At 61.3% G+C, this 57,671-nt stretch carries 50 protein-coding genes (1 of these 50 running past the window's edge); 34 read left to right on the forward strand and 16 right to left on the reverse strand.

What is annotated here, in order from left to right; translation table 11 throughout:
• From VES88_00490 to VES88_00500, 3 genes are all read left to right on the forward strand, one after another.
• Positions 1-776: hypothetical protein (locus VES88_00490; protein ID HYN79949.1), on the forward strand; the 776-nt coding region annotated here is incomplete at its 5' end.
• Positions 777-793: 17 nt separating this feature from the next.
• A complete protein-coding gene (locus VES88_00495) occupies positions 794-1,891 on the forward strand; it encodes a hypothetical protein (protein ID HYN79950.1) in 1,098 nt (365 codons plus the stop codon).
• Positions 1,892-1,919: 28 nt separating this feature from the next.
• Positions 1,920-2,441, forward strand: a complete 522-nt coding sequence (locus VES88_00500) for a hypothetical protein (protein ID HYN79951.1) — start codon at positions 1,920-1,922, stop codon at positions 2,439-2,441.
• 164 nt (positions 2,442-2,605) lie between these two features.
• Here the strand turns inward: VES88_00500 and VES88_00505 are convergent, their stop codons facing one another.
• A complete protein-coding gene (locus VES88_00505) occupies positions 2,606-3,460 on the reverse strand; it encodes a c-type cytochrome (GenBank protein ID HYN79952.1) in 855 nt (284 codons plus the stop codon).
• Between the two features lie 216 nt (positions 3,461-3,676).
• Between VES88_00505 and ettA the strand changes: the two genes are divergently transcribed.
• Positions 3,677-5,353, forward strand: a complete 1,677-nt coding sequence (ettA, locus tag VES88_00510) for an energy-dependent translational throttle protein EttA (protein HYN79953.1) — start codon at positions 3,677-3,679, stop codon at positions 5,351-5,353.
• Positions 5,354-5,378: 25 nt separating this feature from the next.
• Here the strand turns inward: ettA and VES88_00515 are convergent, their stop codons facing one another.
• Genes VES88_00515 through VES88_00525 form a run of 3 tightly spaced genes read right to left on the reverse strand, consistent with a single transcriptional unit; the run spans position 5,379 to position 9,926 of the window.
• On the reverse strand, positions 5,379-8,105 hold the full coding sequence (locus VES88_00515) for a protein kinase (GenBank protein HYN79954.1): 2,727 nt from the start codon (positions 8,103-8,105) through the stop codon (positions 5,379-5,381).
• Between the two features lie 5 nt (positions 8,106-8,110).
• Positions 8,111-8,806 (reverse strand): hypothetical protein, encoded by a 696-nt coding sequence (locus VES88_00520; GenBank protein HYN79955.1) that lies wholly within the window; start codon positions 8,804-8,806, stop codon positions 8,111-8,113.
• A 37-nt stretch (positions 8,807-8,843) separates the two neighbouring features.
• Positions 8,844-9,926, reverse strand: a complete 1,083-nt coding sequence (locus tag VES88_00525) for an aminotransferase class I/II-fold pyridoxal phosphate-dependent enzyme (GenBank protein ID HYN79956.1) — start codon at positions 9,924-9,926, stop codon at positions 8,844-8,846.
• 145 nt (positions 9,927-10,071) lie between these two features.
• On the opposite strand from VES88_00525, the gene VES88_00530 reads away from it, so the two are divergent.
• Both VES88_00530 and VES88_00535 read left to right on the forward strand, forming a co-directional pair.
• Entirely contained in the window at positions 10,072-10,710 is a 639-nt protein-coding gene (locus tag VES88_00530; protein HYN79957.1) for a hypothetical protein, read from the forward strand.
• An 84-nt stretch (positions 10,711-10,794) separates the two neighbouring features.
• Complete coding sequence (locus VES88_00535) at positions 10,795-11,262, forward strand: BON domain-containing protein (GenBank protein HYN79958.1); 468 nt, start codon at positions 10,795-10,797, stop codon at positions 11,260-11,262.
• A 15-nt stretch (positions 11,263-11,277) separates the two neighbouring features.
• Here VES88_00535 and VES88_00540 read toward each other — a convergent pair whose 3' ends face one another.
• On the reverse strand, positions 11,278-12,228 hold the full coding sequence (locus VES88_00540; GenBank protein ID HYN79959.1) for a serine hydrolase domain-containing protein: 951 nt from the start codon (positions 12,226-12,228) through the stop codon (positions 11,278-11,280).
• Positions 12,229-12,404: 176 nt separating this feature from the next.
• Here VES88_00540 and VES88_00545 point away from each other — a divergent pair, with 176 nt between their 5' ends.
• Positions 12,405-12,788 (forward strand): hypothetical protein, encoded by a 384-nt coding sequence (locus VES88_00545; GenBank protein ID HYN79960.1) that lies wholly within the window; start codon positions 12,405-12,407, stop codon positions 12,786-12,788.
• Between the two features lie 77 nt (positions 12,789-12,865).
• Here VES88_00545 and VES88_00550 read toward each other — a convergent pair whose 3' ends face one another.
• Complete coding sequence (locus VES88_00550; protein HYN79961.1) at positions 12,866-13,960, reverse strand: FecR domain-containing protein; 1,095 nt, start codon at positions 13,958-13,960, stop codon at positions 12,866-12,868.
• 50 nt (positions 13,961-14,010) lie between these two features.
• Entirely contained in the window at positions 14,011-16,221 is a 2,211-nt protein-coding gene (gene dcp / locus VES88_00555; GenBank protein ID HYN79962.1) for a peptidyl-dipeptidase Dcp, read from the reverse strand.
• Between the two features lie 164 nt (positions 16,222-16,385).
• Here dcp and VES88_00560 point away from each other — a divergent pair, with 164 nt between their 5' ends.
• Positions 16,386-16,889: an SgcJ/EcaC family oxidoreductase gene (locus VES88_00560; protein ID HYN79963.1), complete on the forward strand. Its 504-nt coding sequence runs from the start codon at positions 16,386-16,388 to the stop codon at positions 16,887-16,889.
• Between the two features lie 105 nt (positions 16,890-16,994).
• A complete protein-coding gene (locus tag VES88_00565) occupies positions 16,995-17,288 on the forward strand; it encodes a hypothetical protein (protein ID HYN79964.1) in 294 nt (97 codons plus the stop codon).
• Positions 17,289-17,374: 86 nt separating this feature from the next.
• Here the strand turns inward: VES88_00565 and VES88_00570 are convergent, their stop codons facing one another.
• A complete protein-coding gene (locus VES88_00570; GenBank protein HYN79965.1) occupies positions 17,375-19,750 on the reverse strand; it encodes an oligopeptide transporter, OPT family in 2,376 nt (791 codons plus the stop codon).
• A 223-nt stretch (positions 19,751-19,973) separates the two neighbouring features.
• Here VES88_00570 and VES88_00575 point away from each other — a divergent pair, with 223 nt between their 5' ends.
• The 8 genes from VES88_00575 to VES88_00610 are packed head-to-tail and all read left to right on the forward strand — an operon-like array spanning position 19,974 to position 29,749.
• A complete protein-coding gene (locus tag VES88_00575) occupies positions 19,974-20,699 on the forward strand; it encodes a hypothetical protein (GenBank protein ID HYN79966.1) in 726 nt (241 codons plus the stop codon).
• Positions 20,696-22,300, forward strand: coding sequence for a hypothetical protein (locus tag VES88_00580; GenBank protein ID HYN79967.1), 1,605 nt, complete (start codon positions 20,696-20,698; stop codon positions 22,298-22,300). Before VES88_00575 ends, VES88_00580 begins: the two co-directional genes overlap by 4 nt.
• 16 nt (positions 22,301-22,316) lie before the next feature.
• Positions 22,317-24,725: a bifunctional salicylyl-CoA 5-hydroxylase/oxidoreductase gene (locus VES88_00585; GenBank protein ID HYN79968.1), complete on the forward strand. Its 2,409-nt coding sequence runs from the start codon at positions 22,317-22,319 to the stop codon at positions 24,723-24,725.
• Positions 24,726-24,729: 4 nt separating this feature from the next.
• Positions 24,730-25,581, forward strand: a complete 852-nt coding sequence (locus tag VES88_00590; protein ID HYN79969.1) for an SDR family NAD(P)-dependent oxidoreductase — start codon at positions 24,730-24,732, stop codon at positions 25,579-25,581.
• Positions 25,578-26,411: an enoyl-CoA hydratase family protein gene (locus tag VES88_00595; GenBank protein HYN79970.1), complete on the forward strand. Its 834-nt coding sequence runs from the start codon at positions 25,578-25,580 to the stop codon at positions 26,409-26,411. The genes VES88_00590 and VES88_00595 overlap by 4 nt, the downstream gene beginning before the upstream one ends.
• A gap of 2 nt (positions 26,412-26,413) precedes the next feature.
• Positions 26,414-27,670, forward strand: a complete 1,257-nt coding sequence (locus VES88_00600; protein HYN79971.1) for an acyl-CoA dehydrogenase family protein — start codon at positions 26,414-26,416, stop codon at positions 27,668-27,670.
• A complete protein-coding gene (locus VES88_00605; protein HYN79972.1) occupies positions 27,663-29,333 on the forward strand; it encodes an AMP-binding protein in 1,671 nt (556 codons plus the stop codon). Before VES88_00600 ends, VES88_00605 begins: the two co-directional genes overlap by 8 nt.
• Positions 29,330-29,749, forward strand: coding sequence for a RidA family protein (locus tag VES88_00610; protein HYN79973.1), 420 nt, complete (start codon positions 29,330-29,332; stop codon positions 29,747-29,749). Before VES88_00605 ends, VES88_00610 begins: the two co-directional genes overlap by 4 nt.
• 100 nt (positions 29,750-29,849) lie before the next feature.
• On the opposite strand, the gene VES88_00615 is transcribed toward VES88_00610, so the two are convergent.
• Both VES88_00615 and VES88_00620 read right to left on the reverse strand, forming a co-directional pair.
• A complete protein-coding gene (locus VES88_00615; protein HYN79974.1) occupies positions 29,850-30,224 on the reverse strand; it encodes a hypothetical protein in 375 nt (124 codons plus the stop codon).
• A gap of 280 nt (positions 30,225-30,504) precedes the next feature.
• Positions 30,505-30,828 (reverse strand): antibiotic biosynthesis monooxygenase, encoded by a 324-nt coding sequence (locus tag VES88_00620; GenBank protein ID HYN79975.1) that lies wholly within the window; start codon positions 30,826-30,828, stop codon positions 30,505-30,507.
• 144 nt (positions 30,829-30,972) lie between these two features.
• Here VES88_00620 and VES88_00625 point away from each other — a divergent pair, with 144 nt between their 5' ends.
• The 3 genes from VES88_00625 to VES88_00635 all read left to right on the forward strand — a co-directional run bounded on the left by VES88_00625 (position 30,973) and on the right by VES88_00635 (position 34,781).
• Positions 30,973-32,559: a M20/M25/M40 family metallo-hydrolase gene (locus VES88_00625; GenBank protein ID HYN79976.1), complete on the forward strand. Its 1,587-nt coding sequence runs from the start codon at positions 30,973-30,975 to the stop codon at positions 32,557-32,559.
• Positions 32,556-33,920, forward strand: coding sequence for a S41 family peptidase (locus tag VES88_00630; protein ID HYN79977.1), 1,365 nt, complete (start codon positions 32,556-32,558; stop codon positions 33,918-33,920). Before VES88_00625 ends, VES88_00630 begins: the two co-directional genes overlap by 4 nt.
• A 90-nt stretch (positions 33,921-34,010) precedes the next feature.
• Positions 34,011-34,781, forward strand: a complete 771-nt coding sequence (locus VES88_00635; protein HYN79978.1) for a hypothetical protein — start codon at positions 34,011-34,013, stop codon at positions 34,779-34,781.
• A gap of 5 nt (positions 34,782-34,786) precedes the next feature.
• On the opposite strand, the gene VES88_00640 is transcribed toward VES88_00635, so the two are convergent.
• Entirely contained in the window at positions 34,787-35,557 is a 771-nt protein-coding gene (locus VES88_00640; GenBank protein HYN79979.1) for a VOC family protein, read from the reverse strand.
• Between the two features lie 115 nt (positions 35,558-35,672).
• Between VES88_00640 and solA the strand changes: the two genes are divergently transcribed.
• The 6 genes from solA to VES88_00670 all read left to right on the forward strand — a co-directional run bounded on the left by solA (position 35,673) and on the right by VES88_00670 (position 41,160).
• Positions 35,673-36,818 carry an N-methyl-L-tryptophan oxidase gene (gene solA, locus VES88_00645; protein HYN79980.1) on the forward strand — a complete coding sequence of 382 codons (1,146 nt, stop codon included), beginning with the start codon at positions 35,673-35,675 and terminating at the stop codon, positions 36,816-36,818.
• 98 nt (positions 36,819-36,916) lie between these two features.
• Entirely contained in the window at positions 36,917-37,477 is a 561-nt protein-coding gene (locus VES88_00650; GenBank protein ID HYN79981.1) for a DinB family protein, read from the forward strand.
• 38 nt (positions 37,478-37,515) lie between these two features.
• Entirely contained in the window at positions 37,516-39,363 is a 1,848-nt protein-coding gene (locus tag VES88_00655; GenBank protein ID HYN79982.1) for a PQQ-dependent dehydrogenase, methanol/ethanol family, read from the forward strand.
• A 38-nt stretch (positions 39,364-39,401) separates the two neighbouring features.
• Positions 39,402-39,962: a c-type cytochrome gene (locus VES88_00660; GenBank protein HYN79983.1), complete on the forward strand. Its 561-nt coding sequence runs from the start codon at positions 39,402-39,404 to the stop codon at positions 39,960-39,962.
• Positions 39,959-40,369 carry a hypothetical protein gene (locus tag VES88_00665; protein HYN79984.1) on the forward strand — a complete coding sequence of 137 codons (411 nt, stop codon included), beginning with the start codon at positions 39,959-39,961 and terminating at the stop codon, positions 40,367-40,369. Before VES88_00660 ends, VES88_00665 begins: the two co-directional genes overlap by 4 nt.
• A gap of 74 nt (positions 40,370-40,443) precedes the next feature.
• Positions 40,444-41,160: a hypothetical protein gene (locus tag VES88_00670; protein HYN79985.1), complete on the forward strand. Its 717-nt coding sequence runs from the start codon at positions 40,444-40,446 to the stop codon at positions 41,158-41,160.
• A 424-nt stretch (positions 41,161-41,584) separates the two neighbouring features.
• Here VES88_00670 and VES88_00675 read toward each other — a convergent pair whose 3' ends face one another.
• Positions 41,585-42,352 carry a Spy/CpxP family protein refolding chaperone gene (locus tag VES88_00675; protein ID HYN79986.1) on the reverse strand — a complete coding sequence of 256 codons (768 nt, stop codon included), beginning with the start codon at positions 42,350-42,352 and terminating at the stop codon, positions 41,585-41,587.
• 251 nt (positions 42,353-42,603) lie between these two features.
• Here VES88_00675 and VES88_00680 point away from each other — a divergent pair, with 251 nt between their 5' ends.
• The 5 genes from VES88_00680 to VES88_00700 all read left to right on the forward strand — a co-directional run bounded on the left by VES88_00680 (position 42,604) and on the right by VES88_00700 (position 45,895).
• Positions 42,604-43,203 (forward strand): DUF4142 domain-containing protein, encoded by a 600-nt coding sequence (locus VES88_00680; GenBank protein ID HYN79987.1) that lies wholly within the window; start codon positions 42,604-42,606, stop codon positions 43,201-43,203.
• Positions 43,204-43,210: 7 nt separating this feature from the next.
• Entirely contained in the window at positions 43,211-43,882 is a 672-nt protein-coding gene (locus VES88_00685; protein ID HYN79988.1) for an HAD family hydrolase, read from the forward strand.
• A gap of 125 nt (positions 43,883-44,007) precedes the next feature.
• Entirely contained in the window at positions 44,008-44,436 is a 429-nt protein-coding gene (locus VES88_00690) for a hypothetical protein (protein HYN79989.1), read from the forward strand.
• A 52-nt stretch (positions 44,437-44,488) separates the two neighbouring features.
• Positions 44,489-44,947, forward strand: coding sequence for a hypothetical protein (locus VES88_00695; GenBank protein ID HYN79990.1), 459 nt, complete (start codon positions 44,489-44,491; stop codon positions 44,945-44,947).
• A 327-nt stretch (positions 44,948-45,274) separates the two neighbouring features.
• Positions 45,275-45,895, forward strand: a complete 621-nt coding sequence (locus VES88_00700; protein ID HYN79991.1) for a Uma2 family endonuclease — start codon at positions 45,275-45,277, stop codon at positions 45,893-45,895.
• A gap of 142 nt (positions 45,896-46,037) precedes the next feature.
• On the opposite strand, the gene VES88_00705 is transcribed toward VES88_00700, so the two are convergent.
• A complete protein-coding gene (locus VES88_00705) occupies positions 46,038-47,447 on the reverse strand; it encodes a cytochrome P450 (GenBank protein ID HYN79992.1) in 1,410 nt (469 codons plus the stop codon).
• Between the two features lie 112 nt (positions 47,448-47,559).
• Here VES88_00705 and VES88_00710 point away from each other — a divergent pair, with 112 nt between their 5' ends.
• From VES88_00710 to VES88_00720, 3 genes are read left to right on the forward strand one after another with little or no spacing between them, the layout of a single operon-like run.
• Complete coding sequence (locus tag VES88_00710) at positions 47,560-50,790, forward strand: hypothetical protein (GenBank protein ID HYN79993.1); 3,231 nt, start codon at positions 47,560-47,562, stop codon at positions 50,788-50,790.
• A gap of 39 nt (positions 50,791-50,829) precedes the next feature.
• Positions 50,830-53,337: a zinc-dependent metalloprotease gene (locus tag VES88_00715; GenBank protein ID HYN79994.1), complete on the forward strand. Its 2,508-nt coding sequence runs from the start codon at positions 50,830-50,832 to the stop codon at positions 53,335-53,337.
• A gap of 21 nt (positions 53,338-53,358) precedes the next feature.
• Positions 53,359-54,474 carry an alanine racemase gene (locus VES88_00720; GenBank protein HYN79995.1) on the forward strand — a complete coding sequence of 372 codons (1,116 nt, stop codon included), beginning with the start codon at positions 53,359-53,361 and terminating at the stop codon, positions 54,472-54,474.
• A gap of 145 nt (positions 54,475-54,619) precedes the next feature.
• On the opposite strand, the gene VES88_00725 is transcribed toward VES88_00720, so the two are convergent.
• From VES88_00725 to VES88_00735, 3 genes are all read right to left on the reverse strand, one after another.
• On the reverse strand, positions 54,620-56,011 hold the full coding sequence (locus VES88_00725; protein ID HYN79996.1) for an NAD-dependent succinate-semialdehyde dehydrogenase: 1,392 nt from the start codon (positions 56,009-56,011) through the stop codon (positions 54,620-54,622).
• 105 nt (positions 56,012-56,116) lie between these two features.
• Complete coding sequence (locus VES88_00730) at positions 56,117-57,250, reverse strand: hypothetical protein (protein HYN79997.1); 1,134 nt, start codon at positions 57,248-57,250, stop codon at positions 56,117-56,119.
• An 89-nt stretch (positions 57,251-57,339) separates the two neighbouring features.
• Positions 57,340-57,671, reverse strand: the 3' portion of a protein-coding gene (locus VES88_00735; protein ID HYN79998.1) for a hypothetical protein. It continues 235 nt past the right edge of the window; 332 of the gene's 567 nt are visible here — the last part of the coding sequence; its start codon lies beyond the right edge, outside the window — the gene reads right to left on this strand; the stop codon is at positions 57,340-57,342.

A 57,671-nucleotide genomic window follows, 5' to 3' on the forward strand; every position in this document is an offset into this window, starting at 1 on the left:
GAGGGCGGGGTATGACTACCGTTGCCCATTGCCCGTTACCCGCTGATATGATTGATTATTCGGCCCTTCGGCTATTCAAGGCACTCATCGCGCTGCTTTTCTGCGCTGTGACGAGTGCCAGCCCGGCATTTGCTCAGATGAGCGAAGTGGACATGGTCGCGATGGCCGCTCACATGGAGATGACTCCTCGTCGTCTCCCGACGACGGCCGATTCAATCCGTGCGATGGGCATCGTCGCCGAGCTCCGGACGGCGGTCGCCAGGTATCGTGATATCAGGGTGGCAGAGGCCGATGGGTTCAAGATGTTCGCCCCGCAGCTCAAGAATCAGCGTGTCTATCATTTCACGAAGAACTTGTGGGCGCTCGAGAATCAATTCCGGTTCAATCCTGGGAAGCCGACGTCACTACTATATAGAAAGGATGATCAGGGGAGGTTCGTCCTGATCGGGGCGATGTACACGGCGCCGAAGCAATATTCGGCGGCCGATCTCGACAAACGAATTCCGACGAGCGTCGCACAGTGGCACAAGCATGTGAACTGGTGTCTGCCGCGCCGGAGGGAGAAGTCGCGCTGGGTGGAGACGAAGAATGGGCGGCCGGTTTTCGGGCCGCTCGGAGTGGCTACGCGCGAGGCGTGCGACGCGGCCGACGGAAGGTTCATGAAAGAGGTGTTCGGATGGATGGTTCACGCCAGCGTCTTCGCCAGCGACGACCCGAAGGTGATCTGGGGCGAGCATCACATGCGCGGTGACGAGATGATGGATCACGGGCACTAGTGGCTATTATTGGGGCCATGTCCCGCGATCTTAATTCAATTCTTTCGCTTGCTCTCGCGGGGCTGAGTGCATGCGCACAGTCCGGCGCGCGCGTTTCATCCCCCGCCGATACGGCCGGCAATTCCGCTCCCGGCTCTGTTGTTAGGGTTGTCGAGCCTGCAACCAGCGAACGGCATTTCGGCTCAATTCGCCAGCTAACCTTCGGCGGTGAGAACGCCGAGGCGTATTTCAGCAATGACGGAAGGTGGCTGACGCTCCAGAGCACGCGCGACGGTCGTCCCTGCGACCAGCAGTACGTGATGCGCGTGGACGGCAGCGGTCTGCGACGCATCTCCGATGGTCGTGGCAAGACGACCTGCGGCTGGTTCTTTCCTGGCGATCAGCGGCTCTTCTTCGCGTCAACCACTGCGCACGACTCAGCGTGTCCGACCAGGCCTGACGCTTCGAAGGGGTACGTCTGGCCGCTCGATCGCTACGACATCTACACGGCGAATCGCGACGGGAGCGACCTCCGTCGACTGACACACTACGACGTCTACACGGCCGAGGGGGTGCTGTCTCCCGATGGACGCCGGATAGTGTTCACGTCGCTCAAGGACGGCGACCTCGAGATCTATACGATGAATGCGGATGGAACCGACGTGCGTCGGCTGACGAACACTCCCGGCTATGATGGTGGTGCATGGTGGTCGCCGGATGGAAAGAAGATCGTGTATCGCGCCAACCACCCCACCGATTCGGCCGAGCTGCGCGCGTATCGGGATCTTCTGGCGCAGCGGCTGGTGAGGCCCGCCAGAGTCGAGCTGTTCGTGATGAACGCGGATGGGTCCGATCAGCGACAGATCACCCGGCTAGGGGGCGCCAACTTTGGGCCTTCGTGGACTCCAGACGGGAAACGGATAATCTTCTCGTCGAACTATAAGGCGCCGCGGAGCGGCAACTTCGATCTATTCGTGGTGAATCCCGACGGTACTGAGCTCGAGCAGATCACTTTCGACGAATCGTTCGACGGATTTCCGATGTTCAGTCCCAATGGAAAGCAGCTCGTCTGGGCGTCGAATCGGCATGCGGCAAAATCGGGCGAGACGAACGTGTTCCTGGCCGATTGGCGTTAGGCAGTCCCCTGAACAGGAGTTTGATCGCATGAACGAAAGCGTCCTGATGATCGTGCTCCGGCTGATTCACATCATCTGCGGAGTTTTCTGGGCGGGGACGGTGATGGCCGTTGCCTGGTTTCTCCTCCCGGCGCAACAGGCAGTTGGACAACCGGGTGCCGTCTTCATGCAGCAGCTGATGTTCCGCCAGCGGCTTCGGGGTTTTGTGCTGGGATCCATGATTCTGACTATTGTCTCTGGTCTCGCGATGTATGCGCGGCTGGTGATGGTGACGGACGGCGCGTGGGCGTCGAGCAGAACGGGAATGGTTCTCGGGATCGGCGCTGTCGCGGGAATCATTGCTGGTGGAATCGGCGGCGGAGTCGTGGGGCGCCTCGGAAAGAAGATGATGGAGCTCAGCGGCGCGATTCAAGCATCAGATGGCCCGCCTACGGAAGCACAAAAGGCGGAGATGGATTCATTGCAGCGAAGGAACCGGAATGCATTCCAGACTGTCGCTGTCCTCCTGCTCATTGCAGTCGCGGCGATGGCCTCAGCACGCTACCTCTGACCCGTTACCCGTTACCCGGAGTGTCGATGTCGACTGAAGAACACAAGGTCTCGGGAAAAGATCTGCTCGACCGCGTGAAGCAGCAGTAAGGCGGAAAGACTTTCCTTGCCCGAGAGCTGCTGCGCTGCGCTATCAGGGCCCCGTGAATTCTCCGAACCCGGCTATCATTGGTGAACGGCCGCGCGAGCGAGCAGATACGCGTGCAGTGCCTGGATCTCATCGTCGGTGAAATGCCTTAACCGGTTCCGCGCGACACTGCTCATCAACTCCAGCTCGCGGCCGCCGAGAGCCTTGCCGGTTCTCATCAGGTGCGTGAACTGTTCGAGGGTGTAACCGGCAGCGATCCGCAGGTCGGGACTACCTCTTTGATCTCCCTCGAGCTTTGTCCCGTGGCATTCGGTGCAGACCGTTCGTGCCAGATAAGCGCCCTCGCTGTTGGCCTCACCGGGGCGCGGTAATGACGCCGAGGCCGCCTCGGCCTCGCGGACTTCGACTACGGTCGGCTTGAACTTTCCGGCAGCGAACATGACACGGCCGCCGAGACGCAGCGTCACGTCGCGGCGCTGGCCCTCAGATGCCGGCAGACTTCGAATGTAGGCGATGATCTTGCCGAGGTCATCGTCCCGAAGGGAGCTGTACATCGCCGAAGGCATTACGACGACGCTTCGCCCGTCCGGTCGGACTCCACGCCGGATGATGCGGCCAAGCTCGGCGTTGGAGTATTCACGTGCCGCAATCGTCAGATCGGGCGAGACCAGGCGTCCCATGAGCGGGTGGTCAATCAACATCCGTCCCTCGAGCTGCGAACCGTGACAGCCCGCGCAGCCGCGGATCTTCGCCAGGCGCATCCCTTCCGCGACTGATGCGGCATCTGTCGGGACGGTGATGTTCGTCGCCGGCTCCGTGTAGGTGCGTCGTATGGCCCGTTCGGAAAGAGCGTAGACGGTGACCACGGCGACAATCACGAGGGCCGCCAGACCGAGCAGGGCGTTTCTGAGCCAGCGAAGGGCGCGCTTCATGGGACCACCGGCTGAGTTTGGGTAAGGAATCGTAGGAGGGCCCGAATATGGGTTTACTTCGCTCGTGCAGCGAGTCTCGATGAGAAGATGAACCTCTTCGCCACTTCCTCGCCGCGCGTCGTGAGCATGCTCTCGCACTCCTGGAACGGGTGAACAACGCTACCTTCAGGGGCTCAAAGTACTGCACCAGGCACTTTCAAAGATCGAGTAATTCGCGTGGCACCACAGTTCATCTATGTGATGAAGGATCTCCGCAAGGTCGTCCCGCCGTCGCGGGAGATCCTGCGCGGGATCTGGCTCTCTTTTTATCCCGGCGCCAAGATCGGCGTGCTCGGCGCCAACGGTGCGGGCAAGTCCACAGTGCTCCGCATCATGGCAGGGGTGGACCACGACTTTCAGGGTGAGGCGTGGCCGCATGAGGGGACGCGCATCGGCTTCCTGTCGCAGGTGCCCGAGCTCGACTCGTCGAAGAATGTCCGGGAGAATGTCGAGGACGCCGTGAAAGCGCAGCGAGATCTTCTGAAGAAGTTCGAGGAGATCTCGATGAAGTTCGCCGAGCCGATGAGCGATGCGGAGATGGAAAAGCTGATGGACCAGCAGGGGAAGGTGCAGGAGAAGATCGACGCCGCGAATCTCTGGGAGCTCGACCGGAAGATCGAGATCGCGATGGATGCGCTGCGTCTTCCTCCGGCAGATGCCGAGATCGACACGCTCTCGGGAGGTGAGAAGCGGCGGGTCGCATTGTGTCGCACGCTGCTCGAGGAGCCGGACATGCTGTTGCTCGACGAGCCGACGAACCATCTCGACGCCGAGAGTGTGGCGTGGCTCGAGCGGTTTCTGGCTGAATTCCCGGGAACCGTGGTCGCGGTGACGCACGACCGCTACTTCCTCGACAACGTTGCCAAGTGGATTCTGGAGCTGGATCGCGGATATGGAATTCCCTGGGAAGGGAATTACACGTCGTGGCTCGATCAGAAACGGACTCGTCTCGCAACAGAGGAGAAGCAGGCATCAGCTCGGCAGCGCACTCTCGAGCACGAGCTGGAATGGGTGCGGATGTCGCCGAGGGCTCGGCAGTCGAAGAGCAAGGCGAGGATTCAGAAGTACGAGGAGCTGGCGAGCGAAAGCCGAGAGGAGCGAATCGCGCAGAACGAGATCGTGATTCCTCCCGCCCCTCGGCTCGGCAATGACGTTGTGATAGCGGACGGTCTGGCGAAGGCGTACGGAGAAAAGGTGCTGTTCGACGGGCTGTCGTTCGCGCTCCCGCGAGGTGGGATTGTTGGAGTGATCGGGCCCAATGGAGCGGGGAAGACCACGCTGTTCAGGATGATCGTGGGGTCGGAGAAGCCGGATGCCGGCTCGCTACGGGTTGGCGATACGGTGCAGCTTGCGTATGTCGATCAGGATCGTGAGCTGGAGGGCGGCAAGACCGTGTACGATGAGGTCAGTGAGGGGAGTGACACGATCCAGGTGGGCAAGCGCGAGATCAACGCGCGCGGGTATCTCTCGAGCTTCAACTTCAAGGGCGCCGATCAGCAGAAGAAGGTCGCGAATCTTTCGGGTGGTGAGCGCAACCGGCTGCATCTAGCGAAGCTGTTGAAGAGTGGTGGGAATCTGCTGCTCCTCGACGAGCCGACGAACGATCTCGACGTCGATACGCTTCGAGCCCTGGAAGATGCGCTCCTGGATTTCAGCGGATGCGCGGTGGTGATCTCACACGATCGGTGGTTTCTCGACCGCATAGCGACGCACATGCTGGCGTTCGAGGGCGAGAGTGAAGTCGTGTGGTTCGAGGGGAATTACCAGGCGTACAAGGAGGATCTGAAGCGGCGTAAGGGAGTTGACGCCGATCAGCCGCATCGGATCAGGTATAAGAGATTGGTGCGAAGCTAAGGGCACGGCCTCACGGTTGAAATCGCTATGGCTTCTTCAGCTCCATCGTCCAGATGTCGCTCTGGCGGTCACCAATCGTGAAGTAGAAGTTCGTCGAATCAGCGTCGAGCGACGTGCGATAAAACTGTCGGCTCGGGTCGGTGAGATGGAGAACTCTCTTTTCTTCGTCGCCATTCACCGGCGCCTGCCAGATAGAGGAGGTCCCGTCCTTTTCCCGTACCGATACGAAGAGATGCCGCGAGTCCGCGCTCCAGACGGTAGTACCGGCACTCTGGATGACTTTGTTCATCTTCGGAGTAGGAAAGTGCTGCCGTTGTTTCAGGTCGGCAGACAAGATGTGGAGCCCTCCCGGACACTCAGCACATAGAGATCCAGGCGGCCCGCCGTAGGCAATCTTCTTTCCATCCGGCGAAGGTCCGCCAATTCCTCCGCGGAGTACGAATCGAGCCGGCCCCCATCCATTACCGACCCTCTTCACCTCGAAGATCGAATCAGGGTACGTGAAAAATTGAATCGCTTGTCCACCGTTCACCCAGACGGCAGCCAATTCCTCTCTTGGAGTCGCGACAACCGGTTGGACGTTCCCACCCGAGGCATCCATCACATAGACATCCCGATTACCCTTGAGAAGACTATGGAAGGCGATCTGACTGCCGTCAGGTGACCACGCCGGATTGAAATTGTCCACGCCATTGCGCGTGAGCTGCTGAGCTTCGCCCCCGGCAACAGGCACTTTGAAAATGTCCTGGTTGCCGTTGATGTTGGAATCGTAGGCGAGCCACTGCCCGTCCCTGGACACGAAAACCGATTCGATCGTCTGGTTTCCCGTCGTTACCTGTTTGAGGCGCGGCGAGTCGGCGTCTGCTGTCGCAATCGGCGCGGACCATACGTTCGCTATCGCGTTGAACACGCTGTAGGCGAGTGTTTTTCCGGATCTGCCGATCGAGATCGTATGCGCGTTGAGGCCCGTCGTGAGCCGAACCGGCTCGCCACGCGGCGTGAGATCGCCGGCTATCCGCTGCATGTAGATGTCGCGGTTTCCTCCCAGCGAGGACACGAACAGCAGCGCGCCATCGGGTGTCCATACCGGACTTGTATTGAGACGGGTCTCATCGGTTATCCTGACGGGCGCACCCCCGTCGACACGCGTGATCCAGATGGACGACGGGGCGATGTTGCCGATGTTCTCCCCGACGAGGAATTGCGTGTTGTTACGCGTGAAGGCGACGAGCTTGTCGTCTGGTGACCAGGCTGGCGATCCTACTCCATCGCCACTGGCAGTCCCCTGGACCACGCGCTCGTTCTCTCCCGCCGGCCCTGCGATAACGAGTGCGCCAGTGGGGAAATGCGTGCAGGCAACATGATCCCCGGCATTCGAAAAGGCACATCCGTACAAAGAGTCGAGGCCGGGAACCAGAGCGGGAATTCCTCCGAGGGCGGGAACCACATGATTACGTCCCTGTGATCCGTAGAGTATCGCCGACCCGTCGGGCTTCCATTGAGGCAGGAATGCGTCTGTCGTGCTGTCCGTGAGTGCAATCGCGCGTCCACCGCTGAGCTGTCTCACATAGAGGACTTGTCTCTGCGGTGGACCCGCGACGTATGCGACCATGCGTCCGTCGGGGGAGATTGCAGAGTGCACCTCCATTCCCGGAGCATTTGTGAGCTGCCGCGTATTGCTCGCGATGTAGGATTCACCGCCGCGCCGGAAAGCGATTGTACTTGCAATCAGGGCAGTTGCAACGAGTCCAACGATTCCGGCGGCAACCGCGATACGCTGAGGAGTCCACCTGAACGACATGCCTGCAACAGGCTGACTTGGGGCTGTCGCGCCACTCGTCGTCGTGTACGGCTCCAACGCAGCGTGCAGCTCCTCCGCGGATTGCCAGCGGTCCGAGGGATGCTTCTCGAGGCACCTCATGATGGCCGCAGCAAGGCCGGGAGGCAGCTGTGGCCGATGCTGAGTTACCGGCGCAGGAGCCGTAGTTACATGCGCGGACAGCGTCTGCTGCGGATTGAGCCCAGCGAACGGCGTTCTGCCGGAAAGCAGCTCGTATCCGACGACGCCCAGAGCGTAAATGTCGGCGCGTGCATCCACCATCGGGTCAGCAGCCGCCTGCTCCGGCGCCATATAAGCGGGAGTGCCGAGCGCCATTCCCAGCGACGTGAGGGTAGCTCCGGCTGGCGGAGTCTCATCGGTCGCACTGCTCAGGGCCTTGGAGACACCGAAATCCGTGACGAGAGCGTGATTGCGGGAGATGAGAATGTTCTCCGGCTTGATGTCGCGATGCACGACTCCCTGGGAGTGAGCGTAGCTCAAAGCATCGGCAACCTCACGCAAAATCCTCGTCGCTTCCTGCACCGGCAGCTCACCGGTCCGTGTCAGCCGCGTACGCAGGTTCTCCCCGCCGATGAACGGCATCGTGTAGTAGAGAAGATCTCCACGCGCGCCGGCAGCGAGGAGCGGAACTATGTGCGGGTGTTGAAGCCGGGCAGCGAGCTGAATCTCCCTCCGGAAACGATCGGTGTTGATATCGGCGGACAGATTTGGCGGAAGCACCTTGACGACAACCTGCCGGTCGAGCTCCACCTCGGTCGCGACGAACACACGAGACATTCCGCCGCCGCCCAGCTCGCGATCGATGCGATAGGTGGTGCCGAGTATTTCCTGAAGCTGGCTTTGAAGATTGGACGTCAGGTGCTTCTCCTCATTTTCGTGCCCGAATATGGATGCGGGACGCTTGAGCGCCAATAGCGCTATCCGAGCTTCCGAAATTCAGGTGGAAGGGGAGTCCAGCGCACGCGACCCTTGAAATACTTCCACGGTTTAAAGCCGTTTTTCCTGACGAAGTCGCGGTACCGATGATGTCTCAAACGGAACAGTCGATCGGATGATTCGATACGGCGGTGTGGCCAGTCGATGAGAAGCCGCTCCACCTTCCAGAGATTCTTGTCGGACAGCCGCCAGTCATATGGATCGAGAACCCGCAGATCGAGCACAGCGTAACCCTTGATGCGACCGGTGTGATCCACGTATCCCTCTGCATAACTCAATGCGAGTGCGCGTGGAGTTTTGAAAACCGGTTTGCGTCCGTGGAGCCCGGGATCGCGTGAGCGAGCCACCGATCCCCAGCCAGTGCGCGTGCGATACACGAAGATCACGTGGTCGAGCAGATCGATTGATTCGAAGCCGAGTATCAACGGCGGATACCGGTGCTGCTCGAGAACGGTCGCTGTGAAAAGTGCTGCCTCGAGGCAATGGGCCGTTCGTGTGCGAACCACGCCGCGAAATCCACGCATCGTGTAGCCCGCAGGCTCGGTGTTGTACGGGAGGTCGTTCAGCCAACGCTGAACCGCTGCCGGAGTACGAAGCGCGTGGACCAGCCTTCGTTCAGCTGCCGAAAAGGGCAGGCGAGGCGGTTCGACGCGTTCAGAGCTCGGAAGACCGCTCATCCAGGCGTGGGTGATGGGTCGGCTGCGATTGAGTCGCCTACGACGCAAGCCCGTCGAGCGAGGCGGCGATGTCTTCGATCAGTATATCCGCTCCCTCGAGACCGATCGAAAAACGGATCAGCCCGTGCGGAATCCTCTGTGCGTCGAGTGATGCGAGATTGTCGCCCCTGTTCGGTGAGATCACGAGACTCTCGACGCCGCCCCAGCTCACGCCGATGCGAAAGCGCTTCAATCCGTCGATGAAATGACGCACTTCGTCAAACCCACCGTTCGCGAGCTCGAAGCTGAATACTCCCGAATAACCGGTAAGCGATCGCGACGGCACGCCGAACGCCGGATGATTCACCGCACTGACATCAGGTCGATTGCGCAAATACTCGGCGACACGTAACGCATCGGCCTCGTGCTGCTGCATCCGCACCGGCATCGTGCGCAGCCCGCGCAAGACCAGCCACGAATCGAATGGATGCAGTATCCCGCCGTTCAACAGAAACACGCGATAGATCTGCTCCATCAGCTTGACGCTCGTGATCACCGCTCCCGCAACAACGTCGCTGTGCCCGCCGATATACTTGGTGGCCGAGTGCACGACGGTGTCCACGCCGTGCGTGATTGGCTTCTGAAAGAGGGGCGAGGCCCAGCTGTTGTCGATGCACGTGAGTGCGCCATGTTCGCGCGCGATATTCGAGATCGCCGCGACATCTAGTGTACGGAACGTCATAGTGCCTGGACTCTCGAGCCACAACAGCCTCGTGTTCGGCCGCATGGCACTCTGGACATCGTCAGGCTCGATGTCGAGAAGCAGTGTGTGCTCGATTCCAAAGCGCTTCAGATACTTCGCGAGCCTGATCGTCGGACCGTACGTGTGATTGACGAAAAGGATATGGTCGCCGGCGCTCAGCAGTCCCATGATCACAGCGCTCACTGCGGCCATCCCCGACCCGAACGCTTTGCACGACTCACCTCGCTCCAGCGCGGCGAGCTTTTTCTCCAGCACCTCTACAGTGGGATTCTGGCCCCGAGTGTAGACGTAGTTGTGGCTCTCGTCGGCATGGGCAGCTGCCAGGGCGTCGAAGCTCGGAAAAGCGAACAGCGACGTTTGCACGATCGGGGTAGCCATCGGCTCGACACCGGGCCCGCGAGCGGGCTGGTCTTCGAGACAGATCCGGATATCATCTGGCGCGATGTGCATTCGAGCTGGAAGCTGCTATCCACGACCGGCGATTGCCATGGCGCGGATGCACTTGTGCTAGAAGATTTGCCCCATGTCGCTTACCGCCCTGATCAATAACAACCCAATATTTCTCCTGGGCCTGGGGTTCGTGGTGCTGGGAGTTGGCCACTACTGGTGGCGATTCACGCGGGCGAAAAGCACCGCAGAGGAATGGCTGAGGCAACATCACTATCGCGTAAGACAACTTCGTGTCCCGCTGTTCAGCGGAATGAATCTCGCGCCTTCGTGGGTCAGGAACTCGGAGAACGCGTTCACCTTTCGGGCGGTCATCGACGATACGGAGCTGGGAGGCACTGGCACACTCTGCCTGCGGGTATGGATTAACTGGCTCGGAACTGTCTACGACGAAGTCGAAATCGCCTGGGAGCACCAGCCCGATGGGCTGGTGAAGGACGAGCACCCGCTGTTCGAGCGCCTCTTCGATACACAGCTCGCGCTGCTCCAGCGCGTAGCCGACGGGCAGACTGCGTTCTATAGCCCCCGGCGTTCGGAGAATGGCGGGGCGGAGTTTGATCAGATGGTAGAGCACCTCCTCGCGCTGTCCCGCCGCGGATTGATCACCTGCGGCGAGCCTGGGCCGGGCGTGAAAGGCGAGACCCAGTACTCTGACATCTCGAACGTGGCGATCACCAGCAATGGCCAAAGCTTCCTGGCGTCAAAACGGGCCTGATCAATTCGTGCTGGCCTGCCCGATGCAGGAGATGCAAGCTCGGGCATAACAGCCAGCATCCAGAAATCATGAAGGAGATATGAGATGGGAAACGACAGGGAAAAACAGCTTGCGCTGCTGGTTGGAGCGGTACTTGGAGCGGCGCTCATGTTCATTCTCGACCCGGCGCGGGGTGGCAGGCGACGAGCACTGGTCCGCGACAAGTCGCTGAAGGCGCTTCGGAGGGGCGGTGAGGCGATTCACGAGCGAACCGAAGACATCGGCAACCGCCTCACGGGGGCAGTAGCCGAGCTGCGAGGCAGAGGCGGCTCACCGCCGACGGATCAGCAGCTTGCCGAACGGGTGCGTGCAGAGCTTGGGCACAAGGTGGAACACGCGAAGGCTATCGAGGTGTTCGCCGAAGACGGGCACGTTACGCTGCGTGGCGACGTGCTGCGTGAAGAGCTCGATGACGTACTGAGCGCGGTTCGCGGAGTGCACGGCGTTGCGAAAGTCCGCAGCGAGATGAGCGTGCGGGCCACGCCCGGAGACATCCCGTCCCTGCAGAGCTGAAAACGCTCTAGTGAATCAGGGGTACAGCCGCGCGATGGCTAGCGCTGTCTCATACGGGGCCGGGTCGTCCCGGTTGGTGAGGATCACTACGGTCAACCGCCGGCCCGGATAACGCACGATCACATTCCGAAATCCCGAAGTCTCTCCGGAGTGCCAGAGCGACTCGCCGGTGATGCGCCATCCGAATCCGTATTTCACGTCCGCCCGATCCGTGTCCGTATGCGGCGTGAACGCGAGCCACCGTGACTCGTCGCTCAGAAGCCTCGAGTCATACAACGCCGCGTCCCACCTGGCCAGATCGTCTATCGATGAATAGATGCCACCGTCGCCGAGCACCGCGCTGGTGAGACTCTGATCCTTCCGCGTCCACTTGCCCTCCTTCTGCGTGTACCCGTACGCACGACTAGGCACGGTGGAAATGCCTTCCTCATACGCGACTGTGTGCGACATGCCGACCGGGATGAAAATCCGCTCGCGAAGAAACGTCGCAAAGCTCTTTCCGGAGACGCGCTCTACGATGAGCGCCAGCAACGTGTACCCGCTGTTGCTGTAACGATAGCTTTTGCCGGGGTTGAAGTAGGTAGTGTCCTGGGACTCGAGTAAATGAAGCACGCCAGAGTCGTGCAGCTGCGCCGTCGTACCGGTCGCCATCACGTCTTCGTAGTCTACGATCCCTGAAGTGTTTGAGAGAAGGTGTTCGATGGTGACTGAATCCACGGCGGAAGGCAGGGACGGCAGCCATTTCTTCACGCGATCATCGAGCGAGAGCTTCCGATCCTCTGCCAGCAGCAGAATCGCGGCGGCCGTGAACTGCTTCGTTACAGACGCGAGCCGGTAGTTGGTCTCCGGTGTCGCTGCAATTCGATCTTCGAGATTCGATTGTCCATATGACCTGCGTATCACGGGCCTTCCGTCGCGGACAACGAGAACCGATGCACCGGGCACATCCCCATCGTACCGCTTCATTAGAACGTCTATCTCATCCACCGAGCGACGGCCTCCCGTTGCGCACCCAGTCAGCATGACAAACACAGCCGGAATTAGCGACGTCGATCGAATGAGAGTGATCACCTGCGGTCACGGGGGGAGGGCGCCGGGTGAGGGGTAGCCGCTAAGCTAGACCGGCGCGAGAATTGTTGCCAGTGAACACAGTCGCAAGATCGGTTTTGCGCTCTGCGCTGGCTGGTGCTGCAATTGGCCTGGTCGTGCTCGGCATCGGCGGCCGCGTCATCATGCGCGTCATAGCGCACTGGGAGGGGAGAGCGCCAGCGTTCACCACCTCGGGAACATTTACGGTCGTGATGATGGGGGCTCTTGCCGGCCTCGCCGCTGGCGTGGCTCACGGACTACTCCGGCGATTCGTCACGCAAACGGCGATCAGACTTCTTGTGTTCGTCGTGCTGTGTGTCGCGTTCACGTATCACGCCGTCAATGCGCTGTTGCCCAGGCCACGTCTTCTGTTTGTTGCGCTGACCCTGGCTTACGTCGCCGTTCTCGAGGTGATCACCTCAAAAGCTCAGGCGTAATCCTGCCGTCATGGTTCGGCCGGGTAGAACGGTGACGTTGTCCGGCTCTCCTTCGAAGCCATTGGTCGCGGATCATCTCAATCCTTTGCTTCCCCAGCTGCGTGTACGATGGCGGTGTCGCCGCGACGCTCGATCTCCGCGCCGAGTGAGAGGCGAATGATCTCCAGCGCTGCTTCCGGCGTTTCGCCTGAGAAAGTCGCTGTGAGATGCCGTCTGGCGAGTGACTCATCGGCGAGGCGCAGCCTTATCCCATACCATCGACGAAATGATTCGGCCACCTCGGACATCGGGGTTTCGCGGAAGACGAGCCGTCGCTGCATCCACGCCAGGTCCTGCTCTGTGGAGGGACGCGTTGCAGCGTTACCGTCAGGCGCGAGAAGAGCGTGCTGTCCGGCTCCGAGAATAACAGCATTCACGTCAGCGGCATTGGCGAGCTTCAGCGAAACGGCTCCATCCCGGACCGTCACGGAAACTCCAGCGCTCGAGTCCGTCCGCACGGCAAAGCTTGTCCCGATATCGGTTATTGTTGCGCCGAGTGCCCGTGTGATGAACGGCGACGACGCGTTGTGAACGACCTCGAAGAACGCTTCGCCGCGAACTTCGACTTCACGTCGTCCCGCACCGTATCCCTTCATGACTGTGACCGAGCTGAGCGGCCCCAGTATCATGTGCGTTCCGTCGGCGAGAGTGAGAGAATCGACTGCGCCAACGCCGGTGGCTATCATCTGAGATGTAGAAACGACCGCCTGAGCAGGGCGATCCGGCCCCCCCGGACCCGGCCTCGACCTCAGGTAGCCAGCAATGCCGATGGCGAAGACCGCGGCAGCGGCAAGTGCCAGTACCGGTACCCGCCAGCGGATTTGTCGTTGATCGGGTTTCCGCCGCTGATCGATTCCAAGGACTTTCGCTTCCGGACGGTGTAACCGCGTCTTTACGTCACGGAGGGCGGCCTCGACGTCGAGATCGCCAGGCGACCCAACGGCTAATCGCTGCATCACCGCACCAAGCTCTGCCACCAATGCCTTGTCTTCAGGCTTTGCCGCTAGACGCTCTTCGAGGAGAGCTCTCTCCTCGGGCGGGCTTTCCCCAGTCAGGTAGCGCGCAAGCGCTTCCCACTCGGCAGGCTGAGCGCCGTGTCCATCGGGCGAGCGAGGGGGAGGGGTATCGGTCATCTACCTAATAAAACACTGGAGGGCGTCGTTACCCTACCGCTGAATGCCGGCTACCTCTCCTGTGGCGGCGCGGGCTTGAGCCCGCGCTCCGCGATCAGGGGATCTACACTCGGCTCCCGTCCGCGAAACGCGCGATACAGGGCAGCCGCCTCCTGTGTGCCACCGCGCGAGAGAATCATATCGCGGAAGCGCTGGCCGTTGGCGCGTGTCAGGCCGCCGTTCTCGACGAACCAGTAATACGCGTCGTGATCAAGCACTTCGCTCCACAGGTAGGCGTAGTAGCTCGACGCGTAGCCGCCGCCCCAGATGTGAGCGAAATACGGTGTGCGATAACGCGGAGGAACCTCGTACATCTCGACGTTGAGGCGTTTGAGCGCCGATGTCTCGAACGCATCCACGTTCTGCTGCGAGGAGCCGGGCGGGAGGGTGTGCCACGCGATGTCGAGCAGTGAGGCTGCGACGTACTCCGTTGTCGCAAAGCCCTGATTGAACGTCCGCGCTTTCTTGACCTTGTCCACAAGCGCTTTAGGCATCGGCTGCCCGGTCTGATAATGCTTCGCGTAATTGGCGAAAACGATCGTATCGAGTGCCCAGTGCTCGTTGATCTGTGAGGGGAACTCGACGAAATCGCGTGGCACGTTCGTCCCGGAGAGCGTCGGATACTGCACCTTCGAGAACATCCCGTGGAGTGCGTGGCCGAATTCATGGAACATCGTCGTCACGTCGCTGAACGTCAGCAACGCGGGTTGGCCGGCAGCGGGCTTTGTGAAGTTGGAGACGTTGAACACAACGGGCTGAGTGCCCATGAGTCCCGACTGATCGACGAAGGTATCCATCCAGGCGCCGCCGCTCTTGTTGTCGCGCTTGAAGAAGTCGGCGTAGAAGAGAGACAGCTGCTTGCCGTCAGCATCGATCACGTCGAAGACACGAACATCAGGATGGTAGACGGGCAGGTCCTTTCGCTCCTTGAAAGTCAGCCCAAACAACTTGTTCGCGGCGAAGAACACGCCGTCTCGCAGAACGCGGTCCAGCTCGAAGTAGGGTTTCAGCTGCGTCTCGTCGAGATCGTACTGTTCCTTGCGGACCTGTTCCGCGTAGTACTGCCAGTCCCACGGCGCGAGCTTGAAGCCGCCTTTCTGCCGGTCGATCAGCGCCTGCATCAGTACCGCTTCCGACCGCGCTTTGGCGGTTGCCGCAGGCGCGATATCCGTCAGCAGCTTCATCGCTGAAGCGGGCGCCTTCGCCATCTGATTGTCGAGCGCGTACGCCGAGTAGGTCGGATAGCCGAGGAGCTTTGCCTTCTCGGCACGGAGCTGCGACTGGCGCTGAATGATACCGCGGGTATCGTTGCTGTCACCGCGCGATGCGCGCTGTGTGGAAGCAACGAAGAGACGCTGACGAACGTCGCGATTCTTGAGCGACGCCTGGGAAGGGTGCTGCGTGGTGTTCTGGAGAGGGATAACCCACTTGCCTGTGAGGCCGCGTGACTTCGCTGCTTCAGCAGCGGCGGCGATCTCGCCCTCGCTCAGCCCGTCGAGGTGAGCGGCGTTGTCGAGTATCAGCGCCCCGGCCTTGGTTGCGGCGAGGAGCTTGTTCTGGAAATTAGTGGAGAGCTTCGCCTCTTCCTGGTTGAGTGCACGGAGCCTCGTTTTGTCGGCTTCGGAAAGCTGGGCGCCGGCGCGAATGAAATTCCTGTGGTACAGCTCCACGAGAAACTTCTGCTCAGCGTTGAAGCCCAGCGTCTCACGACGGTCGTAGATGCTCTTGACATGCTGAAAGAGCTTTTCGTTCAGGTAGATCGCATCGTTGTGGGCGGCGAGCTTCGGTGACACATCTTCCTGAATCCGCTGGAGGATGGAGTCGGTATTTGCGCTCGTTATGGAGTTGAACACTTTCGTGGCTCGCGAGAGGAGTCCTCCGGAGCGCTCCATTGGAATGATCGTGTTTTCGAAGGTTGGCGGACCGGACTGATTGGCGATCGCGTCGATCTCGGCGAGCTGTTGCTTCATTCCTGCTTCGATCGCCGGCTGATAATCAGAGTTCTTGATCCGGTCGAACGGTGGCGCCTGGAAGGGCAGGGTGCTCGGAGCGTAAAACGGATTCGACGCCGGGAGTGCAGCCGAGGCCGGAGGCGTCGCAGATGTCGCAGGCGCCGCAGGTCGCGCCGGGGTCGCTGTGGTATTCGCCGGGGGTGTGGCGGTCGCGCATGCGGCCACCGCCAGTCCACCGGCAATGATCAATAACGATCGATAGATCTCCATGTTTTCATCCTCTGAATGGTGCGCCGCTTCCGATGAGCCGCAGCTCCTAAGCGCAAATGTCGTGCGGGCCTCGGTACCCTCTTGACTCCAGCGTGCGGGAGTGCAGAATCAAGGCTCCAGCCGGCGAAGGTCGGCTTGGCTCTTCCTTCAGCCTCGGGGGTCAGATGCGAGTTGGCGGCCTATTGATTCTAGTGTTTGCGGTGACGGCTTGTTCCAAAACCGATACGCCTGCAGCTGATACTTCCGGTGCAACTGCTACAGCGACTGCACCGGCGAACGACGATGCGGCTAAGGACGCCATCGGGAAGATCCGCTCCGAGTGGATGGCAGCCGCGAACCGGAAGGATTCAGCCGCTGTCGCCGCGTACTACGCCGACGATGCGACTTTTGTCGGCACCGAGACCCCTCTCGCGGAAGGCCGAGCGGCCATTCATAGCGCATTCTCAAGGAGCTTTCCGGTCACCACGCTGGAGAGCATCGATTCCAAGGAGCTGACCGTGAGCGGCGACGTGGCGTACGACTACGGCACGTTCAGGCAGGTTGTCACCATGCCCAACGCACAGCCGCAGACGATCAACGGGCACTACCTGGTCGCATTGAAACGCCAAGGCGACGGATCGTGGAAGATCACGCGCCACGTTGCTACCACACCGCCCGTTCAGCGCTAGCGAAGGAGCCGTGATTAGTAACAGAACGCTACTAATCGCGGAACATTGCATGTGGCGCTCGGTGACCGCAAGATTATCCGGGAGTTTTAGCCAAAGGAGGGAAGGATGTACGTCGCAGTGCAGCACCGGATCGACGATCCGGGAAAGTTCTGGGCGAAAGCGCAGGAACTGGTTCCAAGTCTACCGGATGGAATCCAGCTGCATCACTGCATGCCGACAAAGGACGGCAGGCGAGGGATATGCATCTGGGAGGGCGAGTCGGTGGAAAAGATCAGGACCTACCTCGAGGGTCACATGAGCAGCTTCAGCAACAATGACTACTTCGAGGTGGAGAACAAGGATTCGATCGGCTTGCCCAGCGGTGTAGGAGCAGGAGTGGGAGCAGCCGCAGGAGCGTAGCCCCGCGGCATTCGCTCCTCCTTCCAAGGCGCGGGAGTGTCGTCAACGGCACTCCCGCGTCCCGCGTCAATGGCAATTGATTCGGGCTAAGTGACGTCCCGTCTCGCCGGAGCGAACAACTTCTCGCGCCCCGTCATGTACAGAATCGTTATCAGTATTGCGAACGGGATCAGCGCGAGCAGATCGGCGGCCGGACCGGTGCGCATCGGGTTCGTCTCGGCGAACTCCGCAATCCGCGCATTGAATCCCGCCATCGCGGGAACTCCGGCGAGGAACGCGATGAGAATTCCCGCAATCGCGCCTCCGGCGATGTAACCCGACGCCATCAAAACCCCCGGACTCTTGTCACCCTCGGCGACAAGCTGAAGCTGCGTGAGCCGGGCTCCCGCATGCTTGAGTGCTATCCACTTGTCGACCAGGAAGCGCACAAGCCCGCCGATGAAGATCGGTGCCGATGACGACAGAGGGAGATAGACACCAACCGCGAACGCAAGCGATGGAATGCCCGCCATCTCCAGCACGATGGCGATCATTGCGCCGAGCAGCACGAGACCCCACGGAAGCTTCCCGCCGAGTATTCCCTTGATGATGTAGGACATGAGCGTCGCCTTCGGCGCGTCGAACTTGGGAACGTCCTGGCCGTTGGGCAGCTTCCGGATAGTGCCGTTGATCCCGGGATCGACGAAGTAGACGGGCGTGCCGCTGTCGTCCACCAGGAATTTCTGGGCGTTACCTCCGCTCGGATCCTGACGATGCCAGACGAGATACTCCTTCGTATCGGGCGCGCCGCCTGCCTGGAGTCCCTCGATTCGCTCCCGTCGTGTCAGGCCTGTTACGTCGGCTTTTTCGCCGGCCTGCAGGCGTCCGGCCGACGTTCCCTCGATGGTCATGCCCGCCGGAACGTACACGGAGCCCGCGGAGTTGAGCTTGAGGAGAATCGGGCCGAGGGCGAGAGCAGAGACGGTTGCCCCGATGAGGATGGCTATCTGCTGATACTTCGGTGTCGAACCGACGAGGAATCCGGTCTTGAGGTCCTGCGATGTCGTGCCACCGTTCGAGGCAGCGATGCAGACGATCGCACCAATGGACAGCGCAGTCACGAAATAATTGTTGCCCGTCCATCCAAGGATCACGAAGGTGGCACAAGTCAGAAGCAGGGTCGCGACCGTCATTCCGGAAATCGGATTCGACGACGATCCGATCTCGCCGGTGAGTCGCGACGACACGGTTACGAAAAGGAACCCAAAGAGAACAATCAGCAATGCGGCGGCAATTCGTGCAGCGGCGCCCGTCCCACCGATATACAGGGGATTCGCGAATGCAATCACGACGATGAGCGCGAGCACGCCGATGAGAACGAAGTTGATCGGCAGGTCCCGGTCGGTGCGGAGCTTTGCCGGAGCACCCATGGTTTTCGACGCCGAGTAGTCGCTGATTCCGCCACGGAGTCCGTGCCATATGGTGGGCAGCGAGCGGAAGACGCTGATCAACCCACCCGCTGCGACAGCCCCGGCGCCGATGTAGAGGATGTACGCATTGCGGATATCGGACGGCGACATGTCCTTCACGAGTACCGTGCTTTCCGGCGCGAGCGGCACACTGAGAAACTGGCCGAAGTAGCTGATCATCGGGATCAGTACGAGGTAGGCGAGCACACCGCCGGCGCACATGATCGATGCAATCCGCGGTCCGATGATGTAGCCCACACCGAGAAGCTCCGGTGAGATCTCGGACGAAATCGACGCGTTCCTGAACGGAGCGCCGAAGATCCTTTCGGGTGCTTCCTTCCAGCTCTGAAACGCGACCATCGCAGTCTTGTAGGAGAGCGCGATTCCGAAACCCGTGAAGATCGTCTTGGCACTGGTGCCGGCGCCGAGCTTTTCCTGCTCGCGTTTCGCTTCGGCTGACGCCGCAGCACGTGACTCGGCCGATGCGCCTGCTTTCAACACTTCTGCGCACGCAGTGCCTTCAGGGTATTTGAGAATGCCGTGCTGCGCGACGATGAGCGCCCGGCGCAGCGGAATCATCATCAGGATTCCGAGGAGACCGCCGAGCACAGCAACGAGCATCACACGGGTGATCTCGAGGTCGAATCCGAGGATCAGAATCGCGGGCATGGTGACGCCCACTCCAAATGCGATGGATTCACCCGCCGAGCCCGTAGTCTGAACGATGTTGTGCTCGAGGATGGTCGTGTCGCGTGCGCCCATCTTGGCAAACAGCCGGAACAACGTGATCGAGATGACTGCTACAGGGATGGAGGCGCTGACCGTGAGGCCGACTCGGAGAACGAGGTAGAGCGAAGACGCGCCGAAGATGAGGCCGAGAATTGCGCCGACGATTACGGGAATCGGCGTGAATTCGCGGAGGGTGCTTTCCGGAGGGATGTAGGGGGTGAACGGGGGCGGGCCGTCGGAGACCAGGCCGATTCTATCGGGATATTCCTGGGCGGGTAGACTCATGAGAACGGGCCTCTTCCTCGTGGGTGTTAGGCGCGCGTGATTCTTCGATTCGTTTTAACTGCCATGGCAGGGCAACCGAGCTCCTGACAACCGCGGGATTAATGTACGGCAGAGAGTGGCCGCACGTACTGTGGCGTTGGCCAGGGCTTATCTAACGCCGTGTACCCCGAGAGCTAAGTTTTGATGATTCCCGTTTGACAGCCTACGGCCTCGTGATGACAAGATGACCAAATCGAGATATCGATCTGTCGACGAGACGAAGATAATCGAGACCCTTGAGCGACTGCGAAACCGTATTGGAGAGAGATTTCCAGAGTCGGGCTTGTATCAGGTCAGCGAGGAATTGATCGCTGTTGCAAGGGAAACGTCTGAATGCGTCGAGTACATCCGCTCGCCACACTGGCCGGTTCGCATCGTTACTGGAGCGGCGGTCACCGGAATGGCTGTGGTCGTCTTGCTGGTGGTCACCTGGACGAGCCGCCTTCCTGCGGGCATAAGAGAGCAGGCGGACGCGGTGCAGGTCATCGACGCGACGGCGAGCGCATCGGTCTTCATCGGTCTTGCGATTCTGTTTCTTCTCAGGATTGAGCCGTCACTCAAACGGCGACAGGCACTGAGAGTCGCTCATCAGCTTCGCAGCCTCGCCCATGTCATAGACATGCACCAGCTGACCAAGGATCCGGAGCGCCTGATGTCCCCGGAAATCCCGGATACGTCGTCTTCGCCCGGCCGTACAATGAATGCATCTCAGCTCGGTCGTTATCTCGACTATTGCAGCGAGCTGCTCTCGGTAACGAGCAAGCTTTCGGCGCTTCTCGTTCAATACTTCAACGATCCGGTCCTGCTGGGAGCGGTCAACGAAATCGAAACGCTCACCACGGGGTTGTCGCGCAAGATCTGGCAGAAGATTCAGCTGCTCGACAACGGAAGGATTGCAGCTGGAGCATGAGCGTCGCGATCACTTTCCCGGAGCGTCAGCTAAGTGACGGTATGACACGGCGGCTGTCGCGGGCCGTATCCGTTTGCCTCGTGTTTTCCCTGTGCCTTGCCTCGGGCTGCGCGGCGCAGCCATCTCGCCTCGGCACGATCGACTTTCCAACATCCGGCTCTGCCTCCGCACAGCCGCATTTCATTCGCGGCGTTCTGTTCGTGCACAGCTTCGAGTACGACTCGGCTGCACACGAATTCCGCGTCGCGCAGCGGCTCGACCCCGGGTTCGCGATGGCGTACTGGGGCGAAGCGATGACTTACACTCATCCGGTGTGGGACGAACAGGATGCAGCCGCGGGACGGAAAGCGCTGGCGCGACTCGCTCCGACGCGTGAGGCAAGGAAGGCGCGGGCGCCAACCCCGCGCGAGCAGACGTACCTCGACGCGGTGGAGATTCTTTACAGCGACGGCTCAAAGCCCAGGCGCGACACGCTGTACTCTTCCGCGATGGAGCGGATCGCGAAAGCGTATCCGCCAGACATGGAGGCGCAGGCGTTCCACGCGCTGTCACTTCTCGGGCTGAATCAGGGAATTCGTGACATGCCGACCTACCTGCGCGCGGGAGCGATTGCCGAAGAAGTCTTTCGAAGGAACCCGGATCATCCCGGGGCGGCGCATTACATCATCCACGCGTACGACGATCCGACACATGCGCCCAAGGGGCTGCCCGCCGCACGGGCTTACTCGAAGATCGCGCCCGGCGCCGCGCACGCTCAGCACATGACGACTCACATATTCCTGGCGATGGGTATGTGGGACGATGTCGTGACGCAGAACGAGATTGCTTCGGGTCACCACGACGCGTGGACGGCGAACCATTACACGTTGTGGCTCAACTATGCGTACCTGCAGCAGGGCCGGTATGCCGACGCGCGCAGGATGATCGACATGATTCGGGAGCACATGGGTGCGAAGGTCGGCCGGGGAATGTGGGCGCTGACGGAGATGCGAGCGCGATATGTTGTCGACACGGAGAATTGGGACGTTCCCGCTGCATGGGCGACCGATGTCGACCAGCTGGGCGCCGATGGCCGGGCGGCATGGGCACTGGTCACGGGACTTGGCGCTGCCAGGCGCGGCGATCGCGAAGGAATCACCCGGGCGCTGAAGGCGGAATCGACTGCGCGACTCGTACGTGCTAGCGCTAACGCGGATCCGGCGAGCGACATAGACGAGCTCGAGCTGAAAGCCCTTGCACGGCTGAGCGAGGGCGCGAAGGACGAAGCGGTTGCTTTGATGCGTCAGGCGACCGGGCTGGAAGATGCCATGCCTGTCGATTACGGGCCTCCGGGGCTGTTCAAGCCGACGCATGAGCTCCTTGGGGAGATGCTGCTTCAGATCGGCCGCGCAAAAGAAGCGCAGACGGAATTCCGGCGAGCGCTCACTCTCGCCCCGAAGCGCGCGCGGTCGCTGCTGGGATTGGGACGAGCATCAGTAGCAGCAGGTGATAAGGCCAGTGCATCCGAGGCGCACTCGACTTTGCGCGCGATCTGGCACAAGGCCGACCCGGCGCAGGCAGCGCTCGTGAACAAAGCGCCGATCGGTGAATCGAGCCGGTAACTGTGACCGCTGAATCTTGAAAGTCGAAATCATCGGCGGCGGGCCGGCGGGTCTGTACACGGCGCTGCTTCTCGCGCAGGCGGATGCGTCACATCAGATAACGGTCCTCGAGCGCAATCGAGCCGACGACACGTTCGGCTGGGGAGTGGTCTTCTCCGACCAGACGCTCGAGAACTTCCATGCCGCCGATGAGCCGACGTTTCGCGCGATCACCGACAACTTCGCGCACTGGGACGACATCGATGTCTTCATTCACGGCCGGCGAATTACCTCTGGTGGCCACGGCTTCAGCGGAATCGCTCGCAAGAAGCTGCTCAACATCCTTCAGACGCGTGCCGCCGACCTTGGCGTTCAGCTGCGCTTCTGCGAAAACGCGGATCCCGCGGATCTGACCGGTAGCGCGGATCTGATCGTAGCCGCCGACGGAATCAACAGCGCTATTCGCAAACAATACGCTGAGGCTTTCAAGCCGGACCTCGACGCACGGACCGCTCGCTACGTCTGGTTCGGAACGACGTTTCCCTTCGACGCCTTCACTTTCTACTTCGTAGAGAACGAGCACGGCGTCTTTCAGGCACACTGCTACCGCTTCGATGAGAAGCTCTCGACGTTCATCGTCGAGTGCGACGAGAAGTCGTGGCACTCGGCCGGCTTCGACAAGATGGACACGCCGCAGTCCATCGCCGCCTGCGAGGCGATGTTCGCCGAATGGCTCGATGGTCATCCTCTCATCTCGAACGCCGCGCATCGGGCGAGCTCTCCCTGGACGACCTTTGTCCGCGTCCGGAACGAGCATTGGTTCCATAAGAACATCGTTCTGATTGGTGATGCAGCGCACACCGCACATTTCTCCATTGGCTCGGGGACCAAGCTCGCAATGGAAGATGCCATCGCGTTGGCGCGATGCGTCTCGGAGAGTGCTGCCCTGCCGAATGCGCTCGAGACTTACCAGAACGAGCGGATGACTGAAGCTCTTCGACTCCAGAACGCTGCGCGCAACTCCATGGAATGGTTCGAGCACGTCAAACGTTACGTGCATCTGCCGCCTGAACAGTTTGCTTATAGCCTACTCACTCGAAGTCAGCGGGTGAGTCACGAGAATCTCCGGCTGCGGGATTCGACTTACGTCAGTGAGGTAGAACGATGGTTTGCCTCTCGCGCCTCTATGAAAATGGATCCAACGGATCTGAACGGATCAGAGGCGGGAAGGCTGGACCAAGAGCATCATCCTGCCGGTACCCGCGGCTCGAGATGGACGCGGCCCCGGAAGAGCCCGGACGAGAATCCACCGCCGCCCATGTTCACGCCGTTTCGGCTGCGCGGCATGACGCTCTCCAATCGGATCATCGTATCGCCGATGGACATGTACTCCGCCCGCGACGGCACGCCAAATGATTTTCACCTCGTCCATCTCGGCGCACGATCTATTGGCGGGGCAGCACTCCTCATGACCGAGATGGTTTGTGTTTCCGCCGAAGGGCGGATCTCACTTGGCTGTACCGGGCTGTACTCAGACGAACACCTCACCTGGTGGCGGCGCATTGTGGATTTCGTTCACGAGTACTCCGACGCGAAGATCTGCCTCCAGCTCGGACATTCGGGCCGGAAGGGATCGACATGTCTCCCGTGGGAAGAAGGTGACGACATTCCGATTCCTGAAGGCGGATGGGAGACGATCGGCCCATCGGCTATTCCCTATGCTGTCACCATGCCTGCTCCGCGTGAGATGACGCGGGCCGACATGGAGCGGGTTCGCGACGAGTTTGTGCGCTCGACGCGCATGGCCGTCCGTGCCGGCTTCGACATGATCGAGCTCCACTGCGCGCACGGGTACCTCATGTCGAGCTTTCTGACGCCAGTGAGCAATCATCGCTCGGATGAACACGGCGGCTCCCTGAAGAACCGGCTCAGGTTTCCGCTCGAGGTCTTCACGGCAATGCGCGCGGAGTGGCCGGAGGAAAAACCGATGTCGGTGCGAGTGTCTGCAACTGACTGGGTGGAGGACGGACTCAGCGCCGACGAGTCGGTCGCCATTGCCCAGGCGCTGGTCGATGCAGGCGCGGACATCATTCACGTCTCCACGGGCCAAACGACGACCGAGGCGAAGCCCGTATTCGGCCGACTGTGGCAGACTCCGTACAGCGATCGCATCCGCAACGAGGCACGAGTTCCGACGATCGCCGTTGGCAACATCACCGAAGCCGACCAGGTGAACTCGATCATAGCTGCAGGCCGAGCCGATCTTGTCGCGATCGGCAGACCCCATCTGGCTGATCCCCAGTGGACACTCCATGCTGCTGCGCAGCTGGGCTTCTCGGGGATGCGTTGGCCGGTGCAGTATTACCTTGGCCGAGTGCAGCTGGAGCGTGAGGTGCAGCGGGCGAAGGAAATGGCGGAGAGCGCAACTACGACACGGAAAGCATAGATCCATGGCCGAAGGAGGGGCAGGAGCGACGCAAAAACCGGCGCCGAAAAAGGGCCGAGCTACGACCAGAGACCGTGACTGCTACCTCGAGGGGCAGCACGCTGTCGTCACAGGAGCAAGCCGGGGCATTGGAGCTGCAATCGCGGCTGCACTCGCCCGTCGGGGCGCGAGCCTGACGCTGATGTCCCGCTCCGTCGCCAAAATGGAGCGAAAAGCAGAGATTATTCGGACCGACTGCGGCGCGACCGTCACCGTGGCTGAGTGTGACGTCACCGATGACATGTCCGTGCGGGCTGCTTTCAAGGGAGCCGTCGCAGCGAACGGACCGATACGTCTGCTGATCAACAACGCCGGGGCCGCGGACGGTGCGCCATTCGCCAAAATGACGCGTGACATCTGGGACAGGATGATCGCGGTCAATCTGACGAGCATCTATGCGTGCAGCGCGGAGGTGATTCCGGGCATGCTGGCCGCAAAGCAGGGCCGAATCGTGAACATCGCGTCCACGGCCGGTCTCCGTGGATACAAGACGATGACCGCGTACTGTGCGGCAAAGCACGGCGTCGTGGGGTTGACTCGCGCACTGGCGCTCGAGACGGCGAAACATGGCATCACCGTGAACGCTGTTTGTCCCGGCTACACCGACACGCAGCTGACCGACGGCTCAGTCGAGAAGCTGGCCGAGGTGTTCAAGACTACTAAGGAGGAGGCGCGGGCAATGCTCGTGCGGACGATTCCGCGCGGATCACTCATCCGGCCTGAGGAAGTCGCGAGTGCGGTGTCGTGGCTGTGCAGCCCGGAGGCCAGCGCGGTCACGGGAATTGCGCTTCCGATTGCCGGAGGGGAGATCGTTTGACGCCGACAATTGCCGCCGCCACGCTGCAGCCGAAGCATTTTGCGTGGGAAGTTGCGGATGGGATTGCCACGATCACGCTCAACCGTCCGGAGCGAAAAAATCCGCTGACGCTCGAGTCGTACCGCGAGCTCACCGACACGTTTCTTGCGCTGCAGCACGTAAACGATGTTCGCGTGGTGGTGATCACCGGCGCCGGCGGGAACTTCTGCAGCGGTGGCGACGTGCACGACATAATCGGGCGGCTCGTCGAGATGAAGCAGGCGGGCGACCGGCGCGGACTGCTCGCGTTTACGCAGATGACCGGAGATCTCGTGAAGGCAATGCGTGCTTGCCCGCAGCCTATTGTCGCGGCGGTCGATGGAGTTTGCGTCGGCGCGGGTGCGATCCTCGCAATGGCCAGCGACCTTCGCTACGGCACCACGCGCAGCAAAGTCGCGTTCCTTTTCGTCAGAGTCGGGCTCTCCGGTGCCGACATGGGCGCGTGCGCGATACTTCCGCGAATCATCGGCTTTGGTCGCGCAGCCGAGCTGCTGTACCTCGGTCGAACGATGACTGGAGATGAGGCCGAGCGGTGGGGCTTCTATAATAGGGTATGCGCGCCCGAAGACCTCCTCGGCGACGCACTCGAGCTCGCTACCACGCTTGCCAGCGGACCGACCGCCGCACATGCGATCACGAAGCGCTGCCTGCACGACGAGTGGTCGATGAAAATCGACGAAGCGCTCGACTACGAGGCGCAGCTGCAGGCGCAGTGCATGATGACTGAGGATTTCGAGCGGGCGTACCACGCGTTCATCGTCAAGAAAAAGCCGGTGTTCGAGGGAAATTGAGAGTGGATTCAGGAACGCTCGACTGGCCTTTCTTTTCGGATGCACACCGTGAGCTCGCTGCAACGCTGGATGACTGGGCGCGCCGGGAGATAACCGACGGCATTACGAGTAGCTCGAGCAGTGTCGACGCCGCGTGCCGTGCGGTTGTGAGAAAGCTCGGCGCGGCAGGCTGGCTGCGATACACCGTTCCTGCGGCCTACGGCGGCGCTCACGAGAAGCTCGATGTCCGATCACTGTGCATTGCACGCGAGACGCTCGCCCGCATCTCCGGACTCGCGGATATCGCGTTCGCGATGCAGGGGCTCGGCGCCGGCCCGATCACGCTGTTCGGGTCGGATGCACTGAAGGAGCGATACCTGCGTCGTGTCGGAGCGGGTGAAGCGATTGCCGCATTCGCTATCTCCGAGAGGGAAGCAGGCTCCGACATCGCGGCGATGCAGACCACAGCCCGTCTCGACGGAAACAATTACGTGATCGACGGTGAGAAAACGTGGATCTCGAACGGAGGAATCGCGGATTTCTATGTGGTCTTCTGCCGCCTCGAGTCGGAGAAGACACCCGCATCACGGCGAAAGCCCAAGGATCCGCAGATGCAGGAGCCTTCGCCGGAAGTTAGGCGCGCCCGGCCGGAGTTCATCGCGCTCGTTGTCGGGCCTGGTGATTCCGGATTCTCCATTGCCGAGCGAATCGAGACGCTCGCGCCTCATCCGCTGGCCCGGATTCGGTTCGAGAATTGCCGCGTTCCCGCCGATCGTGTGGTTGGGGAACCGGGGAAAGGTCTCAAGGTTGCGCTGGCTACGCTCGATGTGTTCCGGTCGACGGTTGGCGCGGCAGCGCTGGGCTTCGCGCGACGCGCGCTGGATGAGGCCCTCGCTCATGTGTCCGAGAGAAAACTATTCGGTCAGGCGCTCAGGGATTTTCAGCTCACACAGGCTCGCATCGCGCGGATGGCGACTTCAATCGACGCAAGTGCGCTGCTCGTCTATCGCGCGGCATGGGCGCGGGACAACGGTGCGCCGCGCATTACGCGAGAGGCGGCAATGGCGAAGATGTACGCAACCGAGGCGGCCCAGCGCGTGATAGACGATGCTCTTCAGCTACTCGGCGGGCGGGGCGTCGTCGCCGGTCATCCTGTGGAGCAGCTCTACCGTGAGATTCGCTCGCTGAGGATATACGAGGGGACGACTGAGGTGCAGCAGCTGGTGATCGCGAGCCAGGTGCTCGACGCGTACGCGAAGCAGGAAACGGCCGGTGGCTGAGGCGGGTGTTGCGACGGGGCACGTCGATACGTTCTGTGCCGACCGTCTGCCACCCAGGGACCTTTGGCCGGTGCGCGATTTGACCGGAATACCAGAGCTCGCGTACTCCGAGCGCCTGAATGCTGCTGCCAGGCTTCTCGATCGGATGGTCGAATCCGGAAACGGTGACCGACCGGTGTTCCGGTTTCCCGACGGCACATGGACGTACCGCGAGCTGATGGAAACCGCGAACAGGATCGCGCAAGTGCTGGTGGATGACCTCGGAGTCGTTCCGGGGAATCGCGTTCTGCTCCGCGCTCCGAACACCCCGATGCTCGCCGCGTGCTGGTTTGCCGTTCTAAAGGCGGGCGGGGTGGTCGTGTGCACGATGCCGTTGCTGCGCGAGCGCGAGATTCGCTATCTCGCCGACAAAGCGGAAATCAAGCTAGCGCTCACGGACGCCCGCATTGCGGCCGAGTGTGAGGATGGATTCAGGACGCGTAAGGATGGGTCGGCTCGCGGAGGCGCGCGCGTCGTCCATTTCACCAACGGAGTGGCTGAGGGTACGCAGCCCGAGAGTCTCGAATCACTGATGCGTTACAAGCCCGCGACTTTCGAGAATTGCGATACGGCAGCAGAGGACATCGCGATCATCGCGTTCACTTCGGGGACGACGGGTGAAGGGAAGGGAACGATGCATTCCCACCGCGACATCATGGCGATCACGGACTGCTTTCCGCGTTACGTGTTGAAGCCTTCTGCCGATGATCTCTTCTGTGGCTCGCCGCCGCTGGCGTTCACCTATGCGTTGGGAGGGTTGCTGCTCTTCCCGATGCGCTTTGGCGCATGTTCGCTGCTTCTTGAGCAGGCAACACCGCCGAATCTCGTCAAGGCGATTGCCGAGTATCGGCCGACGGTTTGTTTCACAGCACCTACGGCGTACCGGGCGATGAGCGGAATGCTCGCGGAGCACGACGTAACGAGTCTCAGAAAATGCGTTTCGGCGGGTGAGACGCTGCCTCTGAGCGTTTATGAGGCGTGGCTCGAGGCGACGGGGTTGAAGATCATCGACGGGATCGGCGCGACGGAGATGCTTCACATCTTCATCAGTGCGTCGGGCGATGACATAAGACCGGGTTCGACGGGCAAGGTAGTTCCCGGATATCAGGCGAAGGTAATTGACGATGACGGCAATGATGCGCCTGCCGGCTCGGTGGGGCGGCTTGCCGTGCGGGGGCCAACCGGTTGCCGGTACCTCGACAGCATCGAGCAGCAGCGGAAATACGTCGAGAACGGCTGGAATCTCACGGGCGATTCATACAAGCTCGACTCCGATGGATATTTCTGGTATCAGGCGCGCACTGACGACATGATCATCTCGGGTGGATACAACATCGCGGGTCCGGAAGTGGAGAACGTATTGCTGGAGCATTCGGCTGTTCTCGAGTGCGCAGTAATCGGAGAGCCGGATGAGGAGCGCGGTCACGTGGTGAAGGCGGTGATCGTTCTCAAGCCTGAGACGTCGCCGGACGATTCCTTGAAGAAGGAGCTCCAGGATTTCGTCAAGGCGAGGATCGCGCCCTACAAGTATCCGAGGCGGGTGGAGTTTGCTTCGGCCTTACCGCGGACTGCGACCGGAAAGCTCCAGCGCTATCGGTTGAGAGAGGAAGGAGGAAGCAAGTGAGCCTCACGCCGGGAAGTGATGCGAAGCTTCTGTTGCCGGAGGGGTGGGCGCATCCAAGTGGGTACAGTCACGGCCTGTCGGTTTCGGGTCGCATCATTGTCATCGCGGGCCAGATCGGGTGGAATCCGGCGACAGCTGAGTTCGAGAGCGATGATTTCACAGCGCAGGTGCGTCAGGCGTTGAGCAACGTCGTCGCGGTTCTCGGCGAGGCGGGAGCGCCACCGAATCGTCTCGTTCGGCTGACGTGGTTCATCACTGATCGGGCTGCTTACCTCGCGTCGCGTCGGGAAATCGGCGCCGTTTATCGGGAGCTGATTGGGAAGCATTACCCGCCCATGTCGATCGTTGTCGTTAGTGCGTTGATCGAGGAACGGGCTAAGGTCGAGATTGAAGCCACTGCCGTAATTCCTGAATAGCCTGCGGAGTGCGAGCTAAGCTGCGGGCTGCGGCACGACACCGCGGACTGCGGACCAAACTGCGGACTGCGGACCAAACTGCGAAGTGCGCAGCGACGACTTATGGTCGTGTCCTCCTGATTCCGGCGGCCGCCAGAGAGCCAAGAATGCACGCTGCAGCCATCGCTGATCCGAACCATCCGGGCCAGTTATTCGGCTTCGAGAAGCCAGATAGAACTATGATGGCAAGCAGAGCTCCCAGAGCGACCGCGTGAAGCTCGCGTCGTCCGCGTCCGATTCGCATGCTTACCTTGGAGCCGGCAAAAGTACCGACGGCAGCCAGCATCAGGTGGACCAAAAGATCCGCCCCAGTCGGCGGTCCACCGGGACTTCCCAACGGAATACCGTGCATCGCCAGCAGCGCTATCACGGCGCCAACCCAGTAGACGATACTCGCGACCGCTGTGCCGACGACCAGAGCTGCGATGCTTCTCACAAAAACACCAGGCTCATTCAAGATCCGCGACCATTATAACCGGATATACCACCAGAAAGCATTCGAGCTGTAAGCAGTGCCACGGCTCACTCGGAAGTACTCTGGCTCTGTCGCTTCAGCAAGACGTGCTTCGACGAGGAAAGTGGTCGTACCTGGCGATCAGCGTGGTGAGCAAGCCAGGCGGCTCGGGCACGCCGAGTCGACTCCACGCGTCTCGCCAGGCTGCGCGCCCCTCATTCACTCGTCACCAGCTACTCGCCGCCTACGAAAGCCACGAACATCAGCCGGGTAGCTTGGCGGCGAGTATCTCCACCTTGTCGATCATCGGCGGAGTCAGCAGCAGCTCCGACGCGTTTGCCATCAACGCAGCGGCGACTCTTCCAGCGAGATGTGCATCACGGCCAGCGTCATCAGGAAACGTGTCGAAGATCCCGTACGTCGACGGGCCAAGCTTGAGAGCGTACCACGTAATCGTTGCGGGCTCCTCCTGCACGATCGACAAGCCGTCCTTGAGAAAACTCGCAACGGCCTCTTCTTTACCCGGCTTCGCATCGAGCCGCACCATCAATGCAGTGCGGACGTTTGTCGTATTCGTGGACGCCATATTATCCTCTCGGTGGTTGGGTGGTTGAGGGCCTCTCTGTGTGGCTTGATCCCAAGGTGCCGACGCACACGCAGTTATGTTATCCCGCCCCTTAAAAAACGCTAGCGTCGCCCCAGCCGTACGCCTACCTTCGCAATCCCTCTCGTGCCGATAGCGCTGACGCTCACCCGGACCCGGTCCCTTCTGCTGGCGCTGCCGCTGCTGCTGCCGGCCGCTTCCGCCGCGCAGGCAATTCCGCGAGCCCCGGACGCAGCCGCGATTCGCTCGGCGGCGCGCAGTTATCGAGCCGCGAACGAATCAGCCATCCTGCACGAGTTCAGCGATTTCCTCGCAATTCCAAATCTCGCCAGCGACGCAGTCAACATCCGCCGCAATGCCAACTACCTGGTCGCAATGCTCGAGCGCCGCGGAGTGCGCGCCAGGCTGCTCGAGGTCGCGGGGTCACCACCCGCGGTACTAGGCGAGCTTACCACTCCTGCCGCCAAACGAACGCTGGTGCTTTACGCGCATTACGACGGGCAGCCTGTAGATCCGTCGCAATGGGCGACTCCACCCTGGACGCCCACGCTCCGCAGCAAGTCGCTCGCCGAGGGTGGCTTTGTAATTCCAATGCCCGGGGATGGACGTCCGAGGGTGAGCGGTGAAGCCCGCATCTACGCGCGATCGGCGGGAGACGACAAAGCGAGCATCCAGGCTATGCTCTCGGCGCTCGACGCAATGCGCGCGGCGCGACTCAGCCCTTCTGTCAACCTCAAATTCTTCTTCGACGGAGAAGAGGAAGCGGGGTCACCTCACCTGCGGCAGATGCTCGAGCGTCACCGTGATGCTCTCAAGGGCGACGCATGGCTCTTCTGCGATGGGCCAAATCACCAGAGTGGCAAGCAGCAGGTGCAGCTCGGAGTTCGTGGAATCACCGGACTCGAAGTGACCGTGTACGGACCAACGCGAGCACTTCACAGCGGACATTATGGCAACTGGGCGCCCAACCCCGGCGCGATGATCGCCAGCCTCATCGCGAGCATGCGCGACGACAATGGCCGCATCAGGATCGCCGGTTTTTACGACGACGTGAAGTCGATCACCCCGAGTGAGCGCAGAGCGATCACGGCCGTTCCGCCTGTCGATGCAACGCTGCGTCGGTCGCTTGGCCTGGCCGCAACCGAAGCGAGAAACGCTCCACTTGCTGAACGAATCATGCTGCCTGCGATCAACGTGCGTGGGATGCGAGTCGGCGCGGTGGGTGACCAGGCCGCAAACGTCATCTCCACCGAGGCGCAGGCGTCGTTCGATTTCCGCCTCGTGCCCAATCAAACGCCCGAGCGCGTCCGGCAGCTCGTGAACGCGCACATCATCCGTCAGGGATACTTCGTCACGTCCGACAGCGTGACAACGGCGATGCGGCTCTCTCATCCGAAAATCGCGCGAGTTCGCTGGGGTAGCGGCGGATATCCGGCGACCCGGGCATCGACGGACCAGCCATTCGTGCGGGCCGTAGTGCGCGCCGTCGGCGACGGTGCGGGCACTCCACCACTGCTGCTTCCTACAATGGGCGGCAGCCTGCCGCTCTATGTGTTCGAGCAGGTGTTACGAGTACCGGTGATAGTTCTTCCGATCGCCAATTTCGACAACAATCAGCACGCGGCGAACGAGAATCTGAGAATTCAGAATCTGTGGGACGGCATCGAAGTTTACGCCGGTCTCATGGGGCGAATCGGCGAGTACTGGAGATGACTGTCGGTCGCTGGCTTGCACTGGCCGCTCTGTGGGGCATGAGCGGATGCACGTCGACTCCTGCACGGACGGCGACGACATCGGCCGAGGTTGATGAGAGGATCCCTTCCAGTGTTGCGCTGGCGACTTTCGACACGCTCTGGACGGTCGTCAAGGAGACGTACGTCGATACTGTATTCGTGAACGGGCCATGGAATACAGTTCGTGATTCGCTTCGTCAGCAGGCGATGGCCGTGACGACGCGCAGCGGACTGGACCGCCTTCTCACCGCGACGCTCGCACAAATTCCGGAATCCCACTTCTACATAATCCCGTCGAGCGTCGCCGAAGAGGTTCGCGCGGATACCGACGAGGAAAGCGCCGGCGGAACAGTCGGGTTGTCACTGAGGATTGCGAGCGGCAAGGCTCTGGTGTGGCGAGTCGAGCCGGGAAGTCCGGCTGCGATGGCGGGAATCACGACTGGCCAGGTTGTCGAGCAGGTAAGAGACCGTGTCGTCAGCACGTCCCTCGGGAAAGTCCTGTCGCTGCCCGATGCTTCACGCCAGCGCGCGTTCTCCGAACTCAGCTTCAAGCTGAACCGTCAGCTCACTCCTGCAGTTGGCGATACTGTGCGAATCCGTCTCATCGAAACGGGGAACACTCGGGCCGTCGAGCGACAGCTCGTTGCCGTTCCAATGCGTGGTACTGTCTCGAAGTTCGGCAACCTCCCGCCTATTGCAGGAGTTGTTCGCTCTTCCCGACACCCAGTGCCTGGGTTGCGTGGCGGCTGCGTCGGGACGATCGCCTTCAACATCTGGCTCCCCGCACTGGCGCCGGAGCTCCAGCGCGCGGTGGACAGCGTCGCCAGCTGTGCCGGGATCGTGATTGACCTTCGTGGGAATCCCGGTGGCGTCGGAGCGATGGTAATGGGATTCGGCGGCTACTTCGTCGAATCACCTGTGTCGCTCGGAACGATGCGGATGAGGCAGTTATCGCTCAATTACGCAATAAATCCGCGGGTAGTGCGCGTGAGTGGAAAGCAGACGGGACCGTTCAAGGGCCCGGTGGCGATACTCGTCGACGCCATGAGTGCGAGCACGTCGGAGATATTCGCGACCGGCATGCAGCGCCTGGGCAGGGCGAAGGTGTTTGGCCAGCGCAGCGCGGGAGCTGCTCTGCCTGCACTGATGCACGGTCTGCCCTCGGGTGATACTTTCGTCCACGCAGTTGCCGATTTCACGGATCCAGCTGGGGGACGAATAGAAGGGTCTGGTGTAGTACCCGACCAATTGATCCCGTTGACACAGCAGGATCTCTCGCAGAACATCGATGCGCCCCTCGAGGCGGCTATCAAATGGATTGCCGCAGCCGCGCTGGAATAGGGCCGGCCATTCCGACAGAAACATCAGTAACCTGAACCGTTTCACGTCGTCTTTATTCAGCACTCACATCCTATTTCCCCAGAGAATTCAATGATTCGCACGAATGCCGTCCGTCTCGCCGCTGCCGTGGCCACGCTCGCGGCAGTGACCGCTGGTGGGCAGCAACCCACAGCTGGTGTCGCCGCTTCCTCGCTCCCGCCCGCAGCGACGCTCGTTGCCAAGTACGCCTCCGCCATCGGAGCGCCGGCGATGATGAAAGCTCCACAGATCACCACGAGGGGCGGTCTCACGATGCCCGCGGCAGGACTCAATGCGACTTTCGAGATGGTGCAGGTCGCGCCGAACAAGATGCGGATGTTGACGACAATTCCCGGAGTCGGCGCGATTCAGGTCGGGTTCGACGGAACTGCAGGATGGTCGGTTGATCCGATGCAGGGTCCCCGCGTTCTTTCCGGAAAGGAGCTCGACGAGATTCGCGAGCAGGCCGATCCCCGAGCGGCAGGCCGGGCGCCCGAACTCTTCTCCGCCCTGCAGACGGTGGCCGATACGACAATGGCCGGCGAGCAGTGCTACATGGTCAAGCTCACCTGGAAGTCAGGGCGTGAGACGTTCGACTGCTACAGCGGCAAGACCGGGCTGATGGTCGGGTCGAAGAACGTGCAGCAGACCGCCATGGGCGCGATTCCAGTGACGATGACCTATAGCGATTACAAGAGGTTCGGTGACTTCATGGTGCCGACGAAAATGGTCCAGTCGATGATGGGCCAGCAGCAGGTGACGACAATCACCGCGGTAGAGGTCGCCGCGGCGGCGGGAGTTGTGATTACGATGCCGGCCGAGGTGCAGGCCCTCAAGAAGTAACGGGCTTACTGAGTCTTTGGAGCGTGCACCGCGGTCACCGCACCCTGCGGATCTCGCGCGATAACGATCCAGTCGCCGCCGGGCACTTCCATCGGCTCCCTCATCACCGTTCCTCCCATTCGCTTGATCGTATCCGCTGATTTCTTTGCATCGGCGACTTTGATGTAGCACAGCCAGTTCGGCGGCGGCATGTCGGGAGTGCGTGTCAACATCCCGCCGTACTGAACACCGCGCTGGCCGTATATCAGGTACATCCCCATCGGCCCCATGTCGAACTCGGTGATTTTCTCCCAGCCAAAGAGCTTGCTGTAGAAATCGAACGCCGCAACGTGATCGGACGTCGTGAGCTCGTGCCAGGAGAAGTCACCATTTTTGGGCGGGCCGTCGGCAGGCTGCATGTCACCCTCCGAAGCGTAAATGCCCAGCGTCGCGCCCTGGGGGTCCTGGAGAACCGCGTAGCGTCCGGCCCCGGGGATGTCCGCCGCCGGAGCGACTGTCGTTGCACCCAGCTGCGTTGCCTTGGCCAGGGTATCGTCGACGCTCTCCACGCCAACTGAAGGGAGCCAATGGGGAGGAACGTTTTGCTTCCGCATGTCGTCGTCCAACCCATTCACTCCGCCGAACGGAACGCCGTCGTTCGTCCACATCGTGTAAGGCCCGCCTCCCTCCCACTCCTGAGTACCCCAGCCAGCAACCTCACCGTAGAACTTCTTCGCTCCCTCGGGATCGGTTGTCATTAGATCGTACCAGACGAAGTGACCGGATGCGTTCGACATTTCGTAAACTCGCGTAAAGAGGGTTGATTTGTGGTCGTATGATGTGAGAGGGAATTCATCTCCACGGTAGCGGCCACCGCGTCGCGCACGACCATAGTCCTTACAAACCGTTGACATGCGAACATACGACGCGATAATCGCCGGGCTCGGCGCGATGGGCAGCGCAACGCTGTACCATCTCTCGAAGCGCGGACAGCGAGTCCTCGGGCTCGAGCAGTTCGCGCCGGGACACCACCTCGGGTCATCGCACGGCGACAGTCGTGTAATTCGCGAACAGTACTTCGAGCATCCGCTGTACGTCCCTCTCGTGCAGCGCGCCTATGAGCTGTGGCGGGCACTCGAGGAAAGCCATGGTCGCGCGCTGATGACCATCAACGGCGGGCTCATGATCGGCCAGCCCGATGGAATGGTTGTGTCGGGCACGATCCGAAGCGCCACCGAGTACGACCTGCCGCACGAGATCTTCACCAGCGACGAGCTTCACGCGCGATATCCTGCATTTCGTCTGGCCGACGGACTCGTAGCAGTGCTCGATCCACGCGGGGGATACCTGGATCCGGAGGCATGCAACTCTGCTCACATCGAGCTTGCCCGTCGAGCCGGCGCGGAGGTGCACTTCGAGGAGCAGGTGGTGCAGTGGGCCCCCGATGGCGACGGTGTGCAGGTGACGACCGCCAAGGGCAGCTACCGCGCGGGTCGCCTGCTTCTCTCGGGTGGCGCCTGGACTCAGGAGCTGCTGCGTGGAGAGAGCGTCACGTTGCCGCTGGCCGTCGAGCGACAGGTGGCATTCTGGCTTCAGCCGGAGCAGAACCCGCAGTCTTTCGACAGGTCTCGCTTTCCGATTTACGCGTACGAGTTCACTCCCGGGCTCATCTGTTATGGATTTCCCAGCCTGCCGCGCGGCGTGAAGTCGTCGATAATGCACGGCGGCGAGATCGTGTCGTCACCGGACGCAGTACGGCGGACGGTGGACGATGATGAAATCGAGCCAGTTCGCAACGCGCTGCGAGCGATTCTTCCGGAGCTTGCGGAGGCCGCTGTAACCGAAAGCTCGGTTTGCCTCTTCACGAATACCCCCGACCACGACTTCGTCGTCGACTTTCACCCGCGATACCCGCAGGTGCTCATCTCCAGCCCGTGCTCGGGCCATGGATTCAAGTTTGCCAGCGCGTTGGGAGAGGTGCAGGCCGACCTTCTGACCGGCGGGACGTCGCGATTCGACGTTTCACCGTTTCGGATCGAGAGGTTTCAGCGGGCCTAGCCTGCTCCACCCGTTGCGTCGCGTCGCGCCGTGGAGCACACTATGTCCGCGAACTGATCCACTCAGTCCACCAATAGAAATCACCTACGAGGATCATCATGAAGAGAGCCTTAATGCTGTTGGCGCTGCTTAGTGCTGCGCCGGTTGCCGCCCAGACGACACCCCCCGGCGGAGCGGCTGCAACAGCGGTTGGCGCGTCTACAACAGCCGTCGGAGCGTTGAAGGCAGAATGGCAGACGATCAGTGGCCACATCAGCAGAGCCGCGGAGCAGATCCAGGAAGCCGATTATGCGTTCCGCCCTGTCGCTGGGGTGCGCTCGTTCGGAGAGCTCATCGGACATCTCGCCGGCGCCCAGTATCTGATCTGTGCGGCCGCGTTGGGCGAGCCGTCGAAGAGCGAAGACGAATTTGAAAAGCAGAAGCTCGGCAAGGCAGCGCTGGTCGCGGCGTTCAAGTCATCGAACGAATACTGTGCACGCGCCTATGACCAGGCTGACGCGGGCATGTTCGCGATGACGAAGTTGTTCGGTGGCGAGCGAACACGGTTCTCCGCCCTGACCCTCAACACGACGCATGACGGCGAGCATTACGGCAACATCGTGACTTACATGCGAATCAAGGGAATGGTGCCGCCGTCGAGTCAGCCGCAGCCTCAGTAAGAAGCGAGCTCAGCCGGACGCGGAAACTCAGGAAGAAGATGCGCGTCTTCGTGTCCTTCCTGTGCTTCGTGGTCGCTTCGTTTGCAGTGAGTGCCTGTAGCGTAGGGTCGGAGAAAAAGGCGGCGCCGGACACAACCGCCGCTGCGCCGGCGGCAGGCACCACAGTGGCCGGGACACGGATCGCTTCGCCGCATGCGGGGCCTGCCGGCGAATGGCACATGCCGGCCGGCGACTATGCCAATTCACGGTACAGCACGCTCGCCAGCATCACGCCCGCGAACGCGCCGAACCTCCGCGCATCGTGGACATTCTCCACTGGCGTGCTTCGCGGCCACGAAGGGCAACCGCTCGTAATCGACAACACGATGTACGTCATTACGCCGTATCCCAACGTCGCCTACGCCATCGACCTTGCGCAGCCTGGCCAGCCGCTCAAGTGGAAATTCCGCCCGGAAAACTCCCAGCAGGCAATTGGCCGGGCGTGCTGCGACGTCGTGAATCGCGGTGCCGCATACGCGGACGGCAAGATCTTCTACAATCTGCTCGACGGTCATACGGTCGCAGTGAATGCGGCAAGCGGCCGTCAGGTGTGGCGTACGCGAATGGGGAATCTCGCGAAGGGCGAGACGATCACAATGGCGCCGATCGTCGTGAAGAATCGCCTCATTGTCGGATCGAGCGGTGGAGAGATGGGCGTGCGCGGATGGATCGCCGCGCTCGACGTGGGAACAGGCAGGGAAGTGTGGCGCGCCTACAACATCGGCCCGGACCGCGACGTGAAAGTCGGGCCGAAGTTCAAGCCATTCTACGCGCACGATCGCGGCAAGGACCTTGGCGCTACAACATGGCCGGGCGATACGTGGAAGACAGGCGGCGGTACCGTGTGGGGTTGGATCTCCTACGATCCGGAGCTGAACCTGATCTACCACGGTACCAGCAACCCGGGCCCCTGGAACTCGGATCAGCGCAAGGGTGACAACAAATGGACGGCCTCGATCCTCGCGCGTGACGGCGACACCGGGGAGATGGTGTGGGCGCTCCAGGTAACGCCGCACGACTTGTGGGATTACGACGCAGTGAACGAGAACATTCTGGTCGATCTGCCCATCAAGGGTGTGACGCGGAAGGCGCTCGTGCACTTCGACCGCAACGGGTATGCGTACACCATCGACCGCGCGACCGGCGAGGTGATTCTCGCGGCGCCGTACGTGCCGATGAACTGGTCGCCGGGAATAGACATGCAGACGGCGCGGCCGAAGATGGTCCCCGAAAAAATGCCGTCTCAGGGAAAGAAGGTCACCGACATCTGTCCGAGTCTCGAGGGTGGGAAGAATCAGCAGCCCGCGGCGTTCTCGCCGCAGACGGGTCTCTTCTACGTGCCGACGAACAATCTCTGCATGGATTTCGAGTCGCATGAGGTGACGTACATTGCGGGCACGCCGTTCATCGGTGCGCTCGCTCCGGAGAAAGGAGGCCCCGGCGGATACCGTGGCGAGTTCATGGCGTGGGACGCGACGACCGGGAGAAAGATCTGGGGGATCAAGGAGCCATACCCCGTCTGGGGAGGAGCACTGGTGACGGCCGGTGGCGTGGTTTTCTACGGCACGCTCGATGGGTGGTTCAAGGCGGCCGACGCGCGCACGGGCAAGGTTCTGTGGAAGTTCAAGGTCGGGACGGGTGTTGTCGGAAACCCGGTTACTTACACTGGCCCTGACGGAAAACAGTACGTGGCCATTTATGCAGGGCTTGGCGGTGATATGGGAGTGCTCATTGCTGGTGACGTGGCAGCGAATCTGCCGTACGATGTGCGTGAGCGTGGGAGCACATTACCGGATCTCGCGCGGTGGACGAGCTGGGGCGGGATGCTGTTCGTGTTCTCTTTGTAGGTGGCTCGCGAACCGTTCCGCAGGGAGGGGGAGGCATCATGCAGTTACGATCGCGCGCTGAGCTGTCACTCTTGATCTTCGCGGTTTCCGTGACCGGCGCGTGCGGCGATGAATCGAGCGCGGCACAGGCACCGCAGGCTCCAGCGTCGCAGAAAAAAGCCGAGGCGCCGGCGGCGCCAAGCGGCCGCGCGGCGGAGAGGGACAGTCTCCGTCTGATAGCGCACGACGAGATGCTGCCGGTTGGATTCCCTGCGGGTGGAAGTCTGATGGTGCTTACGAACCCTTACGAGGGCGACAAGCGGGCGATCGGCATCGGGGCACAACTCTATGTCGCCTACAACTGCATCGACTGTCACGGTGCCGACGGATCCGGTGCGATGGGCCCAAGCCTGGCGGACGGCCGCTGGCATTTCGGCGGATCGGCGGGAGCGGTTTTCGAGTCCATCTATCAGGGCCGGCCCGATGGAATGCCGCAATATGGAGCGCGGATCTCGAACGATCAGATCTGGATGCTCACTGCCTACCTGCGGGCGCTCCCGAAAAAAGATCTGAGCACCGAGAATTTCACGGGCAGTACAGTCGAGCGTACCGGCCATTGACACCGCTCACCTCGGAAGCCGCCCGTCAGGCACTGGCTGGCCACCTCGTCACGGATGCCGCTGCACACGAGGCGGGGCGCTTCGACGCAATTGGCCGCAGGTTCGACAGCTTCGAGCATGCTTTTCCGGAGGGCGACGATGCGTCGCTGATCGATCTGCGAATGGCGTTGACGTTCTGGGATGCCTGGATCGATGCACGAAATCACGGATGGCAGCCCACCGTGGGGATTCAGCAGGGAGAGTGGGCCGCGCTTGCGCGGGGAATCGCGGCGGACCTGACGGCCAAGCGCGACATTGCGGACGCGCGCGTTCGCGAGCTTTTCGATGCGCGGAGTCCAGGGCAAGCAGACCGGGTCAAGCTCCTGGCCGGAAGGCTGCGGGGGCGCTCCGAGCCGCGAACCGGCTAACGGGCGCTGGCGCGGCGGGCTTCGCGGCCGCACCGTTGTAACCGGCAAACCGGACCTCGCGTAGAGAGAGGGACATGCAAGCGACAGCAGCTCCAGCGGCACCTGCGGCAGCGGCGGCGGCACAGACCCCCGTAACCGCGCCGACACCCACGGTAACAGTATCTGTACCCGGCGTTGGCGTGCTGACCGGCGTTCCCACGACGGCCGCCGAAGTACAGGCGTTGCGGGCGAAGCGCTCAGAGCTGTCAAATCAGCTCGAGTCGGCGGCTTCGCGCCGAGCTCGTCTCTCCTCGAGTCTTGACGACAAGGAAGGGGCGGACCGCGCCGGAATCGAAGCGAGAATCGGCGTGCTCGACAAGCGGATAATGCAGCTCGAGTCCGACATCGCCGAGACGGGCCGGCAGCTCACGATGGCGCCGAGCGCGCTGGTTGCGAGCACGGAATCGTCGCGCGACTTTGGTGGCATGGATTCTTCCGTCGCGCCGGTGCTCTTCGTCCTCTTCGTTCTCGCACCGATCGCGCTTTCGGCCGCGCGATTGATGTGGAAGCGCGCTCGCGTCCCGGCGAAGCCGGCGGGGTCGGCCGATGATTCTCGGCGTCTCGAACGGCTCGAGCAGGGGATGGATGCAATCGCTATCGAGGTCGAGAGAATATCCGAAGGCCAGCGCTTCGTGACTCGCCTTCTCTCCGAAGCCCACGATGCACCCGCAATCCCTGTGTCGCAGCGGATTGGCGACGGCGCTCGAGTGGGAAGCGACTCCGGCGAAGCAGCAGAGCGCGCCAGGACATAAAGCAGAGCGCGCCAGGACGTAATCCGGGCTGGACGGCTGCCCGTCTGCGACTAACCCCGCCAAATAGTTGCATAGTGCTACTTAATAGAGCGGAACCACAGACTCCATGCGCGCGTACCATGAACCCATGATGCGCCAACCCTTGGTTCTCGCTGCATTGTTCGCGGGTCTGGTCGCCGTACCGCCAGCGAAAGCGGACGCTCAGAGGGCGACTCCGTCGGGAGTAAGCGCGACTGCATCCGGCGATTGCCGCCAGCATGATCGAGTGGACCCAATCGCGTGAGCTGACGCCGAGTCGAATCAGGCATGAGTGATCGTTGGAAGGGGTTACAAATTAGACTGTCTCTATCGCAAATGCCCGTACTAACGAAAAGACCCCCGAGTTCATCGGGGGTCTTTCCAATTCGGCCTACAGCGGCGACTTCTAGCCGAGTGGCAGGCAGCGCGATGCCTTCTGCTCGGGAGTCAGCACCGCCTGCAGCTGTTGATGGAGTGCCCGGCGCGCAGCTTCGAGCCTCTGGATCGCGGGCAGCACCGAGTCGAGAATGGATTTCAGCTCTTCCCTCGTCTTTCCTGCGGCGAGCCCGGCCTTAACCTGTTCGAATGCAGCCTTCACCGCGGCGAGATCAGCCTTGTTGGCTTCCTGGAACGCGGCCTCGAGTGCTCTCATCTGCGCCTTCTGCGCATCCGTAAGCGGAACGAACTTGCTCGGATCGCACCGCTGCGGCGTATGCGCGGCGAGCCATGCGCGCTGCTCGGCCGTCAGGATCGCTTCGATCTGAGTCTTGAGGGTTGTTTCGGCAGCCCTCAACCGGTCGCGAATCACGAGACCTTTGTCGAGTATCGCGATCACCTCCGCGCGCGACTTGCCGGCGCGAACCGCTTCCATTGCCTGCCGGAGAATGAGGTTGAGTGCATCACGGTCCGCTTTGGTCGCCACTTTGAAAGCCTCGACCAGTGTTCTGATCTTCGCGCGTTGCTCATCGGTGAGCTTGATCTCGTCCGGGAACGCGTTGGTCAGACGGGCCTCGTAGAGGTCCGGGTCGTATCCTCCAGCCGAAGTCAGCGCGTTTCCAAACGCCGACGCCGCGAACTCGTTGACCTGCTCGTCGCTGGCGGAAGGGGCGGTACTCTCGGCTGAGCATGCAGCGAGCGACACGGCGGCCAGCGAAATCAGAGCGATCCTGCGCATCGAGCCTCCTGAAAGTCTCTGCCGCGGACACCGATGGTGCGAGGGTGCTGCGGCCGTTCGTGAGTGGACGATATACGGACGTCCATGACGCCGTCCAGTGGCAGTTGGACGACGGCAGGCTGCAAACCGTTAAGACCGTACTGTCTGCATGCAGAGGAGCGGCCCCTCGATTAGTCCAAATCTTGCCGTAATACCTGAGACAGCAAGCGTTTACGTCGCACGAAACCTTTCAGGGGGTGAAGATGTTGAGGATGCGCTCAAAGCGCGCCAGACTCGCGCTGGTGCTGGGGACGGCACTCGTCATGTCCGCATGCGCAAAGAAAGACGATGCTGCAGTGGACACGGGGGTAATCGCTGACACGACGGCGAGCACGATGGCTGATACCGGCATGGCAACCGCGCCGGCGCTCAGCGATGCGAACATCGTATACATCCTCGACGGCGCAAATCATCTGGACAGCCTGGCCGGATCAGTCGCGGCGACAAAGGGAACCGCCTCGGACGTGCGTGACTACGGAAGGATGATGATGCGAGACCATCATATACTTCGCCAATCGGGCGACAGCCTCGCCAAGAAGCTCGGCGTAACCCCTGAAGCACCGGCGGGTGATACGCATGCGGCGGATGTGCAGAAGACGATGTCGATGCTCAACAGCGCGGCCAAGGGTAAGGATTTCGACAAGGCCTACATCGACAACGAAGTGGTTTACCACCAGGCGCTGTTGCAGACGGCGACCACGGCGATGGGTGCCGCGCAGAACGCCGAGCTGAAGAATCTGATTCAGAAAGCGGCACCGCTCGTTCAGGCGCACCTCGACGGAGCGAAGGCGATCCAGGCGAAGATACAATAGCAGGCGAGTGCTACGTGGAGTAATCTTCGACATTGACGGTACGCTCGTAGACAGCAACGGCGCGCACGCCCGCTCGTGGGTGGAGACACTAGCCGAAGCCGGATACGACGTGCCGTTCGAGGTGATATGGCCGATGATCGGGATGGGTGGGGACAAGCTCCTCCCCTCCGCGATTGGGATCGAGTCGGAGAGCCCTCCCGGAAAGAAGCTGACGACACGACGCTGGGAGATATTCGAGAAGAAATATCTCCCAGCTTTGCGTCCGACACCGGGAGCACGCGCGCTGGCGGAGCGCTTGAAGGACGACGGCCTCAGGCTCGTCGTCGCAAGCTCGGCCGGTGGAAACGAGCTCGAGCAGCTGCTCGAGGCCGCGGGCGTGGCTGACCTGATGGATGCGCGGACATCATCGAGCGATGTCGAGGAATCGAAGCCCGACCCGGACATTGTCGAGGCGGCTGTACGACGCAGCAGACTCAAGCCCGAAAACCTTGTAATGCTCGGTGACACGCCGTACGACGTGCAGGCTGCGATCGGTGCGCACGTGAATCTCATAGCGCTACTATGTGGTGGCTGGACGATCGCCGAGCTGAGCGGGGCGATCGCCGTATACGACGATCCTGCGGATCTGCTCAGGTGGTACGACGACTCGCCTTTATCCGTCAGAGCGTTCGCGCACTAGATCGCAATACAGCTTACGCCGCCAACTCTCGAACCGTAGACTTGGTAAGTGCAGATAGAAGTCGCGAACCAGCGCATCCTCCTGCTGAAAGACCTGCTGTCGGCGAGGCAGGCGAGCGACATCGCATGGCAGAAGAAGCTCGGAGCCTTCGATGCACTGAGCAAGGTGACGAGCTTCCTGAGCAAGCCGAAAGACGAAGATTTCTCGCTGACCTACAGCGAGCATCGGTACGAGCCGTTCTGGCACGTCGTTTCGAGGGCGCGCTACGAGTACACGCGCACAACCAACTACCAGATCGCGTCGACCTGTACTACCGTCCCGTCTACGCGTTCAAATACGCGTGGGCCTCGAAACAGAAGGAAGCGATCCTCGAGGTGGACGGACTTACTGGCGAGTTCCGCTCCGGCACGCGGGTCTTCACCGAGTATTTCGGGAAGGCTCTCGATCAGGCGTTCCTCTTCGATATCGGCGCTGACGCCATCGGGATGTTCGTACCCGGCGGAGGCATCGCTATCAAGACAGCGAAAAAGTACATGGATTCGCGAAGCAAGTAGAAACGTACGCTGGGGTGCGGGCCCCTAGGATTACTTCACTCCCTTGCTCTTCATGCCTGGCGAAGAACCGGCATTCGACGATGCGGCCGAGACGCTCGTCGAGGGAAGTCAGCCGGGTGAGCGCCTCGTCCATGTCGAGGAGCGCATCCGCCTGATCTTCGACCGCGATGGTGTCTTCGTCGAGCGAGATCCGGCGGTATTCGCCGCCGTGCTTCGAGCGGCCTCGACGACGGGCTTCATCAACCAGCACGTGGCGCATGGCGATCCCCGCTACAGCGAGGAAGTGCGCGCGGTCCTCCCATCCCGGATGTGTCTGCGCGGCCAGCCTGAGGTACGCCTCGTGTACGAGGGCGGTGGTGCCAAGTGTCGCGTCCGGGCGCCCGGCTCCGAGCTGTCGGTGTGCGATGCTTGGACACGGCTGGGCTGGCAGCGGATGCGCTGGGGAAGTTCCATGCCGTGTGGGTCGACAATCGAACCGGAACGGCGCAGCTCTGGACCGCCCGCATTGTAGTTGAATAAGGGTCGATGACCGCTGGGCTTATGGAGACGGACCGCTCATGAGTCAGCGGCAAAAGGCTGCTTCTTCGGTTTCCCGATCTTCGTCTTCGTCCAGATCACGATCATCGCGCACTGCCGAGCTGGCACTGAGAACTAAATCAGGGCGACTTTCGCTGCGGACCTGTTCGACCATATGCTGGTTGCATTGCGATCCCTCGGCGTGCACTGGAGGGATGTGCTCCGCGTTCTTGCTGCGCGCGCGTCAGTCTAACGGCCGCGCTTTGTAAATCATCTGCGAGCCAGGGCGAAGGCAAACAATCTGGCGGGAAATGTTTTGGTGATGGCTCTCCGTTCTGCGCCTAGCTTCGTGCGGGATGCCGAGTGGACAGGCATTCCGGTATGGAGGTACAATATGGGAATGGCGATCGCGATTCCGCGCTATACGATCGAGGATCTGGAGAGCTTCCCGGACGACGGGAATCGGTACGAGCTGCTCGATGGGATACTACTCGTGACGCCCGGCGCTGGGCGCCCGCACCAAATCATCGCGAACCGGATACAGTACCGTCTTACACAAGCCCTTGAATTGACCGGTCATGCTTTCGTCGCGGGCCCCGGCGTCGTCGTTCGTGCGCCCCGGACGCAACTGCAGCCGGATATCCTGGTCACTTCGTCGCGCTTCGATCCGAACATCGAATGGGACAAGATCAGCGAGCACTGGCTCGCCGTCGAAGTCCTGAGCCGGTCTTCACGCGTGTACGACCGGGAGTTCAAGCGCGACGCATACTTTGTGCTCGGGGTCAAGCAGGTGTGGCTGGTAGACCGTCGCGCCAGGACCATCGAAGTTTCCGTTGCGCCCGGGCCCCAGGAAATTGTTCAGGATACGATTCGATGGCGTGTACCAACGCTCGAGGTTATCGTCTCCATCTCCGTCGATGAGGTCTTCTCGGGGTTAGAGTAGCCGTGGTTATCGTCCCTCGACCTTCGTTTTTGCTCGAGATCACCTCCCCGAGCTCACATGTTGCGAAAGGCCGCTTGATCGACCAGTACCGTCGCAAATGGCTACGCCTTGACCTGCCGTGTTTAACTCATGGCTTCCCAAATCAGTGGCGCTGTGTCAGGGTCATCCTCATTCCATACTTCGGGCGCAGTGTGATCAGGGGTTGAAGATCGATCACCTGCTCCGGAACGAGACGCATTCGCCACTGCTGAGCGAGCGTTGCCAGTAGAAGGATGCCCTCCATCCACGCGAACTGCTCGCCGATGCAGCCACGCGCACCGCCGCCAAACGGGAAGTACGAGAACTTCGGTCGCGCCGCTTGTGCCTCCGGGGTCCACCGTTCGGGGTCAAATCGCTCCGGATCCGGAAAAAAGCGCGCATCACGATGCATGATGTACTGGCTCATCAGAATTACCGATCCGCGGGGCACGGTGTAGCCGTTGGCTTCGTACGTATTGATCGCGCGCCGGCCGATTGCCCACGCTGGCGGATAGAGTCGCATCGACTCCGCGAGAACCATCCGCGCGTAGGGCAGTCGGGGCAGATCGTCGAACGTCGGAAGACGGCCGGCGATCGCCGAGTCGATCTCCTCGTGAAGCCTGGCCTCCGCGTCGGAATGCTGCGACAGCAAGTACCATGTCCACGTGAGAGCATTGGCAGTGGTCTCGTGCCCGGCGAGAAAAATCGTCAGCGCCTCGTCGCGGAGCTGCCGGTCGCTCATGCCAGTGCCGTCGCCCTCGGTGTCCTGCGCGAGGAGCAGCATCGAGAGAAGATCACCGCGATCGTCGCCTGTCGAGCGGCGCTCACGAATCATTCGGTAGATCGTCCGATCGAGACGGTCGCGCGCGGCGTTGAATCTCCTCACCGCGGGAATCGGCAGCTTCTCGAGGTACTCGGTAAACGGCAGCATCGCGTAGTTGAACGACTCGAACGCGGTGGTCATCGCATGCGCGATCTCGCCGGCCTCGTCATCTACGTCGGCGTCGAACAGAGTCTTGGCGACAATGCCGAGCGTGAGGCGCATCATCTCGGTGTGCATGTCAGCAGTCTGCCCGTCGGTCCAGCGCGAGCGTGTCCGCTCCGCATAGTCGGACATCGTCGTCGCGTATGCAGCAATTCGCTGGCGATGAAACGCCGGCTGAGCAAGCCGGCGCTGGCGCAGATGAAACTCGTCCTCGCTCGTGAGCAGGCCGTTTCCAAGCAATCGTCTCGCGCGCTCGAGCCCGCGGCTCTTGTGGAAGTTCTTCTGGCTGGTGACCAGCACGTCCCGGATCAGGTCCGGGTGATTGAACAGGTAAAGGTGCTGCGGGCCGATCTTGTAGTGCGCGATGTCACCGTAGCCCTGGTTCATGGCGATCATCATTGCCAAAGGATTCCGGGCAATCTCGACGAGGAACTGAAATGGGTATCGCGATGACGGACCGGCAGGGAAAGCGGTGCCGTTGCCCGAGCGCTTCGAGGGACCGAATCGAGGGACGCGGATAGGGATCGGATCAGATTTGATCAGAGGCATTCCCAGAATTCTCTCAGTTGAACTTCGGGCCACACATTTTCCTTGGAATCGCACTCCCCCTAATGTTAACATTTGACAGAGATAATCCCCCGGTCGGTCAGGATCACAAGCCATGAATGAAAGGCCCCGTGCGCACTATTTCCTGTGCGCACTCGCAGTCTATGTTGCCCTGATTTCTGGGTCGCCCGTGTACGGTCAGCGGTCTGCCACGGGTCGGGCTGCCCCACCGGCAAAAACTGCATTCAACGCCGCGACCTACGATTCGCTCATGCTCAGCGAGTTCGCCTGGCGTCCCATCGGGCCGGCCGTGACGAGCGGACGCATCTCTGATCTGGCGGTTGCCGAGGGGCCGGAGTCGCGCGTTGGCGATCGGCTGGGGAAGCTGATGTACGCCGCGGCTGCTGGTGGCGGTGTGTGGAAGTCCATCAACTCAGGTACTACGTGGGAGCCTGTGTTCGACAAGCAAGGCTCGTCGTCCATCGGCGACGTCACGTTGGCGCCGTCGAACCCCGAGATCGTCTGGGTCGGGACCGGCGAAGCGAACAACCTCCGCAGCTCGTCGTGGGGAGACGGGGTTTACAAGTCGGAGAACGGCGGAAAGACCTGGAGACACATGGGTCTCAAGACGTCGCAGCACATCGGCCGGATCGTAGTGCATCCGAGCAACCCGAACATCGTGTTTGTAGCGGCGGTTGGACCCCTGTGGACGAGCGGCGGAGAGCGCGGCCTGTTCAGAACGATGGACGGCGGAAAGACATGGACGAACGTTCTCAGGATCAGCCCTCACACCGGCGTGACCGACGTGATAATGGATCCGACCGACCCGAGCATCATGTACGCGGCCTCGTTTCAGCGGCAGCGCAAGGCGTACAGCTTCGTCGGCGGCGGACCGGAGAGCGGGATCCACAAATCCATCGACGGTGGATCCACCTGGAGAAGGCTCACGGAAGGATTGCCGAAGACCGACATCGGCCGGATCGGGCTCGATGTCAGCCGATCGCAGCCGCGAACGCTGTACGCGACGATGGAGACAAAGACCACCGAGGTCTATCGCTCCGACGATTACGGCGCGAGCTGGAAAAAGACCGGCACGTACCAGCAGTTCCCCTGGTTCATGGGGCAGATACGCGTCGATCCAAGAAACCCAGATCGCCTCTACGAGCTCGGCATTTCGCTTCTGGTTTCCGAAGACGGAGGATTGACGTCGCGTCCAATCGCGACATCGGCGCACGTGGACTACCACGCCATGTGGATCGATCCGATGGATCCCGATCATTTCGTTGTCGGGAATGACGGTGGCGTGTACGTCACGCACGACCGCGGCACGACGATGGATTTCGTGAGCAATCTCCCCGTCTCTCAGTACTACGCCATCGAGGTCGACAACCGCCAGCCGTTCTACTACGTCTACGGCGGGCTCCAGGACAACAACAGCTGGGCGGGTCCGAGCCAGACGCGAAATCGTCAGGGAATCTCCAACAACGACTGGTACATGACGGTCGGGGGCGACGGCTTCTACTCTGCCATCGATCCCACGGACCCGAACATCGTCTACTCCGAATCACAGAACGGCGGAATCATCCGCTACGACGTCAGAACCGGAGAGAGGAAAAGCATCAAGCCGCAGCCGAAGTTCGGCCAGCAGAATCTCCGCTGGAACTGGAGCGCTCCGATCGTGATCTCTCCGCACGACAACAGGACCGTGTACATGGGCGCGAATTATCTCTTTCGCAGTCCCAATCGTGGTGACAGCTGGGAGCAGCTGGGTGGCGATCTCACGCGACGCCTGGACCGCGAGAAGCTGCCGCTCATGGGGAAGCTATGGACGAAGGATGCCGTAGCACGCCATGCGGGTACCGCCGAGTTCGGCAATATCAGCACAATGGATGAGTCCACGCTTCGGCGAGGACTACTATATGTAGGTACCGACGACGGTCTGATTCAGATCTCCCGCGACGGCGGCGCGACGTGGACAAAAGTCGAGAAATTTCCCGGCGCGCCGGACATGACATATGTCAGCCGCGTGGTGGCATCGAGGCACAACGAAGGGACAGTGTACGCCACGCTGGACGGGCATCGCAGCAACGATTTCAAGCCGCACGTATTGAAGAGTACGGACTATGGAAAGACGTGGACCTCGATCGCCTCAAATCTTCCGGCGTCGTCGGTGCAGGTGATTCGCGAGCATCCGCGAGCGCCGTCCCTCCTCTTCGTGGGTAATGAGATAGGTGCGTACTACTCGGGCAACGGTGGGAAGAGCTGGGCGAGGCTTCAATACAACCTGCCGACAGTGCCGGTTCACGATATGAGAATTCATCAGCGGGAGAACGACCTGGTGATCGGCACGCACGGGCGGGGGATATACATCATCGACGACATAACTCCGCTCGAGCACATGGCAGTCGCCGAGCGAGGCGGTCGTCCGTACCTGTTTCCGGCGAAGCCCGCTTCGATCTTCAACTACAACGCGTCGTTTCCCGGCGGTATCAACGGTGCCGCATCGCTCGGCGAGCGATCGTTCAGTGCGCCAAACCCGCCTTTTGGAGCGACGCTCACCTACTATCTGAAGGACAGCGTTCCAAAGGGCCGGGAGCTGACACTCTCGATCCACGATTCGACGGGGAAGCGGATTCGCGACCTCGCTGTGAAAGGGGGTCCGGGAATGCACCGTGCGACCTGGGATCTGCGGCTGCCCCCGCCTTACATCAATCCCAGGGCGCAGGGGACGACCGGACAGCCGACGGGTGCTTTCGTGCTGCCGGGCAGGTACATCGCCCGCCTGACGCTCGCCGGAAACGACAGCTTGATGTCGCAATCCGTGGAGACACCGGTGACGGTGAATCCCGATCCGCTCGTTCCGCTGAGTCCGGCAGAGTATCGCGCCCTGTGGGATATGCGAGTGAGCTCGAGTGCGCAGCAGGCAAAGGTGCAGGCAGTGGTGCGCACGGCGGAGCAGGTGAAGGAGCAGATGACGGAGGTGAAGGCGGCGCTCAAGACAGGAACCGCGCCCGACAGCCTGACGAAGCAAACGACTGCGATCGAAAGGGAAGTCGACGACATTCTGCTCAAGGTTCGCGGGCGTCAGGGTCCGCCCGCAGGCGATGTGGACGACAAGACGTTTGCCCCGTCGATTCAAAGCAGAGTGAATCAGGTTGCCAATGAGATCGGCAACGTGACTTCGCCGCCGACGCAGATTCAGCGCGAGACTCTCGACCTTGCGATGAAGGATCTGGAACGCGAGGCAGCACGTCTGAACTCGCTTCTGACAGCTCGACTTCCAGCCCTGAATCGGGGCCTCGACGCTGCCGGTGTGCCATGGACGGTTGGCCGTGCCGTGCGCTAGTGTTCGATTCGAAAGCTCACACCAACTTTTTGTAGGCGAATGATGAAATCCATTGTTCTGGCAGCCTCTCTTGGAACGTTTACCGGCTCATGCATGATACCGGGGCCGCAGACCGCTCCGGCCCCTGCAAGAGGAGCGCGTGCAGGAGTCGTGATCGTCGGCGACAGCGCGAGGCCAAATCCGAACGATCCGCGGCCCTACCAGCGCGTGATTACCAGAGACGCAAAAACACGCGTCGGGATGTTCAAGACGCACATCATCGGCGACCGCCTCTACTTCGAGATTCCGAGGAAGGAATTGAACCGCGACATGCTGATGGTCGGGCGGTTCGAGAGAGCTGCCGTGACTCCCGGAGATTTCGAGGGATACGGCGGGGACCAGTTCACGGAGCGCGTTCTCAGATGGGAGCGCTCGGGAAATCGTGTAATTCTGCGCAGTCCGTCGTTCGCGATCACCGCCGACTCCACCCTTCCCGTAGCCTCGGCGGTGATGGCGTCGAACAATCCGGCAGTTGTCGCGATCTTCCCGGTCGAGACTTACGGGCCCGACAGCGCGGCGGTGATCGACGTGACGCGCCTGTATACGACGAACGTGCCCGAGTTTGCGTCGTCGCGCGGATTCATAGATGAGCGCAGATCATTCATCGAGAAGGCGGTTGCTTTCCCCGAGAACGTCGAGGTCGAAGCGACCCAGACGGCTACTCCTCCACCGACTGTGGGGCCGGGGCCTCAGACGACGCCAAGAGGGCCGATTCCTGCGCAGAGCGTTGTCGCGCACTGGAGCATGGTGCACCTGCCGGACCGTCCGATGATGCCACGCTATTACGACGACCGCATCGGATATTTCTCAGCACAGCAGATCGACTTCGGCTCGGAGCAGCACCGCTCAGTGCAGCGACGTTACATCACGCGCTACCGCCTGGAGAAGAAGGATCCGACGGCTGCGCTGTCGGAGCCCGTTAAGCCTATCGTGTATTACATCGATCCCGCCACGCCGAAGAAATGGATTCGCTACGTAAAAGCGGGAATCGAGGAATGGCAGCCAGCGTTCGAAGCAGCTGGGTTCAAGAACGGCATCATCGCGAAGGACGCGCCCACGCCGGCAGAAGATCCGGACTGGTCACCGGAAGACGTAAGACACACAGTCGTGCGCTGGCTGCCGTCGACGGTGGAGAACTCCGTCGGCCCGCACGTGCACGACCCGCGGACAGGTGAGATCCTCAATGGCTCGGTGAGGATGTTCCACAACATCCTGAATCTGCAGCGCTCGTGGTACTTCACGCAGGTGGCCCCGCTCGATCCGCGCGCGCAGCGGCTGCCGTTCCCCGATTCATTGATGGGACGTCTGCTCCAGTTTGTCGTTGCGCACGAAGTCGGGCACACGCTCGGATTTCAGCACAACATGAAGGCGAGCTCCGAGTATCCGGCCGACAGCGTGCGGAGTGCGACATGGGTCGCGAAGATGGGACATTCGCCCTCCATCATGGACCACGCTCGATTCAACTACGTCGCGCAGCCCGAAGACAGGATCGCGGTGAGCGATCTCATACCCAACGTCGGTACGTACGACCGCTTTGCCGTGATGTGGGGATACAAGCCCATTTCTGGCGCGCGTACGCCGGAAGCGGAGCGGCCGACTCTCGACATGTGGGCCCGTCAGCAGGACACGATACCATGGCTCCGGTTCTCGACTTCCGGAAGCAAGGGCGCCGACGCCGGTGAAGCGACTGAAGCAGTCGGCGACGCCGATGCCGTGAGGTCCACAACGCTGGGACTCAGGAACATCAAGCGTATCATGCCGATGCTAATCCCGGCGACGATAAAACCCGCAGAGAGCAACGAGGATCTGACCGAGCTGTACACTCGGCTCATCGCACAGTGGCAGCGCGAGATGGGGCATGTCGTCAACGTCGTCGGCGGATCGTGGTCGCAGGAGAAATACGGGAGCCAGGCAGGCCCGCGCTTCACACCGTTCCCCCGCCAGCGTCAGCGCGAAGCGTTGCGGTTCCTCAACGAGAACGTGTTTCGCACGCCGGAGTTCTTCCTCGATCCCCTCGTCCTCAGAAGGATCGAGCCGGAGGGCGCGCTGGCGCGGATTCGAACCGCGCAAAATGCCGTGCTGACAGCGCTGCTCAACAACAGCAGGATGACGCGACTCATCGAGTACAACGCGCTCGCCCCGAACAGGAGCGATACGTATTCGCTCCGCGAAATGGCCGGTGATCTGCGAGACGGCATCTGGTCGGAGCTCTCTTCGCCGAGCGTTCGGATCGACGCTTTCCGTCGCAACCTTCAGTACGCGTATCTCGAGCAGCTTGGCGCGAAGATCAACGGGCCCTTCCAGAGCGCTCCGCCTGGGGCGTCGCCACAGCAGGTTGCCGTTTTTGCCCCTCCGCCGGACGAGGCGCGCGGCCTGTTGCGAAGCGAGCTCATTTCACTCGACGCTCAGCTGAGAAATGCTATTCCGAGAGCCGGGGATCCGGACACGAGGATCCACATGGTGAATGCACGTCACCGAATCGATGTGATCCTCAATCCGAACAAATAACTCGTCGGGCTCGAGCGCACCGTGCAGCTAGAGGATCTTCCGACTCCCTGCCTGGTGCTCGACCGCGGCATACTCGAGCGAAACCTTCGTCGCATGAGCTCGGCGATGCACCGCCTTGGTGTCTCGCTGCGGCCGCACATGAAGACAGCGAAATCGGCGGACGTCGCGCGCATGGCGGTCGCGGGCGAAGCGGGTGGCATCACGGTCTCAACGCTCGCCGAGGCGGAGTATTTCGCGGAGCGCGGATTTCAGGACATAACAATCGCGGCGGGGACGACCCCGGCGAAGCTCGACCGGATTCAGGGTTTTATTAGTAACGACTTGATACTAAACGTAATAACCGATGACGTCGCGGTGGCCCGTGCAATCGCCAGCCATGCCGCTCCTGTCCGTGCTTTGATCGAGATCGATTCAGGCGAAAATCGAGGGGGTGTCGATCCGGAAGGCGACGCCGTCATCGAGATCGGCCGAGCTCTCGGAGAAAAACTGTCGGGCGTGCTGACCCATGCTGGCCATTCGTACGAGTGTCGAACGGTCGAGCAGGTGCGGGAAGTAGCGGAGCAGGAGCGTGTGGCCGTGACGACTGCGGCCGAGCGCTTACGCTCGAGCGGGATGGCGTGCGAGACTGTTTCGGTGGGATCGACTCCGACGATGTCGCACGTCGATCGGCTCGATGGCGTGACCGAGGTCCGGCCCGGAGTGTACATGTTCTGTGACCTGTTCCAGGCGGCTATCCGGTCGTGCACGCGCGACGACATTGCGCTCACGGTGCTCGCTTCGGTGATTGGCTGCCGGCCGGATGCGAACCAGATTGTCCTCGATGCCGGAGCGCTGGCCCTCTCGAAGGACCGGAGCACGGCGAGCACGCCGGAGGACGCCGGTTTCGGCCTGGTATGGGATCTGGACGGCAAGCCCGGCTTCGGTGAATGCGTTATCCATGAAGCGTATCAGGAGCATGGAGTCGCGAGAGGTCTCGACGGGGGACTCAAGCTGCCATTCGACGAGTTGAAGGTTGGCACCAAGGTCCGCGTCGCGATGAATCATTCGTGCCTCACGGCCGCGGCGCACGACCGGTATTACGTAGTGGACGGCAGCCGGGAAGTGATCGACGAGTGGGGGCGGGTGAACGGCTGGTAATACCTTAGTCTTCCCCTGCAGCATCGCCCTTGCCAGTCTTGGGCGGCGGTAGATTATCTGAATTGCAATCACTCTATGCGGTGGGTCGGTACTCGTCGTCCGGTTCCGAATTGCCAAGGTCGTGCCGGTTCCGTAAGCGGGTTGCCTACTCGGACTTCGATTGACTGCCTTTCGAGTCCGCGAGCTTGACGCTCTTGATGTTGACGAATTCCCTGATGCCGAAGACGCCAAGCTCGCGGCCATAGCCCGAGTGCTTCACACCGCCGAACGGAAGGCCCGGCTCGGACGCGACCATTCCGTTGATGAATACGAGTCCAGCCTCGAGCTCGCGGACTAGCTGGTCACGCTCGGCGACATCGCTTGTCCATGCGCTGGCGCCAAGCCCGAAAGTCGTCGAGTTCGCCCTCGTAATGGCTTCACCGACATTCGATACTTTCCACACCGACGCGACGGGTCCGAAAAGCTCTTCACCCTCGGCGGGTGACGACGGAGGAATTTCAGCGAGCACGGTCGCCGCATAATAGAAACCGGCTCGATCGAGTCGCTTTCCGCCGGTGAGAACCCGGGCTCCTGCTGCCACCGTTGCCACGACCTGCTTCTCGAGGTCGTCGCGGATCTGCGCTGTCGCGAGCGGACCGAGCTGTGTCGATGGCTCCATCGGGTCGCCCGTGCGGAGCGCTGACACACGCTCGACAAAGCCACGCATGAAATCCTCGTAGATCTCCTCGTGGATTATGAATCGCTTCGCGGCGATGCACGACTGGCCGTTGTTGATCATCCTCGCCGTCACCGCGGTTTCCATCGCGGTATCGAGGTCGGCGCTCGGCATCACGACGAAGGGATCGCTTCCGCCGAGCTCGATGACTGTTTTCTTGAGGTTGCTGCCGGCCGCGCTCGCCACGGCGCGGCCAGCTGCGTTGCTTCCTGTAAGCGTGACTGCGGAAATGCGCGAGTCGGCGATGAGCTTCGACACCTCGGATGATTCGACCAGAAGGGTCTGAAAGACTCCTTCTGTGAAGCCCGCGCGGCGAAAAATATCCTCGAGGGCGAGCGCGCATTGCGGGACGTTCGACGCGTGCTTGAGGACGCCGACATTCCCGGCCATGAGTGCCGGCGCAGCGAAGCGAATCACCTGCCAGAACGGAAAATTCCATGGCATCACGGCCAGCACGACACCAAGAGGCTGGAACGAAACCCATGCTTTGCCGCCCTGAACATCCGCGGGCTCGTCGGCCAGGAAGGAGTCGGCGTACTCGGCGTAGTAGCGGCAGGCCAGAGCGCACTTTTCCGCTTCGGCGATCGCCGCGGCAATGGGCTTGCCCATTTCTATAGTCATGAGCCGCCCGAATTTCGCTTTTTCGGACTCGAGAACGTCGGCCGCTCGGAGCATCAACTTCGATCGCTCCGCGAACGGGAGCAGTCGATGCTTTCGAAATGCGTTCTCTGCTCGACTCAGGGCACCATCGATCTCTGTAGCGGTCGCCGCGTCGAATGTCTCGAGCGTCTCACCCGTCGCGGGGTTTACAGTCGCAATCATGATGAAACGGATTTAGCAGATTGAACGGATCAGGAGCATTTCAGGATTATCTGAGATTCTCACGAGCGCTCTGTCTCTCATCCGTTCAATCTATTCAGATCCGTTTTACTGGTATTGGATGTACATCGGCGGCGGGGTCAGCTTGAGAACTTCGCTCGGCGTGAGGAGCGGCTCGCCTTTCTTCGTATCGTTGTGATAGAACAGCTTGAACCCGGTGAATTGGACCGGATCGGCCTGGACGTAGTCGCGATATGAATCGTACTTGAGCCAGGGGTTCCCCCAGCCGTCCATGTCGATCACCACCTGCACGCGCGGGTCGAGGCGGATGCTCTTCGAGCCGGTGAGCATGTTGCGCGTGAAGCGATGGATGACGAGGACCTTGGGCGGAACGTTGTTGGCTTTAACGATGTCGCTCAGGAAGCGAATCGTGAAGTTCACGTCTTCGGCGTTCATGGTTCCGATCCTGGCGCCGGGCTTGTCGCCGAACTTCATGGAAAATTCGGGGTCGAGGCCAAGGTGAACATTGGGACGCTTGAGGAACCGCACGAGCCTCGGAATCTCCTCCTGCACTGTGGACTTCCCGACCTGCACGTCGAGAAAGAGGAGGGCATTTCGCTGCGCGGCCCACGATGAGACTTTCTCGACGAGAGTATCAGGCATTCGGAGACGATATTTTCCGTCGCGCCCGGGAGCTCCCTGTGCGACTACTACTATAAGATGTAGTGCCGGCTGAACCGGGTGTGCGGGATCGGCCTTGTTCCACGCTGCGACTTCTCTGTCGAGGCGTGCGAGCATCTGATCGGGAGGAAGCTCGCCCAGTATCCCCATTCTCTTCGACAGCGGATTACCGTAGTACGCGACGATGCGCCGGCTCGGAAGGATGGCGCCGGGAAGCGGCGACGCTGTGTTGACGGGCCATCGCGTCTCTTTCATCCCGGCGCGAACCGCTGCGACGAGAGCGAGGCTGTCCTTCTTGCTTCGGCCGGGAACAGAGGAAACGGTGATCGCAGCCCTTGCAGCGGCGGTTGTGTCTTTGACTAGAGCCGAGTCGTTTCGTGCGGCGGGTGCCGCCGGTGCGGCTACGGTGTCGGTCACGGCGACGGGATCGAGCGTCGGCATCGGCGATTGATCAACCGGCGGTGATGTCTTGGCCTCGTTGACTGTACAGCCACCAGCGGCTGTAAGGAGGACGGCAAGAGCGAGCCCCGCCGCGGAGTATCGGGAGTTGAGATGAGTCACTGTCGTTGTGATTGGGGACTGCTGAAACCTAATACGCCCTCATAGTAGCCGGTGCGCAAGGACTGAACGCGTGCCGACAGCGCGCAATGTCACCTCAGCTGGACCACGAGAGGGGGTCCCTGTGGCTTCTCATTGTTCTTGCCGACTTCGATCAGATTGCGCGCCGGCTTTCCGTCGATCTGCAGAAAGAAGCGTAGCTCCAACGGATCCCCGTCGACCTTGAAGCTGAACCCGTCGATATCGTCGTTCGTCAGCGCGCTGAAGACAATCCGGCGATCGCCGTCCTTCTCGATCTTGTCCTGGTCCTTTGTCACAACTACAGGAGCTCGGCCGCGTGTAACCCGGGCCCGGCCGCGAGGACCAACGACCACGCGACGCGCGCGCCCCGGATACAGCACCTTGGACTCCGATTCGACGTCAA

This window comes from Gemmatimonadaceae bacterium (assembly GCA_035633115.1).
Lineage (GTDB): Bacteria > Gemmatimonadota > Gemmatimonadetes > Gemmatimonadales > Gemmatimonadaceae > UBA4720.

What these genes read in the sequence shown, in the direction of transcription:
- VES88_00495 (HYN79950.1), top strand. Translation starts at nt 794, where the DNA reads ATGTCCCGCGATCTTAATTCAATTCTTTCGCTTGCTCTCGCGGGGCTG.
- VES88_00500 (HYN79951.1), top strand. Translation starts at nt 1,920, where the DNA reads ATGAACGAAAGCGTCCTGATGATCGTGCTCCGGCTGATTCACATCATC.
- VES88_00505 (HYN79952.1), bottom strand. Translation starts at nt 3,460, where the DNA reads ATGAAGCGCGCCCTTCGCTGGCTCAGAAACGCCCTGCTCGGTCTGGCG.
- VES88_00520 (HYN79955.1), bottom strand. Translation starts at nt 8,806, where the DNA reads ATGAGCGGTCTTCCGAGCTCTGAACGCGTCGAACCGCCTCGCCTGCCC.
- VES88_00525 (HYN79956.1), bottom strand. Translation starts at nt 9,926, where the DNA reads ATGGCTACCCCGATCGTGCAAACGTCGCTGTTCGCTTTTCCGAGCTTC.
- VES88_00530 (HYN79957.1), top strand. Translation starts at nt 10,072, where the DNA reads ATGTCGCTTACCGCCCTGATCAATAACAACCCAATATTTCTCCTGGGC.
- VES88_00535 (HYN79958.1), top strand. Translation starts at nt 10,795, where the DNA reads ATGGGAAACGACAGGGAAAAACAGCTTGCGCTGCTGGTTGGAGCGGTA.
- VES88_00540 (HYN79959.1), bottom strand. Translation starts at nt 12,228, where the DNA reads ATGAAGCGGTACGATGGGGATGTGCCCGGTGCATCGGTTCTCGTTGTC.
- VES88_00550 (HYN79961.1), bottom strand. Translation starts at nt 13,960, where the DNA reads ATGACCGATACCCCTCCCCCTCGCTCGCCCGATGGACACGGCGCTCAG.
- dcp (HYN79962.1), bottom strand. Translation starts at nt 16,221, where the DNA reads ATGGAGATCTATCGATCGTTATTGATCATTGCCGGTGGACTGGCGGTG.
- VES88_00560 (HYN79963.1), top strand. Translation starts at nt 16,386, where the DNA reads ATGCGAGTTGGCGGCCTATTGATTCTAGTGTTTGCGGTGACGGCTTGT.
- VES88_00565 (HYN79964.1), top strand. Translation starts at nt 16,995, where the DNA reads ATGTACGTCGCAGTGCAGCACCGGATCGACGATCCGGGAAAGTTCTGG.
- VES88_00570 (HYN79965.1), bottom strand. Translation starts at nt 19,750, where the DNA reads ATGAGTCTACCCGCCCAGGAATATCCCGATAGAATCGGCCTGGTCTCC.
- VES88_00575 (HYN79966.1), top strand. Translation starts at nt 19,974, where the DNA reads ATGACCAAATCGAGATATCGATCTGTCGACGAGACGAAGATAATCGAG.
- VES88_00580 (HYN79967.1), top strand. Translation starts at nt 20,696, where the DNA reads ATGAGCGTCGCGATCACTTTCCCGGAGCGTCAGCTAAGTGACGGTATG.
- VES88_00590 (HYN79969.1), top strand. Translation starts at nt 24,730, where the DNA reads ATGGCCGAAGGAGGGGCAGGAGCGACGCAAAAACCGGCGCCGAAAAAG.
- VES88_00620 (HYN79975.1), bottom strand. Translation starts at nt 30,828, where the DNA reads ATGGCGTCCACGAATACGACAAACGTCCGCACTGCATTGATGGTGCGG.
- VES88_00630 (HYN79977.1), top strand. Translation starts at nt 32,556, where the DNA reads ATGACTGTCGGTCGCTGGCTTGCACTGGCCGCTCTGTGGGGCATGAGC.
- VES88_00635 (HYN79978.1), top strand. Translation starts at nt 34,011, where the DNA reads ATGATTCGCACGAATGCCGTCCGTCTCGCCGCTGCCGTGGCCACGCTC.
- VES88_00640 (HYN79979.1), bottom strand. Translation starts at nt 35,557, where the DNA reads ATGTCGAACGCATCCGGTCACTTCGTCTGGTACGATCTAATGACAACC.
- solA (HYN79980.1), top strand. Translation starts at nt 35,673, where the DNA reads ATGCGAACATACGACGCGATAATCGCCGGGCTCGGCGCGATGGGCAGC.
- VES88_00650 (HYN79981.1), top strand. Translation starts at nt 36,917, where the DNA reads ATGAAGAGAGCCTTAATGCTGTTGGCGCTGCTTAGTGCTGCGCCGGTT.
- VES88_00655 (HYN79982.1), top strand. Translation starts at nt 37,516, where the DNA reads ATGCGCGTCTTCGTGTCCTTCCTGTGCTTCGTGGTCGCTTCGTTTGCA.
- VES88_00660 (HYN79983.1), top strand. Translation starts at nt 39,402, where the DNA reads ATGCAGTTACGATCGCGCGCTGAGCTGTCACTCTTGATCTTCGCGGTT.
- VES88_00670 (HYN79985.1), top strand. Translation starts at nt 40,444, where the DNA reads ATGCAAGCGACAGCAGCTCCAGCGGCACCTGCGGCAGCGGCGGCGGCA.
- VES88_00675 (HYN79986.1), bottom strand. Translation starts at nt 42,352, where the DNA reads ATGCGCAGGATCGCTCTGATTTCGCTGGCCGCCGTGTCGCTCGCTGCA.
- VES88_00680 (HYN79987.1), top strand. Translation starts at nt 42,604, where the DNA reads ATGCGCTCAAAGCGCGCCAGACTCGCGCTGGTGCTGGGGACGGCACTC.
- VES88_00690 (HYN79989.1), top strand. Translation starts at nt 44,008, where the DNA reads ATGGCAGAAGAAGCTCGGAGCCTTCGATGCACTGAGCAAGGTGACGAG.
- VES88_00695 (HYN79990.1), top strand. Translation starts at nt 44,489, where the DNA reads ATGCCTGGCGAAGAACCGGCATTCGACGATGCGGCCGAGACGCTCGTC.
- VES88_00700 (HYN79991.1), top strand. Translation starts at nt 45,275, where the DNA reads ATGGCTCTCCGTTCTGCGCCTAGCTTCGTGCGGGATGCCGAGTGGACA.
- VES88_00705 (HYN79992.1), bottom strand. Translation starts at nt 47,447, where the DNA reads ATGCCTCTGATCAAATCTGATCCGATCCCTATCCGCGTCCCTCGATTC.
- VES88_00710 (HYN79993.1), top strand. Translation starts at nt 47,560, where the DNA reads ATGAATGAAAGGCCCCGTGCGCACTATTTCCTGTGCGCACTCGCAGTC.
- VES88_00715 (HYN79994.1), top strand. Translation starts at nt 50,830, where the DNA reads ATGATGAAATCCATTGTTCTGGCAGCCTCTCTTGGAACGTTTACCGGC.
- VES88_00725 (HYN79996.1), bottom strand. Translation starts at nt 56,011, where the DNA reads ATGATTGCGACTGTAAACCCCGCGACGGGTGAGACGCTCGAGACATTC.